This window comes from Ruficoccus amylovorans (assembly GCF_014230085.1).
GTDB lineage: Bacteria > Verrucomicrobiota > Verrucomicrobiia > Opitutales > Cerasicoccaceae > Ruficoccus > Ruficoccus amylovorans.
Window position 1 is genome coordinate 1 of sequence record NZ_JACHVB010000014.1, and the last position, 56,429, is coordinate 56,429.

Annotated in this window: 55 protein-coding genes and 1 tRNA gene (1 of these 56 running past the window's edge); 38 read left to right on the forward strand and 18 right to left on the reverse strand. The window is 58.9% G+C overall.

The features are described from left to right. Positions 1-52 precede the first annotated feature (52 nt). Together H5P28_RS04515 and H5P28_RS04520 are read right to left on the reverse strand one after the other, a co-directional pair. On the reverse strand, positions 53-967 hold the full coding sequence (locus H5P28_RS04515; RefSeq protein ID WP_185673678.1) for an IS3 family transposase: 915 nt from the start codon (positions 965-967) through the stop codon (positions 53-55). After that, positions 961-1,227: a transposase gene (locus H5P28_RS04520; RefSeq protein WP_185673679.1), complete on the reverse strand. Its 267-nt coding sequence runs from the start codon at positions 1,225-1,227 to the stop codon at positions 961-963. Before H5P28_RS04520 ends, H5P28_RS04515 begins: the two co-directional genes overlap by 7 nt. A 97-nt stretch (positions 1,228-1,324) precedes the next feature. Between H5P28_RS04520 and H5P28_RS04525 the strand changes: the two genes are divergently transcribed. Next, on the forward strand, positions 1,325-3,067 hold the full coding sequence (locus H5P28_RS04525) for a hypothetical protein (protein WP_185674529.1): 1,743 nt from the start codon (positions 1,325-1,327) through the stop codon (positions 3,065-3,067). On the opposite strand, the gene H5P28_RS04530 is transcribed toward H5P28_RS04525, so the two are convergent. From H5P28_RS04530 to H5P28_RS04540, 3 genes are read right to left on the reverse strand one after another with little or no spacing between them, the layout of a single operon-like run. Next, positions 3,034-3,249, reverse strand: coding sequence for a hypothetical protein (locus tag H5P28_RS04530; protein ID WP_185674530.1), 216 nt, complete (start codon positions 3,247-3,249; stop codon positions 3,034-3,036). The genes H5P28_RS04525 and H5P28_RS04530 overlap by 34 nt on opposite strands. A 53-nt stretch (positions 3,250-3,302) precedes the next feature. Further along, the gene (locus H5P28_RS04535; protein WP_185674531.1) at positions 3,303-3,734 is read right to left on the reverse strand and encodes a putative toxin-antitoxin system toxin component, PIN family; all 432 of its coding nucleotides are present in this window, start codon (positions 3,732-3,734) and stop codon (positions 3,303-3,305) included. Next, entirely contained in the window at positions 3,724-3,975 is a 252-nt protein-coding gene (locus tag H5P28_RS04540) for a type II toxin-antitoxin system Phd/YefM family antitoxin (RefSeq protein ID WP_185674532.1), read from the reverse strand. The genes H5P28_RS04535 and H5P28_RS04540 overlap by 11 nt, the downstream gene beginning before the upstream one ends. Before the next feature lie 64 nt (positions 3,976-4,039). On the opposite strand from H5P28_RS04540, the gene H5P28_RS04545 reads away from it, so the two are divergent. The 7 genes from H5P28_RS04545 (at position 4,040) to H5P28_RS04575 (ending at position 8,733) form a co-directional block, all read left to right on the forward strand. Next, complete coding sequence (locus H5P28_RS04545) at positions 4,040-4,462, forward strand: hypothetical protein (protein ID WP_185674533.1); 423 nt, start codon at positions 4,040-4,042, stop codon at positions 4,460-4,462. Positions 4,463-4,544: 82 nt separating this feature from the next. After that, a complete protein-coding gene (locus H5P28_RS04550) occupies positions 4,545-4,964 on the forward strand; it encodes a DUF6900 domain-containing protein (RefSeq protein WP_185674830.1) in 420 nt (139 codons plus the stop codon). Between the two features lie 32 nt (positions 4,965-4,996). Then, complete coding sequence (locus tag H5P28_RS04555) at positions 4,997-5,152, forward strand: hypothetical protein (protein ID WP_185674534.1); 156 nt, start codon at positions 4,997-4,999, stop codon at positions 5,150-5,152. Next, a complete protein-coding gene (locus H5P28_RS04560) occupies positions 5,139-6,188 on the forward strand; it encodes a CHC2 zinc finger domain-containing protein (protein WP_185674535.1) in 1,050 nt (349 codons plus the stop codon). Before H5P28_RS04555 ends, H5P28_RS04560 begins: the two co-directional genes overlap by 14 nt. A 136-nt stretch (positions 6,189-6,324) precedes the next feature. After that, a complete protein-coding gene (locus H5P28_RS04565; protein WP_185674536.1) occupies positions 6,325-6,828 on the forward strand; it encodes a DUF2924 domain-containing protein in 504 nt (167 codons plus the stop codon). Further along, positions 6,825-8,351, forward strand: coding sequence for a recombinase family protein (locus tag H5P28_RS04570; RefSeq protein WP_185674537.1), 1,527 nt, complete (start codon positions 6,825-6,827; stop codon positions 8,349-8,351). Before H5P28_RS04565 ends, H5P28_RS04570 begins: the two co-directional genes overlap by 4 nt. Continuing rightward, complete coding sequence (locus H5P28_RS04575; protein ID WP_185674538.1) at positions 8,329-8,733, forward strand: hypothetical protein; 405 nt, start codon at positions 8,329-8,331, stop codon at positions 8,731-8,733. Before H5P28_RS04570 ends, H5P28_RS04575 begins: the two co-directional genes overlap by 23 nt. Before the next feature lie 70 nt (positions 8,734-8,803). Here the strand turns inward: H5P28_RS04575 and H5P28_RS04580 are convergent, their stop codons facing one another. Continuing rightward, complete coding sequence (locus tag H5P28_RS04580) at positions 8,804-10,525, reverse strand: hypothetical protein (protein ID WP_185674539.1); 1,722 nt, start codon at positions 10,523-10,525, stop codon at positions 8,804-8,806. Positions 10,526-10,735: 210 nt separating this feature from the next. Here H5P28_RS04580 and H5P28_RS04585 point away from each other — a divergent pair, with 210 nt between their 5' ends. The 9 genes from H5P28_RS04585 to H5P28_RS04625 all read left to right on the forward strand — a co-directional run bounded on the left by H5P28_RS04585 (position 10,736) and on the right by H5P28_RS04625 (position 16,187). After that, the gene (locus tag H5P28_RS04585) at positions 10,736-11,179 is read left to right on the forward strand and encodes a hypothetical protein (protein WP_185674540.1); all 444 of its coding nucleotides are present in this window, start codon (positions 10,736-10,738) and stop codon (positions 11,177-11,179) included. 62 nt (positions 11,180-11,241) lie between these two features. Continuing rightward, positions 11,242-11,904: a DNA methyltransferase gene (locus tag H5P28_RS04590; protein WP_343075468.1), complete on the forward strand. Its 663-nt coding sequence runs from the start codon at positions 11,242-11,244 to the stop codon at positions 11,902-11,904. Beyond that, entirely contained in the window at positions 11,901-12,146 is a 246-nt protein-coding gene (locus tag H5P28_RS04595) for a hypothetical protein (RefSeq protein ID WP_185674542.1), read from the forward strand. The genes H5P28_RS04590 and H5P28_RS04595 overlap by 4 nt, the downstream gene beginning before the upstream one ends. Next, positions 12,143-12,589, forward strand: a complete 447-nt coding sequence (locus tag H5P28_RS04600) for a JAB domain-containing protein (protein ID WP_185674543.1) — start codon at positions 12,143-12,145, stop codon at positions 12,587-12,589. The genes H5P28_RS04595 and H5P28_RS04600 overlap by 4 nt, the downstream gene beginning before the upstream one ends. A 111-nt stretch (positions 12,590-12,700) precedes the next feature. Beyond that, on the forward strand, positions 12,701-13,111 hold the full coding sequence (locus tag H5P28_RS04605; protein WP_185674544.1) for a hypothetical protein: 411 nt from the start codon (positions 12,701-12,703) through the stop codon (positions 13,109-13,111). Positions 13,112-13,192: 81 nt separating this feature from the next. Next, positions 13,193-13,738 carry a hypothetical protein gene (locus H5P28_RS04610; protein WP_185674545.1) on the forward strand — a complete coding sequence of 182 codons (546 nt, stop codon included), beginning with the start codon at positions 13,193-13,195 and terminating at the stop codon, positions 13,736-13,738. A gap of 43 nt (positions 13,739-13,781) precedes the next feature. Continuing rightward, positions 13,782-14,987, forward strand: coding sequence for an AlbA family DNA-binding domain-containing protein (locus H5P28_RS04615; RefSeq protein WP_185674546.1), 1,206 nt, complete (start codon positions 13,782-13,784; stop codon positions 14,985-14,987). Positions 14,988-15,505: 518 nt separating this feature from the next. Next, on the forward strand, positions 15,506-15,760 hold the full coding sequence (locus tag H5P28_RS04620; RefSeq protein ID WP_185674547.1) for a hypothetical protein: 255 nt from the start codon (positions 15,506-15,508) through the stop codon (positions 15,758-15,760). 1 nt (position 15,761) lies between these two features. Beyond that, the gene (locus H5P28_RS04625) at positions 15,762-16,187 is read left to right on the forward strand and encodes a TA system VapC family ribonuclease toxin (RefSeq protein WP_185674548.1); all 426 of its coding nucleotides are present in this window, start codon (positions 15,762-15,764) and stop codon (positions 16,185-16,187) included. Positions 16,188-16,191: 4 nt separating this feature from the next. Here the strand turns inward: H5P28_RS04625 and H5P28_RS04630 are convergent, their stop codons facing one another. The 5 genes from H5P28_RS04630 to H5P28_RS04650 form a co-directional block, all read right to left on the reverse strand. Continuing rightward, positions 16,192-18,105, reverse strand: coding sequence for a DUF6880 family protein (locus H5P28_RS04630; protein ID WP_185674549.1), 1,914 nt, complete (start codon positions 18,103-18,105; stop codon positions 16,192-16,194). A 3-nt stretch (positions 18,106-18,108) separates the two neighbouring features. Further along, complete coding sequence (locus tag H5P28_RS04635; RefSeq protein ID WP_185674550.1) at positions 18,109-19,389, reverse strand: DNA-processing protein DprA; 1,281 nt, start codon at positions 19,387-19,389, stop codon at positions 18,109-18,111. Continuing rightward, positions 19,390-21,498, reverse strand: coding sequence for a RecQ family ATP-dependent DNA helicase (locus H5P28_RS04640; RefSeq protein WP_221773356.1), 2,109 nt, complete (start codon positions 21,496-21,498; stop codon positions 19,390-19,392). Between the two features lie 295 nt (positions 21,499-21,793). After that, positions 21,794-21,870: transfer RNA gene (locus tag H5P28_RS04645), tRNA-His, on the reverse strand. Positions 21,871-22,069: 199 nt separating this feature from the next. Further along, a complete protein-coding gene (locus H5P28_RS04650) occupies positions 22,070-22,966 on the reverse strand; it encodes an alpha/beta hydrolase (protein ID WP_185674551.1) in 897 nt (298 codons plus the stop codon). Positions 22,967-23,148: 182 nt separating this feature from the next. Here H5P28_RS04650 and H5P28_RS04655 point away from each other — a divergent pair, with 182 nt between their 5' ends. Further along, on the forward strand, positions 23,149-23,529 hold the full coding sequence (locus H5P28_RS04655) for a hypothetical protein (RefSeq protein ID WP_185674552.1): 381 nt from the start codon (positions 23,149-23,151) through the stop codon (positions 23,527-23,529). 23 nt (positions 23,530-23,552) lie between these two features. Next, the gene (locus H5P28_RS04660) at positions 23,553-25,583 is read left to right on the forward strand and encodes a tetratricopeptide repeat protein (RefSeq protein ID WP_185674553.1); all 2,031 of its coding nucleotides are present in this window, start codon (positions 23,553-23,555) and stop codon (positions 25,581-25,583) included. A 27-nt stretch (positions 25,584-25,610) separates the two neighbouring features. Here H5P28_RS04660 and H5P28_RS04665 read toward each other — a convergent pair whose 3' ends face one another. Next, a complete protein-coding gene (locus H5P28_RS04665; RefSeq protein ID WP_185674554.1) occupies positions 25,611-26,231 on the reverse strand; it encodes a hypothetical protein in 621 nt (206 codons plus the stop codon). Positions 26,232-26,233: 2 nt separating this feature from the next. Then, positions 26,234-27,235: a hypothetical protein gene (locus tag H5P28_RS04670; RefSeq protein WP_185674555.1), complete on the reverse strand. Its 1,002-nt coding sequence runs from the start codon at positions 27,233-27,235 to the stop codon at positions 26,234-26,236. A 133-nt stretch (positions 27,236-27,368) separates the two neighbouring features. Here H5P28_RS04670 and H5P28_RS04675 point away from each other — a divergent pair, with 133 nt between their 5' ends. Beyond that, a complete protein-coding gene (locus H5P28_RS04675; protein ID WP_185674556.1) occupies positions 27,369-28,868 on the forward strand; it encodes an FAD-binding oxidoreductase in 1,500 nt (499 codons plus the stop codon). An 18-nt stretch (positions 28,869-28,886) separates the two neighbouring features. Here H5P28_RS04675 and H5P28_RS04680 read toward each other — a convergent pair whose 3' ends face one another. Together H5P28_RS04680 and leuA are read right to left on the reverse strand one after the other, a co-directional pair. Further along, positions 28,887-29,732, reverse strand: a complete 846-nt coding sequence (locus H5P28_RS04680; RefSeq protein WP_185674557.1) for a hypothetical protein — start codon at positions 29,730-29,732, stop codon at positions 28,887-28,889. Between the two features lie 246 nt (positions 29,733-29,978). Next, on the reverse strand, positions 29,979-31,685 hold the full coding sequence (leuA, locus tag H5P28_RS04685) for a 2-isopropylmalate synthase (protein ID WP_185674558.1): 1,707 nt from the start codon (positions 31,683-31,685) through the stop codon (positions 29,979-29,981). Positions 31,686-32,024: 339 nt separating this feature from the next. Between leuA and H5P28_RS04690 the strand changes: the two genes are divergently transcribed. Then, complete coding sequence (locus tag H5P28_RS04690) at positions 32,025-32,576, forward strand: flavoprotein (RefSeq protein ID WP_185674559.1); 552 nt, start codon at positions 32,025-32,027, stop codon at positions 32,574-32,576. Positions 32,577-32,902: 326 nt separating this feature from the next. Here H5P28_RS04690 and H5P28_RS04695 read toward each other — a convergent pair whose 3' ends face one another. The 3 genes from H5P28_RS04695 to leuS are packed head-to-tail and all read right to left on the reverse strand — an operon-like array spanning position 32,903 to position 37,145. Next, entirely contained in the window at positions 32,903-33,760 is an 858-nt protein-coding gene (locus H5P28_RS04695) for an LpxI family protein (protein ID WP_185674560.1), read from the reverse strand. Next, positions 33,757-34,542, reverse strand: a complete 786-nt coding sequence (locus H5P28_RS04700; protein ID WP_185674561.1) for a FecR family protein — start codon at positions 34,540-34,542, stop codon at positions 33,757-33,759. Before H5P28_RS04700 ends, H5P28_RS04695 begins: the two co-directional genes overlap by 4 nt. Next, positions 34,539-37,145 (reverse strand): leucine--tRNA ligase, encoded by a 2,607-nt coding sequence (gene leuS, locus H5P28_RS04705; RefSeq protein WP_185674562.1) that lies wholly within the window; start codon positions 37,143-37,145, stop codon positions 34,539-34,541. Before leuS ends, H5P28_RS04700 begins: the two co-directional genes overlap by 4 nt. A 143-nt stretch (positions 37,146-37,288) precedes the next feature. Here leuS and H5P28_RS04710 point away from each other — a divergent pair, with 143 nt between their 5' ends. The 17 genes from H5P28_RS04710 to H5P28_RS04790 all read left to right on the forward strand — a co-directional run. Beyond that, on the forward strand, positions 37,289-38,638 hold the full coding sequence (locus H5P28_RS04710) for a trypsin-like peptidase domain-containing protein (RefSeq protein WP_221773357.1): 1,350 nt from the start codon (positions 37,289-37,291) through the stop codon (positions 38,636-38,638). A gap of 440 nt (positions 38,639-39,078) precedes the next feature. After that, on the forward strand, positions 39,079-40,524 hold the full coding sequence (locus tag H5P28_RS04715; protein WP_185674564.1) for a PDZ domain-containing protein: 1,446 nt from the start codon (positions 39,079-39,081) through the stop codon (positions 40,522-40,524). Positions 40,525-40,652: 128 nt separating this feature from the next. Further along, a complete protein-coding gene (locus tag H5P28_RS04720; protein ID WP_185674565.1) occupies positions 40,653-41,246 on the forward strand; it encodes a riboflavin synthase in 594 nt (197 codons plus the stop codon). A gap of 32 nt (positions 41,247-41,278) precedes the next feature. After that, a complete protein-coding gene (locus H5P28_RS04725; RefSeq protein WP_185674566.1) occupies positions 41,279-42,325 on the forward strand; it encodes a uracil-DNA glycosylase in 1,047 nt (348 codons plus the stop codon). Between the two features lie 154 nt (positions 42,326-42,479). After that, positions 42,480-43,766, forward strand: a complete 1,287-nt coding sequence (locus H5P28_RS04730; protein ID WP_185674567.1) for a serine hydrolase domain-containing protein — start codon at positions 42,480-42,482, stop codon at positions 43,764-43,766. Positions 43,767-43,846: 80 nt separating this feature from the next. Next, positions 43,847-44,329: an Lrp/AsnC family transcriptional regulator gene (locus H5P28_RS04735; RefSeq protein WP_185674568.1), complete on the forward strand. Its 483-nt coding sequence runs from the start codon at positions 43,847-43,849 to the stop codon at positions 44,327-44,329. Positions 44,330-44,465: 136 nt separating this feature from the next. Beyond that, entirely contained in the window at positions 44,466-45,641 is a 1,176-nt protein-coding gene (locus tag H5P28_RS04740; RefSeq protein ID WP_185674569.1) for an aminotransferase class I/II-fold pyridoxal phosphate-dependent enzyme, read from the forward strand. A gap of 147 nt (positions 45,642-45,788) precedes the next feature. After that, on the forward strand, positions 45,789-47,246 hold the full coding sequence (gene der, locus H5P28_RS04745) for a ribosome biogenesis GTPase Der (RefSeq protein ID WP_185674570.1): 1,458 nt from the start codon (positions 45,789-45,791) through the stop codon (positions 47,244-47,246). A gap of 244 nt (positions 47,247-47,490) precedes the next feature. After that, a complete protein-coding gene (gene fmt / locus H5P28_RS04750; protein ID WP_221773358.1) occupies positions 47,491-48,474 on the forward strand; it encodes a methionyl-tRNA formyltransferase in 984 nt (327 codons plus the stop codon). 140 nt (positions 48,475-48,614) lie between these two features. After that, positions 48,615-49,148: a LysM peptidoglycan-binding domain-containing protein gene (locus H5P28_RS04755; protein ID WP_185674571.1), complete on the forward strand. Its 534-nt coding sequence runs from the start codon at positions 48,615-48,617 to the stop codon at positions 49,146-49,148. Position 49,149: 1 nt separating this feature from the next. After that, on the forward strand, positions 49,150-50,187 hold the full coding sequence (locus H5P28_RS04760; RefSeq protein WP_185674572.1) for a ParB/RepB/Spo0J family partition protein: 1,038 nt from the start codon (positions 49,150-49,152) through the stop codon (positions 50,185-50,187). A gap of 137 nt (positions 50,188-50,324) precedes the next feature. After that, positions 50,325-50,867 carry a preprotein translocase subunit SecG gene (gene secG / locus H5P28_RS04765; RefSeq protein WP_185674573.1) on the forward strand — a complete coding sequence of 181 codons (543 nt, stop codon included), beginning with the start codon at positions 50,325-50,327 and terminating at the stop codon, positions 50,865-50,867. Positions 50,868-50,874: 7 nt separating this feature from the next. Beyond that, complete coding sequence (locus H5P28_RS04770) at positions 50,875-51,765, forward strand: outer membrane lipoprotein-sorting protein (RefSeq protein ID WP_185674574.1); 891 nt, start codon at positions 50,875-50,877, stop codon at positions 51,763-51,765. Positions 51,766-52,098: 333 nt separating this feature from the next. After that, complete coding sequence (locus H5P28_RS04775) at positions 52,099-52,719, forward strand: CopG family transcriptional regulator (protein WP_185674575.1); 621 nt, start codon at positions 52,099-52,101, stop codon at positions 52,717-52,719. 141 nt (positions 52,720-52,860) lie between these two features. Continuing rightward, on the forward strand, positions 52,861-54,042 hold the full coding sequence (locus H5P28_RS04780; protein WP_185674576.1) for a pyridoxal phosphate-dependent aminotransferase: 1,182 nt from the start codon (positions 52,861-52,863) through the stop codon (positions 54,040-54,042). A 6-nt stretch (positions 54,043-54,048) separates the two neighbouring features. After that, positions 54,049-55,281, forward strand: coding sequence for an NADP-dependent isocitrate dehydrogenase (gene icd / locus H5P28_RS04785; RefSeq protein ID WP_185674577.1), 1,233 nt, complete (start codon positions 54,049-54,051; stop codon positions 55,279-55,281). Between the two features lie 271 nt (positions 55,282-55,552). Continuing rightward, positions 55,553-56,429, forward strand: partial view of a CHAD domain-containing protein gene (locus H5P28_RS04790; RefSeq protein ID WP_185674578.1) — the 5' portion only. 689 nt of this gene lie beyond the right edge of the window; only the first 877 of its 1,566 coding nucleotides appear in the window; it begins with the start codon at positions 55,553-55,555; the stop codon falls past the right edge of the window.

The window sequence follows — 56,429 nt, forward strand, 5'->3', positions numbered from 1 at the left end:
TGGTCGGCCCCCACTTTTCGTACCAGAGCGATGAGACGCTGGCTGGGTAGGATTATGTTGGTTGGGTTATGGTTTGCGGGAGTGCTTGGTGCAGTGAGCCCGTAGGGCGAACGGAGCCAAGCACTGCCTTGGTTTGATGCCAGAGTTTGGCAAAGGCGTCGGGGGATATAAAGCCCAAACGGCTGTGCGGATGCTGGCTGTTGTATTTGCGTCGCCAGTTTTCGATGACGACGCGCGCTTCGGTCAGGGAGAGGAACCACTCCTGCTTGAGGCACTCGTCCTGCAGGCGGTTGTGGAAGCTCTCCACGTGAGGGTTTTGCCAGGGCGAGCCCGGCTCGATGTAGAGGGTTTTGATGCGTTTGGATTCCAGGTAGTCCTTGGTCGCCGTAGCGATAAACTCCGGCCCGTTGTCGGAACGGATGTGCTCGGGAGCACCGTGCTTGGCGATGGCTTTGTCCAAGGCCGCGACGATGTCGGCTGACTTCAGCCCGCGAGCCACCGTCAGGCTGATGCACTGGCGGGTAAACTCGTCGATCAGACTGAGCACCCGCAGAGGCGCTCCATTGTCGGTGCGATCCGCCACGAAGTCCCAACTCCACACGTGCCGCGGATGCGTCGCCGCGGTCGGGATCTTGCCGGTGGACTTGCCCTGACGCCGTTGCCGGGGGCGCGGCGGCTTCACGCCCAGCCCTTCAGCCCGGCGTACCTTTTGTACCAGCTTGCGGCTGACCTGCCAGCCTTCGTTGGCCAGCAGCGCTCGTACGCGACGATAACCGTAGCGCGGGTTGGTCCGGCTCACCGCGATGATCGCACGCACGAGGCGAACCATCTTGTCGGTGGCGGTTTTAGCCCGGTAGCAGAAGCTCGACCAGTGCAGACGAAGATACCGACAGGCGGCCCGTAACGAGCACGTTCCCGACTCGGCCACCTCGCGCACCGCTTCGCGCTTGTGCCCCGGGCTTACCATTTTTTTGCGTTTACCTGCTCCAGTACTTTGATGTTCAAAAGCTGGTCGGCCACCAGTTTCTTCAGCTCGGCGTTCTCGCGCTCAAGCTCCTTCAGACGCTTCACATCGCGCAGCTCCATCTGTCCGTACTTGCTCTTCCAACGATGGAAGCTCGCTTTGCTCACATTGTGCTCGCGGCAAACATCGTCCACGCTGCGGCCTTCGTCTGCCTCGCGCAGGAGCGCCACGATTTGCTCTTCGGTGTATCTCTTTCGTTTCATACTTCTGGTCGGGTTCTACCCGCCAGGGTCTCAAACGCAATGGTACGATTCTAGGAGGTCACGCCAGGTCCATCTGGCGGAATTCGCTTCAGAAGGATTGAGCAAAAGTGTGGGCTTTGTCTTTGACTGGTATGTGCTGGTGGTGCGGCTTGATGCCTCCATCCACCTGTCATGGATTCTGTTTTCCATCGGACTGCTCGTGTTGGCCGGTTGCGCCATCTATGCCGCCTGGCGGTTGCCGGTACGGGAACGAAGCCTGGGAAGCCTGTTCTTTCGGGAGCCCCTGGCATACGGCTGGATGAAAGCAGTACGGACGATCGGGCTCCTGGCGATTTTCTGCGTATTTTTCCTCAGCGTGTTTAACCGGCTGATTGAATGGCTGGCAATCGCGGTGGACTCGGCTCTGTTTGTGATGGCAGCCGTCATCCTGCTGGCTCTGACCTTGTCCATGCTCGCCCATCATCATGGCAACCATGCCCGGCGGTACTGGGACGCGTTGGGAGAGGCCTTGGCAGACAGCTACCTATTGTGGCTGGCATTGCCCTTGGGTCTGATGGCGGTATTACGTCCGTTCCTGCCCGAGGGAATCGTTGCGTGGGGACTGGGGGCAGTCACGACGGTCATTCTCCTTACGCTGGGCTTTGTTGTCCTGCGCCTGCGTAAGCTCCATGAACTGGACGAGCTGGAGCGGATCCCGGTTGTCCTGGACCACCTCTACGAGAAATTTATCCGGCTGATGCGTTATCCACGAACCCTGCCTCTCGCCTTGGCCGGATTGCCTGTTCTGCAACTGGTCGTGGAAATCGTCCTGACGGTGGTTCCAAACATTACCGGACAAGGTTCACATCTGTACGGATCCGGCGTGGACCAGACCCTGTTTTCGCTCATGGGGGATACGGGGCTGATTTCACAGCAACTGTTCATTATGAGCGGTTGGGACGCGCTTCTGCATGCGTGCGGATACCTGGCGAGCTTCATCGGGCTGGTGGCCTTATTGCTGACTCCGGTCTGGCTTTGGTCGCTGGCTTACGCGAACCGGGGCTCAGGGATTGCCAGCGGCTCTTTGTTGTCCGGCAAAACAGCTCATGCCAGCCGTGCGCTTCGAACGGGACGGTGGTTATTGGCGATCGCTCCGGCCTGGGGAATGTTTTACTGGTTGCATCCGATTTTGCGGATTGAGCCGTTGCTGGATAGCGGCAGCGCGGGCGTGCAGTTTATCCCGCAATTGATTCAGATGGGCTCGACAGCCTACTGGGATTTGGAGATCGCATTCTCCGTGATGCTCTTGTTCATCATTTTGCTGAACGTGGAACGGGCCGGGGACTGGGCGATGTACATGGCCTCAGGTGTCAGTGTCACCTTGTTGACCGGGCTGTACTTCGTTCCCTTCGTGCAATCGCTGGCCGGGGAAGTCATTGCGCTGATGCACTCCGGCGTTGGCCAAGGCTGGATATTTATCACATTGGGAATCCTGTTGGGCGTCCTTCAGGGGATTGACATTGCTCTGGTGTACCTGATCGGAGGAGCCTGTTTCGTCTTCCTGCTTCTACCGGAGAACCTGAAACAACGGCTCTCCGCATGGCTGGCAAAGTTGCCGGTCTTTCGGCATGTGTTCGAATTGGCCGACCGACGACATTTGCTGGAGTACTACGATGAGGCTCGTTCGCGTTTCGCCGGAAACCTGGTCCATCATGTCCGGCACTACATGCGCCGATGTTCTGCCGAAGGTGTGCCTCCATCCGAACAACTGCGTATCCTGTTAGAGCATGGCTATCCAGAGCGGGTGGTTGAACTGGCTTCAGCTACTCACTCCGCGTCGAGATCATCCAAGTGCTCCTGAATAGAAAGTACGGCTTGGCGAATTGACCGACCGGCTTCGCCGAGGGCGTGGCTGGGGATTTCTACAACGGCTGCCGTTTCCTGATCCATGCCTTCAAACATGGCTGCCCATGCCAAAATTTTGAGAACGTCAGCGTCAATTTTCTCCCGGACGATTTTTAGTTTCTCCTCTCCGTTATCCATGCCACGCACACAGCGGGCAAGCCTTGGCGGAGTCGAGCCCGAAAGGGGAGCAATCAGAGGGCGGCGTCAGACCCGTAGGTTTCCAGAAATTGTGCCGCAGTCAGGATGGGGACGCCAAGATAGGGGTGCAAGACGAGCAAATCCTTGTCGCCCGTGATAATGGCGTGAGCCTGGCCGTTTAGGGCGACCTCCAGAATCATGTCGTCCTTGGGGTCGCGGCAGGCTTGAACCCGGCGGGTGATCACCACCTCCTGGCCGATACGGTGAAGCAGGAGCAGGAAGTGCCTTCGCTCGGGCAGGGTGAGGTAGCGGTCGAATTTCGGCCTTTGCAGGACTTGACCCAATTCGGTGAGGCTCTCCTTTGAAAAGAGCAGCGTTCCGCAGGCGAGGGCACAGCGAACAGCCCGGGCAGATGCCGAATCCGGCAGGAGCAGTCGGCTGATGAGGAGATTGCTGTCGATGACAAAGCGTTTGCTATCGCTCATCGCTCAGCAGTTCCTGAAGCTTGTCTTCCGTCAGCCCGGCTTCTTTGGCCCGCAAGCCGATGGCATCGCAGAACTCGTCAAATTCACGCAAATTCAAGGCCCGCAGGCGGTCGTATTCGTCTGGAGAAATGACAATGGCCGCCGCCCGGTTGTGACGCTGGATCAGGACCGGCTCGACTTGTGCGGTGTCCAGCACACGTCCAAGAGACTGCTTGGCTTCGTTGGCGCTAATGGTTCTCATGGCTAACTTTAGTCTAAAATGGATGAATTAGATGAATTTGTCAAGGGGGCTTGGAATTCTTGCCGTGTTGACCGAAGGCCGTGAAGCGGGCATACAAGCTGGCATGTTTCCCTCTATCAATCGCAGTGTGGTCATTATTACGCCGAAAAAAGCCTATATCGAGTGGGCGAACTCGTGTGCAACGCTGGAGGATGAGCCGGAGTGGGGGCCGGATGACCTGACGGGAAATGCCTATCTGATGGAAGAGAATGCCACCGGCAGCGACGACGAATTCCGGTATTATGTAGAAAAGCACTGGCGGGACATCGCCGATGAGGAATTTATGGCTTGGTGCACCGTTGAAGATACCTGGCCCGAGCTACGTAATGTCGCCGATTTCGAGCGGTATTTTAAATGGGAATGCCGGGAGCTGGTCTTCGACTTGGCCGATGATGACCTCGTGCTCGAGGATGACGAGGAGGAGTTGCCGGACTTTTCTGCCAACTAGCGAAAGACGATAGCGGAAGGCCCCGATACTCCCCAGCGATTCGGAGCAGAGCTTATGAATCATTGCCGGTTACTCCTGTGCAATGAAACAAACACTTGATGCCATCGCCCGCGATATCCTGGGCGTACCGACGCTAAAAACCCGTAACCGGGACGCTCTGGACTTCCATGACGTTGCGGTCTGGGGACTCCACGATGCCCTGGCGCAAGCCTACCGTAACGGGCTTGATGACCAGGCTGAGGTGCTGATGCATAACCACCCGGTACGGTTCTGGGGATTTACTCCCGAATCGGTTGTTCGGTTCCTGGCCAAACGTGGCGGGTTCTCCGCCATGGATGCGGCTGCCGCCTTGCGGTCGTGCGGGATTGAGGTGACCCCCGATTACCTCGACCGTACATTGAGCGATGAGAGCCTGCCGTACGCAGTATTGTCGATGAGCCAGTTACAGGCACTGCGTGAACGGGCGCAGCTCTATCAGGACCATGTCCGGAAGTATTTCTGAAATAATACGCATGGTTCCGCCGCTTCATCAGTATGGAAGCGAGCGAGAGCAGGGAGGAGAAGATCGTTCATCCCACGATTGTTTCAATCCTGGTCTCTGGGCTGTGCCGCCTGGATGAGGCAGCCGATCGTGAGAAACTCATCGCTCTGTGGGAAGAGGAGGAGGTGATCTCCGATGAGCTACCATGAGCGTGAAGAGCTGGATAGGCTCAAAGACCGGGTGAGTCTTTCGGACTATCTGGCAAATGTGGGGATTGAACTCAAACCGGCAGGCCATTTGTTGCGTGCCCATTGTCCCTTACATGAGGATGCGACACCGTCGTTTTACGTTTGGGATGACAACTCGTTCTATTGCTATGGCTGTCAGACTGGCGGTGATGTATTCACACTGACACAAAAGCTCTACGACCTTTCCTTTTCTGATGCGGTTGATCGCGTGCGAGAGTACGCCGGAGGCTCGAATCCTTTGCCAGCCCCTGTCAGGACGGTGTTACCAACTGCACGAAAGGCTTTGCGGGAGACTGACCAATCCTTGCTGGAACGGGTCGTGAACAGCTACCAGTCGAAATTGCAGGGTAGTGATGCTGCGCTGGCGTACTTGCATAAACGAAAAATCAGCGACTCGGTGGTTGAGCGGTTCTCGCTGGGGTATGCGTCAGGCTATCTGGCTCAGTCCATGCCTGCTGAGATCGATCATCTGTTGAAACTGGGATTGATGCGAAAACAGGGGAGCGATACGTACTACGGTCGTGTCACCGTACCGGTCTATGATGTATCAGGCAAGGTCAGTCAGCTTTATGGCCGCAGCCTGGGGGATGCCAACAAGCACCGCTATCTACCATTTCCCCATACGACATTGTTTCATCCAGACGCGTTGAATGAATCCCGCATCATCCTCTGTGAGTCGATTCTCGATGCACTGACCCTGCACAGCTACAGTTTTGATAATACATTATCAGTTTATGGAGCCAGAGGCTTGAAGGGACGCTTTGTCGAGCAGATTGCAGAGGCCGGTGTGCGCAAGGTGATGCTTGCCTATGATGCCGATAAGGCCGGAGATGAAGGCGCAAGCAAGGCGGCGGGTTTGTTGCGTAAGCGGGGAATTCTGTCGTACCGACTGCAATTGCCCGAAGGCATGGATGTGAATTCAGTTGCGATGGAGTCCGAGGATCCAGGCAATGAACTGAACCGTCTTGTTCGGGATTCTCGACACAACCGGATATGAGTTCTGCTCAGTATTTTGAAATCCCCGTCTCGTTTCCGCCGCTAAGTGTGTAACGGCAGGGGATTGTGGTTCTTCCTTAGGGAAAGTTTGAAAACGGTTGGGAAAGGACTTGCGCCCCCTGCGAACCCAAGCGGATATGCTCAAGATGAAGGAGATAGTATCAAAAATAGATTTAAAGGTTTTAGCTCGTGAGCTTGATCGGCTTTCGGTTGGGGCTTTGCGGGAGCGCTTTTTAGCGGTGATGGGATATCCGAGCAAATCGCGGAATCGTTCCTTTCTGGTGCGAAAAATCCTCTGGGGAACGCAGGCGAAGACGACGGGGGATATTTCCGCATCGGCGAGGGAACTGGCAATCAGACTGGCTGATGAGCGGGATGTGATTACCCGTTTGCCTGCGGTGGAATTACCCGCGCAGGTTTCGAAACGCAAAAAGGCGTACCGCTTTTCTCCCACCCATGACAGCCGTCTTCCGGTCCCGGGAGCGGTATTGATTCGTGAATACAACGACAGGCAAATTCGTGTCACGGTAGGGGCCGATGATTTCGAATTCGAGGGCAAACGGTACAAGTCGCTTTCGGCTATCGCTCGTGAAGTGACCGGGGGCAGCTACAACGGATTTCTATTCTTTAAACTCAAATGATCGCGCCAGCATCAACCAAACCGCTTCGGTGCGCCATCTATACGCGCAAGTCTGTCGACGAGGGTCTGGATCAGGACATGAACAGCCTGACCGTCCAGCGTGAGGCCGGCGAAGCCTATATCAAGTCACAGAAGGGGGAAGGGTGGCTTTGCCTCCCCGACCCGTATGACGATGGCGGATATTCGGGGGGCAATATGCAGCGTCCGGGCTTGCAGCGTTTGCTGGTGGACATTCGCTTGGGCGGTATTGACTGTGTGTTGGTCTATAAGGTGGACCGGCTCAGCCGAAGCCTGCTGGACTTTGCCAAATTGATTGAATGCTTCGATCAGCACGACGTCATCTTTGTCAGCGTCACCCAACCGATCAGTACCTCAACCAGCCTGGGGCGCTTGACCTTGGGGATTTTGATCAGCTTCGCCCAGTTTGAGCGTGAGCAGATTTCAGAGCGCACCAAAGACCGGATGGCCTCTGCTCGGCGTAAGGGGCGTTGGGTAGGGGGACGTCCGCTATTGGGCTATGATGTCTCGCGGGAAGAACGGGCTCTTGTGGTAAACGAGTTGGAGGCGCAGCAAGTTCGCCGGATGTTTGAGTTGTATCTGAAGGAGCGCTCGCTTACCCGAACGGTGGCATGTTTGCAGGAGGAGGGCATTTGCTTGAAGCGCTGGGTGACGCGTTCGGGCAATAGCTCTGGCGGGGGGCCAATCAATAAGAACGGACTCCATCGACTGCTGAGCAATGTCGCCTATGTCGGCAAGGTTTGCTATGAAGGCGAGACGGTCGAGGGGGCGCATGAGGCGATTGTAACCGAGGAGGTGTTTGAGGCGGTGCAACACCAGCTCAAAGCGAATGATCGCAATGGTGGCGTGCGTGTGCGCAACAAGCACGATGCCTTGCTGCGGGGGCTGCTCACGTGCCGTCATTGCGGAACAGCCATGACACATACGTTTTCAAGCAAAAAATCAGACAAGGTCTATCGCTACTATGTCTGCCAGCGGGCGATGAAAGAGTCCTGGTCGGTCTGTCCGTCCAAGTCAGTGGTAGCCGGTGAGATTGAAGCATTCGTGGTCGAGCGGATCCGTGGGCTTGGCTCAGATCCTGCGCTTCAGGAGGAGGTTATTGATGCGTTTCTTTCCCGCCAGTCAAAGGCTCGCAAACTTTGCGAGAAGGATTTGGCAAACATGCAAAAGCAGTACCGTAAGCTCCAGCAGGAGATTCAGCATGCGATCGAGAGACAGATGGGCGCGGCTGAGTTTTCCTTGCTGGAAGATAAGCGCAAAGTCTGCGAGTTGGCGTTGCAGTCGATCTCGGTTCGTCTTGAACGCCTGCAGGGGAACTGTTTGAACCGAAACGGCATCATCCGTGCGTTAAGCCTGTTTCATCCGGTCTGGGAAAAGCTGACAACGCCGGAGCGTTGCGATCTGTTGGGCTTGCTGATTGAGCGTATTGCCTATGACGGTGAGGCAGGCGAGGTGGAAATTATCTGGAAGGAGGAAGGTATCCATGCATTGCTCGAAAACGAATGACGGCGGGAATGTCCGCAGCGTATTTTTATTTCAGTCGCGCAGACGACGGCACGCTGAAACCACGCCGATATGCCAAGAACGTTCCCCGGTTCGCCTGAGTCGATTGATGGCGCTGGCGATTCGCTTTGAGGATATGCTTCGCGAGGAGGACGTTGTGGGGTACTCGGAACTTTCGGCCCGCTATGGCGTGGACCGGGGACGTATCTCACGCATTATGAACCTGCGTTTGCTGGCTACTGATTTGCAGGAGAAATTGTTGTCGCTGGAGGACGGGGAGACGGAGTTGAGTCTCAAGCGGTTGTTGCCGGTTTGTAAACTTCCGATGTGGTCTGAGCAGCGGGTGGCTTTTGCGGTGGTGTACAAAGAGACGAGGATAACGTAGCCTAGATGGAAATTCAGTCCGGTCTTGGGGCAATCAGTCACTTTGCGCGTATTGGAAATCCATCGTTTTTTCAATCTATATGAAAACTGTATCCGTACTGAGCATTCAAGTCACTTGCCAGAAGACGATAAAGGCCGTGGAGATATGGACAACGTCTAAAAGGCCAGTCGGCAGAACTCTGGGAAAAATATGATGGAGAGTGCTTCCTGCCATCAAGAGTTAATTCTCTCCATTTAGAAGGATGATGGTCGAGTCTTCCCGAGCCACCATCAATTAGTGTGGTAACTTTGGGGTATTCAAATGTTGAGTTTGGAATGTGATATTCTTCGATCATGGGGCAATCATTTACCCCGGAACCCTTTGAGCTTACTATGTTGAATATGATCGATGTGCAGTTATCCAGATAGGCTGATTGGGATAAGAAAAATTCGTTTCCCCTGACGAACTCACTATAGTTGGCAATTAGTCGTTGGAACAATTTACGTAGGTTGCTCATCATTTTTGCCTTGTCAGCAAATGACCAAATCCAGTCTCCGTCTCGGGGTCCTAGCGTTTCCCAAGGATTAACAACCTTTTCAACGCCAGCAGCCAATAGGTATTTCAAGGAATCTTCATAGGCTTGCACAGGTAGCCCCCCCGAATCTATACTGTAACTTGAAAGAGGGGGTATGTGTGTCAAACGGAGATATCGAGTCTTTTTAAGTGATTCTTCCATCTGCCAAAGAAATATTTGTCCTACATGATCATTCTCAGAACCCTCGGGAAGGGGAAGGTAGCGAGCACATGCTTCCGGCAATGTCTGGTAGTAGGCATCCTGGAGTTCCTTGAGGCTATATTCTCCTGTCGGATTGATGCCAAATACGTGAGGGAAGCATTCCACAAATTGAGCAAGAATATTACAGGCAGCGTCTTGACCATGAACGACGAGTTGATAGTTCTTTAGCGATTTCTCAATTGGAAGTCTTAAGAATTTAAGTGCTTCTTCCCGCGGATTTTTAAGTGAAGAGCGCTGTGCCCAATTAAAGGCTACAGCTGAAGGATCATCAAAAATCGAATCTGAGGATGCGCTTTCAATACGGAATACAGTTGGTTGCCTAGCCCCAAACGCAATTCGGTGATGTTGGTATTCTACTTTATTCGCTGTGGTATTGGCTATGCCGATTCCATAGCGTGCAGCCGGAGGTAGCACACGAGATCGAATTGATTGAAAATCGCGCTCAAGCAGGGAATTTAGTTCGTTGGCATATTTGTTAAAGTACTGAACATCCAAGTCATTTATGTTATCAAGATCAATATCCCGAGAAACTCTTGCTGCAAGTTTGGGGTATTTTTGAATTCGATCATTATAATCACGAACTATTAATCGCCATCTGTTCAAGTAAGCCTCTGACCTGCCTATCTCATCATCTGCGGTAAACTTGACTGTAAAAGATTGCTGACCATCTCTATATTCAGGCATGCCGCCGAAGATATGACGCCACATTACCTTTTTGTTTGCTGTGTCGACCGCTATAAGAAGCAAGGGAAGTGAAGAAACTTTGCTGTATGCGTACAATGAAATTGGGCAGTTGTAGCTGCTACAACCAGCTGAAGCTTTGCGTATTTGAACATCAAATTTCCCCTCCGGTTTCCGTTCGCTATCGACAATCTCTAAAGTCCCATCGACGTTAGGATACTTATCGCGGGTCCGGATATCTGCCTTAACCTTATCTGCATTCAAGCTAGAAAGCAGCATGGTCACTGCATCTTGCTCGGCCCCGTCAGTTTGTGGATATCCAGCTGGTTTGCACATTTTTTGACTCAACCCTACTACTAATGGTGTCCTCTGATGAGCTTTAGGCAACTATTTTGACAGATGCGTCTGCTAAGAACATGGTCGGTGGATATACGGTAAGCTTCGCAAGGTATCGTTCGCGTCTGCGCCCTCGGGGCTCATGGAGCATCATCTTGAGCTGGTGCAGATGATGCCCGCATGAGACGGGCGTCACCGAGGCGAACAAATATGAGAAAATACCGTATCCACCAAACCATCGAATACATCCGCAGTCAGTTGGAGTTTCCCTTCGACGCTGCCGATGTGGAAGAGCGACTCGATACCGTGCTCGCACACTATGGCGTTGAAATCGCACTGACGCCTGAAGAACGGCAGGAATTCATCCGATACCTGCTACCCCGTGGGCTCGCCTTCGAAGTGGGCGAAATGGCGCGTATCCGCCAAAAACAGGAAGATTACCGGATGGGTGTTCACGTTCCCATCCCGGATGATCGGACAGTGGAAAGGCGTCGAAGCCGCTTCTTTCAACAACACGCTGAACGGCTCAACCGTGGATTGCTCATCCTGATCGGTTGCCTGAAAAGTTCTCCTGTCGGCAGGGCAGGGTGCTTGCGTGCTCCCGTGAACGCAAGCTACCCCCTCGAAGGGCGGCGAGCGGAGTGTGCTGAATGATTCAGGAAACAACGAGAGAAAGAACCCATGCCCCGACAGGGGACGCATGGAATTCGCAGGACTTGGAAGCGTGTTGCCCGGCTTTTGCCGCCAACAAAGTCATTTGCGGAGACTGCATCGATGTGATGCGGACACTACCGGATGAAAGCATGGATTTCGTCATCACCGATCCCCCGTATCTGGTCAACTATCACAGCCGGGATAAACGCTCCTTTGCTAACGATACCAACGCTGACTGGGTGGAGCCTGCCTTCGAGGAAATTTATCGCGTGCTAAAAAACAACAGTTACTGCGTCTGCTTTTACGGGTGGAGCGCGGTGGAACATTTTATTTCTGCCTGGGAAAAGGCCGGGTTCCGTCGAGTCGGTCATTTTACCGCCTGTAAGCGATACTCCTCAAGCCAGCGGCACACAGCCATGTACCATGAGTGCGCATTCCTGTTGGCAAAAGGACGACCGAAGCTTCCCGAACAACCGCTCTGTGACCTCTTGCCTTGGCGATACACGGGCAACCGACTCCATCCCACACAAAAACCGGTGGAAACATTCCAGCCCTTGATTCAGACGTACGCCCCTCCGGGTGGAATGGTTTTGGACCCGTTCGCCGGATCGGGGACCGCGGGAGAGGCTGCCATTCTAAGCGGTCGGGAGTACCTGCTGATTGAGCTGGACCCGCAATACACAAAGGCCGCTCGTGAAAGGCTTGAGCGGAGGTGGGCGCTATGAACAAGAAAGTCGTCATCACCGTCAGCGACGGTCATCATTATCATCCCAGCGTTAAGAAAGAACAGACGTACACGTCCGTCTCTTTTCAAGCGTCCGGTTATGGTGCAGCCTCGCCCTGCGACAGCGAAGACGAGGTCCAGTCGGCCATTGCCTCGTTTCAAGATGATATCCGTAAAGAGGGGGATATCCCCGTTGTCGTCGATAACCGGGTGACGTTGGCACGGTTCGGGGGGTGGGAATGATGTACATCCGGGAAGTGGAGATTCATTACCGGGATACCGATATCGCGGTTGATCACGCGAAGTTGAATGTACCAGAACACGTTGTCGCGTACATGAAGGGCGCGATAGAGTTCCGTATCGACCAGGAGCAGCTCTGGGTGATCCTTCTGGATGCCCGCCTACAGGCGATGGGACGCTTTTTGTGCCATCTGGGCACGGCCTCAGCTTGCCTGATCCATCCTCGGGAGGTGTTTCGCCCGGCTATTGTGGGCTCGGCCTGCAACATTATAGTCGTGCATAATCATCCCAGTGGGGATCCCTCCCCAAGCGATGCCGATAAGGTACTGACCAAACGCCTCAAATCGTGCGGGGAGTTGCTGAATATCCAGCTGCTTGACCATGTCATTCTGGGACGAGCAGAGGTGGATCCAGAAGGGCAGGGGTATTACTCGTTTATGGAGTAGGTGCGTCCTGCTCATTTTTTGATTTCTCGATGGGAATTGGGTGATGGCACAGCTTGTTCTTCAAATGATGAGAACAAGCTGCTCAGTGGAGCGGTTTGTAGAGGTAAAAATATGGCGGATTACTATGCAACAACCAGAAGCAACTATTTTGGAGTAAAAGATGAAAAGGCGTTTCTTGCCTGGGCAGAATCAACGGAGCTTGGCGTCCAACGGCGAGAAGACCCTGATCACGGGAACCTCTTTATGATTTATTCCGATCAAGAGAAGGGAGCTTGGCCCAACTATGTCTACAATGAGGAAAAGGATGATTTCGATGAGGTTGAAGTCATCCCTGAATTAGCAAAGCACCTCAAGGACGGGCATGTGGCCATCCTTCTGGAGATCGGGAGCGAAAAGCTGCGTTATCTGGTGGGGGTCGCCTCTGCGGTTAACTGCCGAGGGGAACAGGTGTATGTCGACTTGGATGCCATCTACAAAAAAGCAGGCAAGCTGGGCGATGTGGTGACACGAGCGGAGTATTGATGCGACCGCAACCACTCGTGTGGTTGGAGAAGCAGCTTGCCATTGGCCTGCGTGTCAATTACTCAATGATTATTTATCACCATGGGAGTCTTTTCTGTAACTGGGTACACCCAGCATCAAGGTTCAGGATTCATGCCCGCTAGGAGAATGGACTATGAGTTCGTCGTGGAACTTAGCAGTTGGAGGGATCATCGGGAGATCCTCAATAATTACCTGGAATGGTATTGCGGAGTCGATTTTGAGAAGAACAAAGCCATTCTTTCACAGATATTCACAGATAGAAACTGCGCCTTGGCGATTGTTACGTTTTACTTAAGAGAGTTGCACCAAGGAATCCACGACCGTTTTGTTCGCAATGCTTTAAGGATTCCTACAAGCCCTCCAGAGGTTGAGAAAAGCACGTACCGTTTGTGGATTATCGGGCAGGAAGAGTCTGAGGTAATGACTGAGAAAAATTGCGCTTGGGAATTGTATAAACAGTGCGAGTGGGGAAAACTTTCCGTAGCGGAAGCCAAGGATTTTATTCGTGAGAAATTTCCACAGCAATCCTTTGACTGGAGTAAAGTCCTTTATCAATTTGGGAAATATGGAGGAAGATATACTAAGCTCTACTTGCGGAGAGACTAAATCTCGACCTTAGTTATTCATAAATGTTTTAATTTTTTCGGTGATGGATGATATTACTTTTCGGCGATTGTTATACGAAGAAGAAAGCGTTTTCTTAGATTTTAAATGTCAACAGTATCCGTTCAAAGATGTTTCTGATACGCAAAAGTCAGAACTCCTCAAAGATATATTGGGTTTCTGTAATGCGAGAAGACCAGGTCTTGATGCCTATATTTTGATAGGTGTAAAAGAGATTCGTGGAGGGCAAAGTGAGGTTGTTGGTATTGCTGAATGTGAGCATTTAAGTGATAATGATATTCAGCAATTTGTGAATACCAAGACCAACCGTCCTGTTCATTTCAGGTATGAAGCATATTGTTTCAGCGAAAAGCAAGTTGGGGTCATTGTTATCGCCGAGCAACAGCGACCAATTTATTTGAAGAAGGATTATGGAAAGCTCAAGAGAGACTGTGTTTATGTTCGTCGTGGAAGCTCGACTGATCCTTCCCATCCTGCGTCGCCGGATGAGATCGCATTAATGGGGTCTGAAAAGTCGACGCCGAATACAAAGATCGATATTTTATTTGCGGAGCCCGACTATGATGTCTCGATAGGATTGGCGTTTCCATTAAGAGGCGAATATTGTCAAATGCCTGATGATGATGACATTCCATTGATTGAACCTCGGGCTACTACGTCTACGTATGGGGGACTAACCTTTGACCTCGGAAATGCTTTTAGGGAACCTATAAACAGCGAGTTCTATCGGGAACTTGCTTATTATGAATATGTGAGGCGTTTGTTTCGCCCAGTGAGGCTTTCTGTGCAGAATACTGGCGAGGTGTCGGCTAAGAATGTCCGTGTTGAGATTGTTTTGGCTGATGATGACGGGGTATTTGCTCTTGATGAGTGCGAAGTCCCAGAACGGCCCCGGAGAAAAGGATCATTTATTTCTACTCCTGTGATAGGGGCGGTTGGGGCTGCAATACGGCGGGAACCAGGGATCGTTGAGATTTCTACCAAGGGTGAGCGTACGTCGATCGAAATTAACTGTTATGATCTTCAGCCTGGAAGGCAGGTTTGGTCAGAGGTGTTTTACATCGGAACACGAAACAATGGAGTTTCTGAGATTAATGGAAAGGTGTATGCGGACAGCCTATCAAAGCCCGCTGAGTTCCGGCTTACAGTTCAAGCAGAGATTCAATTCACCCAAATGACTGTCGACGAGCTTCGTTCTTTGAATGTGCCAGAGAGGGATTATACGGATTAAGATCCCTTTTGGCTGAAATCCGAAGAGAGTTTGGAACGGCCTTGGTTTTTTCCCAGATTGTGGTTCCGGCAGTGCCAGAGGAGAGAACCTGCCGAGAATTTTGCCTCCAAAACGGAGAATTCCGGGGACTTTAAGAAAAAATAGATGTCCCCGGTGGGAGTTGAGAAGTGATAATGCCTTTTCGAACTAGGTGTAAGCCGCTCTCTGTCTGGAGCTTATGTGCTTTGTCTTCTGTGGCCAGAATTGTGGTTCTGTTGAGACATGCTTACGCACTTGGAAAAAATGGGGTTAAGTCCCCGGCTTGCTCCGAACCCGGAGAACCACAATTCAGAGGGGAGCGTGCAGTTTGCAATTATCTGTCTATAAATAACTTAAGTGTTTTTAAGGGGGGGGGCGATTTGCCTTATCGCGAGGATTCCGCTACTCAATTTGGGCTACCGAATATTCAGGATTGTGGTTCTGAGGGGCGTCATTGGCGCGTGCTTGCTTTTTGACCGTAAAACCATATAGTGACCCATATGAAGACGACCTTGGATATTTCGGATGACTTGTTGCTGGAGGCGAAGCATGTGGCGACGAGACGTCGGACGACACTGAAGGCTTTGGTCGAGCATGCGTTGCGTCGCGAAGTTTTCCCGTCGTCTGAGCTGGAGAAAAAGCAGGATGAACAGATTGAAATCGGTCCGCGCGGCTTGCCACAGTTCAAACGAGTTGAAAAAGGACGCGTAAGCTCCGAATCGGTGTACCAACTGATGGAAGACGAGGGCATTTGAGATGTATTTGCTGGATGTGAATATGCTCATTGCGGTGCTGGACCCCCATCATGAGCATCACGACAAGGTGGTGGACTGGTTTCTGGCGAAGCATCGGGATGGGTGGGCGACGTGCCCGTTAACTGAAAATGGTTTTATTCGCATTTTCGGGCATCGCAACTATCCCAACGGCCCTGCTGATACGCTCGTAGCCCGGCGTTTGTTGATGCGTCTGTGCGCGGAACCGGGGTACGTGTTTTGGCCGGACAGCGTGTCGCTGATGGATGAGCAGCGGTTCAAGCGGTTGCCAGACTCAAAGCACCTGACTGATTTGTATCTGCTGGCTCTGGCGGTCGAAAACAAAGGAAGCCTGGTCACCTTGGATCGTCGTATCGATGCCTCATACGTTGCCGGTGGCGAAAAGGCGTACGCTATTCTGACGGCATAAACGCTTAATTTGCCAGGCTGTTGTATTCCTCCCAGAACCTACGCTTGCGTTTGTGCTTTTGCTCGATACCGAGCCAATAGGTCTGGTGAGGGGTGACGTTTTTCCAGTCGGTGATGCGTTTGGCTAATGTTTCAAGCTTGCGGGCGTAACGGGCGGCGTGGCGGTAGTACTTTGACGAGCCTTGGTCGAGGATGGGGTTGAGGTTGGCGCGGTACAGAATGCTGAGGGCGAGCGGGTATTGCTTGCCCAGCGGCTTGGCGAAGTCGAGAAGCGAGGCGCTGTATTCGCCCTCAATGCGGTCAGCGTTGTTCTCGATAATGTCGGCGGCGGTGGCCAGATCACGAGTCCGGGCGAAGTACGTGGCCTTGGTCAGCGGGCTGAAATTTCCCTCGAGAACGACCGAACGCATGCGTTTGCTTGCTTCGTCCCGCTCAGATGGAGGGATGTTGTCGAGGTAGTGTCGTGCAGACTCGAACGATGCAGACTGTTCGAACCGCTTCCAGTACTCGGTAGCAACGGCTTCTGTGTTGCCGAGCGCCTCATGGATTTCAATTAGCAGGTCACTGCGCGTGGAATGATGGGGACAAGTGTGTTCAGCCGGAATTTTGCTCAGGGCGATCTCCGGTTTGCCGCAGGTTAGGTAGACCTTCGCAACGTCGAGTGCCACGAAGGGGGCCTCATTGACTGGCTGTCCGCGCAAAGAGGCTTCTTCGTAAAGCTCAGGGTTGCCGATACTCTTGGCGATTCTCGCCAGGCGATGGCCGATTCCGCCGTAAGCTTTCGGGTCTTCCTTGGCGGTTCGCTCGCGCCATTCCTGGATGAGTTGCTGGAGCGAGTCTTCGCTGAATATGCTGGGGGCTTCGTCGATGAGTCGGCTGCGGGTGCCGTAGTCGTCTCCCTCGTACAGGTCGAAGAATATCTCCTCGGCGAGCTTGGGTTTGTCTGCGGCGATTGAGGCCGTGCCCAGCAACTGGCAGGCACGGTGATAGGTCATGCCGATGGAGCCGTTGGAGTCGTCCGCATTCTCCATGACCGCAGTGTCCGACTGGATGAAATCGTGCAGGGTGTAGAGGGCGACTGTAGGATCGGAAGGGATCAGATCACGTTCGATCACGTCAAGGATGTCGTCCAGCTGCCGGGCAACGCCGTCGCTGGCGTAGTAGTCGATGAAGTCGGACGTATTGGCGATTTCATCGATCATCCCACGCAACTCCGAGGCGAGTTCCTGGGGGTTGTCGCGCTTGAGAAACATCTCCGCGAATTGGGCAATCGTCTCGTTGCCGTCAGCCATGTGATTGATAAACGCGGCCAGTTCCGCAGCGGGGATTTTTTCTAAATTTCTGAGCCGCTCCTTAGAGAGTTCGCATACGGTGAGGGGGCGTGTGCGGGCCGGTGATTCTTTTTCTGCTTTCGCCGCGGGTTCGTCGCTGGCGGGAACGGTGATTTCGTGAATCAGAGCACCGTTGCGCTTGGCGGTCGTGAAGGCTTCACGGATTTCCGCCACCATGTTTTTGCCCAGTGCCACATTATAGCCGCGCACGAGACCATCGCAAAGGATGACGCCCCGGAACGGGTAGAGGCAGGCCTCGATGAGACAGTACTCGGGCATCATTTCCTCCAGCGGTGTGGTCAGGGAATGCACGGCGTAGAACTTGCCCGAGTCGATGTGCTGCATGGCGCAGTACTTTTTGTAGCGCTTGAGGAAGTAGAACTTCCCGTGCACGGCGAAGGGGACCACCGGGTAAAGCGGATTGGAAGCGATACTGTCGCGGGATTTGAAGTCCTCCCACTGCTCGATCAGAGTGTCCCGGGCATCGGCCCAGTCGTTTGTGCCATTGAGGGGAGCCCCTGCGACGAGCGTCAGCAGTTCCTTGTAATGGCGTAAAAAATCGGCGGAGTCTTCGGGTGGGATGAGCATCTATTACGACTTTAATCTTTTATAACGTACCGGTTTGGTCAGCTTTGTAATTACCTTTTCAGCGACTGCCTTTTTCAGCCAGGCATTTAGCTGGGTTTTGTTTACATCCAAATCTTGGGTGAGCTCTTCAACTGTCGTCGGGGATTTCAGCTTGCTAAGGATAACAGGCAACACCGCCTCATAAATCGAAGTCGGTCCTTTCTCTATGCTATGGATTGGTTGCGAAGGAATTGGATTGTCATGCACCGTTTCGTCGGATTGTGGTGATTTATCCGGGGCAGACAGGTCCTCGCTAGACATGAAGTCAAACAGTGAGGGCTGCTCTGAGGGCCTTTCCGTAGAGGCGTTGGCAATGCTGTTGCTCAAGCTCAATCTCAAATCCTCGCGTTCTATCGAGTGCGGCCATTCCAATGCGCCAAGGTCGAGTAATTCGTGGTTTCCCCGTGGCACGTCTTTATCCATTCGAACGAAGACCGGTCGTGCGTTTTTCCGCGAAAGCTCCTCTTCGGCTCCGGCCCAGGTACCACCCTTTTTATGCTCGGCACTGACGACTAAGCCGTAATCCGCCATCGCGTAGATCAGCTTGTTTCGGCCCATGGCCGTTCCCACGGTAAAACGCGCATGAGGGTGGTAGGGCGAGAGCAACAGGAGTCGGCCCTCCGCAATGGCCCGGCGGGCACTGCGCTCCACGCTTTTCTTCAAGAGGTTCTCGGCCAGTATGCCTATCGTGACGCCGCCGGCTTCAAGTGCCGCGTTCATCGAAATCAGGTCAACCCCCCGGGCACCCCCTGATACCACTGGCATGCGGTTGTACGCGCACAGTTCGGCAACTTCACGGGTGAAGGTTTCGGCGGCCTGATCGATATTGCGAGAGCCGACGATGCCCAGTCCGCCACCACTCAACAAGGAACGCTCTCCGGCTCCGAACAGCAACGCGGGAGCCTTATCTTTAAGATGTTGTTTGTAGCGGGCAGGATAGTCCAGATCGCTCCGACTGAGCACCCAGATACCGTTGCGCTGCCATTCCTCTACGGCAAATCCGAGTTGCACGCCCCGACCAAGGAGGGAGTTGAGGCGTTGTTTGTCGATGCCTGTGCCCAGGGAAACCTCTGCAAGAGCGTCTTGCCTTAGCAAAACAGCCGGGCGTTTTTTCTCCCCGATGAGCCAACGCACGAGCGAGGAATACTCCGTCAACGTCAGCGGACTGACGGAACGGTCTTTCCCGAACACCCCGCACAGCAGAATCACCGCTTTTGTATCTTCTGTTAAAAAGTCGTTTTCCATTTAGTCCATCCTCGGGCTGTTTAAGGCTAAGGCCATGGGATACACGGCGGAGCATCCCGCCTGTCGCAACAAGGCCGATGCCACGGTGAAAGTCCATCCGGAATCGACCATATCATCGACCAGGAGGCAGGGCGGGTAGTCTTTGGGCTCCAGGTTTATGTTGAATGCACCATCCAGGTTTTTGACCTGCTGGTAGCTGTTAACCATCTCTTTCTGCGGCCTGTTCGCCTGTATTTTTTCAATGCCTGCGACGAACGGTATGCCTAACACTTTTGCCAGCCTTGCCGCAAAATCGGGCACTAGTTCGGGGTGGCTCAGCGAGGGGATGCAGGTTACCCATTGGGGCGCCGGATCAGGAGTCCATTCCTGCAGCATCTCCACGCAGGCGCTCACCAGTTGGTCGGCAAATCGATGAGTCTGGTATTTGCCATCGGCAACAAGCAGCCCCCATCCGGCATCACGCCAAAGGCTTAATGCGCGGCCTTCTTCGGCAAGTTGATCCTGCGGGATGCGATATCCTCCCAAAGGAGATTGAGTAAACATATCCTTGGCGGGCCAGTTTTTTCTGGGCGTAAGCGGCTGATGGCTCCTGCGCAGAAACAGCCCGGCCCGATTGGCCAAGTCGTCATCGTAGGTCTCATCCAGCAGTAGCGCGGGGTTGCAGTTTCTGCACTGGCCGCAAGCCGTGGGAGCAGGGTCATCCAGCGCAGCCTGCAAGAACGCCATCAGGCAACCGGTGTGCGCCATGTAGGCGCGCATCTGCTGCTGCTCCGCCCGCCTGATCGCGGTGATGGCGTTCACGTTTGCCTGATCGATCTGATAATGAACGGCGGCAGCTGTTGCCTGCCATTTGGTGCCGATCTTTGTAATCGGCGAGGGGGACTCCACAGTCAGGTATTTGATGGTTTTTTCAATCTGGCTTTGCTTCAGGTTCAGCTCACGTTGCATTTCCGGGGCGGAAAGCCCGTTCTCGGATTCCTCCAACGCGCCGAGAATTTCAGAAATATGCTCTTGGGGCGGGAACGCATTGCCGATGAAGAAATTCGCGATCGGGTCGTCCTCTTCGCCGCAAAGCAAAATGCCATAGGCTTCATCGACGGCACGACCCGCCCGGCCAACCTGCTGGTAATAGTGAACCACAGATGAGGGGCGCTGAAAGTGGATGACGAACCCCAGATCCGGTTTATCGAAACCCATCCCCAGAGCAACCGTTGCGACCAGCACCTTGATCGTGTTGTTCAGGAGTTGCTGCTCCAGTGCTTCCCGGTCAGGCTTGTCTGCGTGGTATGCCCTGGCGGAAATTTCATTGATCGAAAGCCACTCGGCGAGGCGATCCGCATCGCGTTTTGTCAGCGTGTAAACGATGCCGCTTCCGGGGAGAGTGGGGATGGTCTTCGCCAGCCAGGCCATCCGGGCCGCCGGGCTGGGCATGTTGATATTCTGGAGCTTCAGGCTCTTGCGAACGAGCGTTCCTCTTTGCAGGACAATCTTTTCGCCAAGCTGCGATTGAACGTCGTTTACGACGCGGTCATTGGCGGTGGCTGTCGTTGCCAGGACCGGCACGTTCGATGGAACCGCCTGAAGCACCCGCACGATCCGGCGGTAGTCCGGCCTGAAATCGTGTCCCCAGTCGGAAATGCAATGCGCCTCATCGACCACGAAAAGCCCGATGTTGCTGGCTATTTTCGCCAGAACATTCTGGCGAAAAGCGTCGTTGGCCAATCGTTCCGGTGAGATTAACAGAATATCCACCTGATTCGCCACCACCTCACTTAGAATCTGTGGCCACTCCTCATCGTTCGAGCTGTTGATCGTGCGGGCTCTCACACCAATGCGCTCTGCCGCCTCGATCTGGTTCCTCATGAGTGAGAGGAGGGGAGAGATCAGCAGTGTCGGGCCCGCCCCCTCTTCACGCAAGAGCTTGGTCGCGAGGAAGTAGACCATGCTTTTGCCCCAGCCCGTGCGCTGCACGACGAGAACGCGGTTTCTGAGTAGGAGCTGCTCAATGCTTTCCCATTGGCCGTCGCGAAATGAGGCATCAGGGCGGGAAAGCGCCGTCTTTAAGTAAGATTCGGCGCGTTGGCGCATCTGTGAGGAGTGGCGTGTCATACGTCCACCACCTTATATGAATGCGTTAGTTTGAGGAGCGTATCCTTCGCTCGACCAAAATTTTCAAACTGTGGTTCCGGCGGGAAGGAGCGCGAGAATCCGTAGAGAAATATACGGAAATTTAGGGCAAAAGCGTAATCTTTATTCGAAAAACGCTCGCTTACACAAGCGAGAGAAACAGTCTCAAGTTTCTCGTATGCCTTGCAAACCACTGATTAATAGCGCGTTGCGGGGTGCCGCGGCTGTTGTCGTCATTGTGGTCCTGACGGGGCTGAAATTACGGATAAAAAAAGAGTGGGGTGGTAGACCGGATTTGAACCGGCGACCCTCGGTACCACAAACCGATGCTCTAACCAACTGAGCTACTACCACCACAGGTTGAAGCCGAAAAGAAAACCGGGAGCGACGGGGGTTGTCAATCCTTTCGAGGCGGGAATTTGCGTTTTTCTTGATGACGCTGGCCGGTAAAGAAACTGCCGCGAATGAAAGTAAGGGCAGGCGCATTGAGGGCGCCGTATGCTGAGGCCTCAGACTCTGGTGGTGAAGGGCCCAAGGGGCGGAGCAGGAAAAATTACTTGGCCGCTGGTGAGGTGGTTTCGGCAGTGGGAGGTTGGAGGGTCGGATCACCTTGGAGATAACCGAGGGAGGTCAGGAATTTATCAGTTTCGAGCAAGGTCAGATAAAAATGTTCCGGGTGGCTGGTGTTGAAGAAGCCGTGTGTCTGGTCCTGGTAGAGATGGAGGTCGCAGCGGACACCGTTTTGTTCCATCCGCGTCTTGTAGGTTTCGGCGGTGGAGACGGGGATCAGGTTATCTTTGGTCCCAAGGAAAATAACAGTCGGCGGGGCGTCGGCATCGATGTTGTTCATCGGGGAAAAGGCTTCCCAGTACTCCTTGACGCGGTCATGACCGTAGCCGCCGGGGCCATTGTCAATGACGGGGTTGAAAAGCACGAGGGCATCCGGGCGGCAACTGACCGAGGTGTCGCTGTCCTCATCAAAGCCTTTGGCCAGCGCGGTGGCGGCGGCGACTTGCCCGCCGGCAGAGCCTCCGCCGGCAGCGATACGGTCGGGGTCGATCCCGAGCTCGGCGGCGTGGGCACGAACCCAGCGCATGGCGGATTTTCCGTCCATGACGGCTTCTTGCGGGGTGGTGCCGTGGCTGTTTTTCGTGCGGTACTGGGCGGCGATGGCCACGATACCCCGGGAGGCCAGGTACTCGCAGTGCGAGTAAAACTGGCTGGGGCCGCCAGTGACCCAGCCCCCCCCGAAAAAGAAGACGATGGCCGGGGTTTTGTCGGTTGGCTTGTGGCCCTCAGGGTAAAAGACGGAGAGCGTGAGCTCGCCTTTAGTCGTGTCTTTGTACGGGATCACGGTATCCGGGGTGGGGGACTGCGAGTAAAGGGAGGTCATGGTCAGCAGGCTGGCCAGACAGGGGATAACCAAGCGGGCGAAGTGAGCTTTAAACATATCTATGGACATTCAGCCGCGCCTGCCAATCGGAAGCAAGTGGTTTTTCCACGGGACCGTTTCCTGGTCGGGGAAGTAAACCATTTTTTGCCGGGCAAAGAGTGCGCTTGCCATGCAACTATGTGCTCCTACTGTGGTTGTAACCCTTTAGCCCGTGCGCAGTTGCCAGCCGGGTATTGCTTATGGCACAGACCAAACATAACCCCGTCGTCATGGTGGCGCTGCTCATCGGTGCTGTCGGCGTCGTCGCGGCGTTGTTGTTACTGGTGCGTGGTGGTGGCTTTGACGGGCTGGAGAATTTCCCCGCGCAGAGCTACCGCAGTCAGCCTGCGAACCTGCTCGGCAACGAGTACAGGCTCAGTGCCCAGATCCACTCGCAACTGGAGTGGCAAGAGGGAGTTGGCCGCTTGCTGGCTGTGGTCCCTGACGGGGAGAGTCAGCGCCTGCCGGTTTTTGTGCCCGACTCGCTGGGCATGAGTATCCACCCGGGGCAACGCTACCGGATGAAGGTCGCCATCCGGCAGGGTGGGCTTGTCTATGTGGAGGATCTTGAGAAGTATTAACCGCCCCGGACGAAAGACGCTTTATGTTTTTTTCACCCCTCAACCGTCCGAACATCCGAACCGCCTCGACCCGGAAGGGGGGGCTGGCCATGCTTCTGGGTGTGTTCGTTTTTACCGCCAGCCTCGCGGGGCAGGCTCCTCCCGGGAGCGCAGTGAGGGATCCGTTTACCGGCGGCGGGGCACCGGCAAATGCCACCCCGGCCCAGGCTGCTCCCGTGTCGCAGCCGACCAACGCCAACACGATGAATGTCGGCGGCGGTGGCGGGATGTTTGAGAGTGAGACCCTGCGGCAGTTTTCCAAAGACCTTTTCGACACGGACAGCGACTCGGTGGATTTCGAGGAGGGCACGCTCAACTGGAAGGGCCGGACCTTCAGCATCGGAAATTCGCGCCTCGTGCGGGCGCGCTTCGAGCGTTACCTGGCCACCCCGGCGCTGCCCGATGACGACGATGTTTACCTCGGGATCATTGCCCGCATCCACGAACTGCTTTCCCAGGTCGGCGCGGGCGAGGTCAAGGATGCCCAGCAGATGAACGACGAGCTTTTCGAAGCCTGGCAGCTGTTGTTCGTGGCGGCGCGCTACGAGATGGACGGGGGCACCTCGCTGGTCATCGCCAATCAGGTTTACAACGTGTGGCGCATCCGCGACGAGAACGTCAACCTCGACAAGGCCCAGAGCATGATCGAGGTCGAGCAGAAGAAGATTCAGGAGGAACTGGTCAATAGCGACTGGTTCCGCAAGAGCGAGTTCGACAAGGTGCAGCAGCTCAAGGCCGAGGGGCGGCATAGCGGTCAGATGTTTGACGGGGTGACGGAGGCGACTTTCCGGGCCGAGCAACTGGCCGAGACTCAGGTCCGCCTGACCAACCTGGAAACCCAGCGCGTGACCAATGGCCTCCAGGCCAAGCTCCAGTTCCAGACGCAGATACTCAACATGCTGCTCTCGCGCCGTTTCGAGCACTGCCTGATCGGGTGCATGTTTTACCGCTACGCCTTCAAGGGCTCGCACATGGAAATGATCGTCGGCAAGGAGCAGCTTCAGGGCTTCGTGCCGGTGTCAAATTTCTCCCCCACGGTGGAGACGCTGGAGTTCGCGGCCCGCGAAGCGATGTCAGATGTCAAAAGCGGGATGCGGGCCGTGGAGACTCTTTACGACAGCAACGAGCGCTTCGCCGCGCTGGAGCGCCTGCAGGAGACCTATTATCTGGGCGAGTACATGCCGCAGGTGCTGGAGTTCCCGCCGGAGAAAAAGCGCGAGTTGCTCAAGCTCTACCGCCTCGTGCGCGAGATGCAAAACCTGGCCGATCTGAAGGACTACGGCGCGATCGACACCACGGTGGCGCAGATCAAGGAACTGGCCTACGATTTCCCCAGCGCACGGGTGCTCTCGGCCGTGCGCTCGGCCCAGCGCCTGAGTAACCTTTCCCTGCTTTCGGCCCAGCAGGCGTTGGCCATGGGGCAGACCGACAAGGCCGAGGCCTCCCTGGCCCGCGCGACCGAAGTCTGGCCGCTGAACCCGGCGATCAAGACCTTTACGCTCGATATTGCCAGCCGGGCCGACATCTCGACTCAGGCGACCCTGATGTTTGACCAGCTCTACACACGGGAGGATTTTAGGCAGATCTACGACCGGCGCACGGAGTTCGCCGCCGCGCTCATGCAGGATCCGCTGCGTTCCGAGCAGTTGCAGAAAGTCGCCGAGCGCATCGGCACGGTCGATATGTTGATCGCCGCCGCTCAGGAGCAGTCCGAACAGGAAAACGCCTACGAAGCCTGGGAAATGCTCCTGCGGGCGAGCGAACTCGAGCCCAAGGACCCCGAACTGGCCCGGACCAAGGCGGCGGTCGCCCCACGGGTGTCGGATTTTGTTGGGGCCATTGATGCCGCCGAGCGAGCCGAGGCTAATGAACAGTACGCGGTCAGCCTCAGCCGTTACCTGGCCGCGCAGGACATTTACCCGGCCTCAAAGAGCTGCCGTGTCGGTATCGAGCGGGTCAGCAAGAAGCTCATGGCGCAGGTGCGGGCTTCCGGCGAAGGCATCGCCACCCGGTAACGATCTGAGAATTGCGGGCTGACGGCCTTACTTGTCTTTGCTTTCGGGGCCGGTAATCGAGTCGCGAATGGTCGTGAGCAGCCCGTTCCAGAAGCCCTTTTTTTCCCGTTCCTCGGTGGGCTCTACCTCGATCCCCTGGTAGTGCTCCTTGATCTCCTGCAGGCTGTTGTAAACCTCGTAGCGTTCGATCTCGTTGCGCATGAAGATCGTTCGCAGCGGATAATCATAGTAGATGTTTTCATCTACCACGACAAGGTAGTTGTCGCGCGTGTCCTCCCCCAGGCATTTGAAGATGTACTTGGGCGGATAGATCACGGATTCCTTTCCGCCGAGATGGGTCTGCTTGCTGGGGTGCTTGTACTTGACCGGGTCGATGATGAATTTCTCCATCAGGGCGAAGCGGCCGTTGCGCAGGTACGCCGGGTCCGTGAAGTAGCGATAGGCGTAGTAGGCGCCGACGAAAATCGCGATGACAAGCAGGATACGGGCATAACCTATGATCGTCTCCTTGAATCGCCGACGGTCGCGCTCGATCTCGAATTTGGACCGGTGGCGTCGTGGAGAAGGCGGAGGGACGGGTGGCCTTGCGGGCGGCTGCTTATGGTTTTGCTCGTTGTTCTTACCAAACAGGGGAATCTTGTCGGGCATCGTCAGTGCTCCTGGCTAAAGATGATTTCCTCGGGGGAGGTGTCGGGAGTCAGGTAAAGGTAGTAGCCACCAAAGAGAATGCGGGCGACGGGGTAGCCCTCGCTCTCATAGGGGAAACTGGCGGTGTAGTAGGGGGTAGACGGGCTGGCCGTGGTGAACCATTCATCCATCTGGTCGGCGTTGAGGGCGTTGAAGCTTCTCCATGCCTCCTGGCACTGCTGGTGGTTGGTTGCCAGCTCACTACCGCTATTCTGCGGAAATTGGTCCTGCGCGCCTTCGAGTGTGGGGAGAAAGTCCCGGTACTGTTGGAGCCAGGTCCGGTTGGCCATGCTCTGGGCACGGACCTGGGCGTCGGTGCTTTTCTGGTAAGGCTTGTGCAGTTCGATCCAGTTGAGCTCCGCGTTGAGCTTTTCGCGGATGAAGGGCAGCGAAGCCCCGAGGTTGAGCGGGTCGGCCTGCATCGTCAGCGAGTAGAAAGTGTCGTAGAGGTCCGGGCTCATCGAGTGGGTGTTCTGCTCGCCGTAGCGGGCGACGATGGTTTCGCGCGGGCCGCATTCGGATTGCCCGCCGATGGGTTTGCTGAAGTAAAGTTTCGGCGGGAATTTCGCGAGGATGTTGTTCCACTGCTGGGCCTGTTCGGCGGTGAGTCCGTTGTTTTGGAGGCGCTCCGAGGCGGCCATCAGGTCGTGAAAACATTCGCTCTGGCTCAGCATCAACCGATGGATACGGGCAGGCAGGCTGTTGACCGAAATGATCTCAATCGGGCCCTGACGGTAAATTTCCACCCGTTCGAGGACCATGGTCCCTTGCGAAGGGCCTTGCGCGACCGGGACTTCCGGCTCCAGCGGTTGACCAATCTGTAAGGGTGCGCTGATCGCCCCCTTGAGGTAGAAATACGCTCCCGCGACGATCGCCAGGACAACAATGCCCAGAAAGACGACGAGAAGGATTCCGGCTGTGCGAGCCCGCCGGAAACCGGCGGCGGATGGCGGGAGCGAACGCATAGTGTATTATTTCGTAAAGCCTACCGTGTTGGTCAATGATTCATTTTGGTTTTATGGATATTGTTTGTATTAGCGTCGCTAATCGTTACTTTTTGCCTTTTCGCAGACGGCTGGAATGGCGTATGAATAAACGATGAGCACTTCTTCTGAAGGACCCGTGTTTGCCGATCCGCGTCGCCGGGCAACGGCCCTGCGAGAGCTGCGCAAGGCCATGACGGCGGGGGCTGTCGATACAGCTGATGAGGCCCGGCGAGTGGCTTCGCTGGATACCTGCCGGCTGGCTCATCTGCCCGAGGCGGTTATCCGTCCGGCCAACGACGAGGAAGTGGCTACCGTGCTGCGCCTGGCCAACCGCTACCGGGTCCCGGTCACGGCGCGTGGAGCCGGTTCGGCCACGACGGGGGCGGCGACTCCGATCCGCGGGGGCTGGGTGCTCGACTTGTCCGGCTGGGACGAGATTCGCATCGATGCGGTCAGCGGCTACGCCCATGTCGGGGCCGGGGCCATCAACGCCAAAATCAACGAGGCGGCGGAAAAAAAGGGCTGGTTTTACCCGCCCGACCCATCCTCGAAAGGGTACTCGACCATCGGCGGAAACATCGCCTGCAACGCAGGCGGGCTGCGCGCGGCCAAGTACGGCGTGACCCGCGACTACGTAGTGGCGCTGGAAGGCTTTCTGCCCACGGGCGAACCGGTGAAGTGGGGGCTGCCGCTGAAAAAATACGTTTCCGGTTTTAACCTGCGGGACCTGTGGATCGGCTCGGAGGGAATGCTCGGGGTTGTCACCCGGGCTACGCTCAAGCTCATTCCCGCTCCCGAGACGCGGGCGACTTTTCTGGCGGCTTACAAGGACGAGGCGGCGGCTCTGCGCACGGTGCGCGAGGTGCTCAAGGCCCGGCTGGTGCCTTCGATCCTGGAGTTTATCGACCGGCAGACGCTCGACTGTTTCCTGCGCAAGCATGAGAAGGCCGGAACGCTTGGCTCGCTGCCGTTCCGGGTGAAGGCTGGTGACCCGGCCCCGGCCATGCTGTTACTGGAAGTCGATGGCGACGCCGGACAGGTGCGACGCCAGAAAACCGCCGTGCGCGAATTGCTTGGCGCGAAGGCGCTCTGGCTGCGCCAGGCGCGGGATGAGGAGGAGGCCGAGGCGCTCTGGCGCATCCGCCGGACCTGCTCGCAGGCCATGTTTCAGATGGGTGACACCAAGCTCAACGAGGATATCGTGGTGCCGCTGGAGTCTCAGCTTCCACTCCTCAAGTACACCCTCGAAGTGCGCAAAAAGACCGGACTGGCGACACCGACCTTCGGCCACGCCGCGGACGGGAATTTCCACGTGCATGTGATGTTCGACTGGGGCGATGCAGACCAGCGCGAGCGAGCCAGGGAGTCCATCGAACTGATTATGCGCAAAGTGGTCGAACTGGGGGGCGCCATCACCGGCGAGCACGGGATCGGGCTGGCCAAGAGCCCCTTCCTCAGCCTCCAGCACACCGAGGCTGAAATCGGTGCCATGAAACGGATCAAGGACGCCCTCGACCCGAACGGGATTCTCAACCCCGGGAAGATGTTCGAACCCTTCGACATGTGGCTCCAGCCCCGCGACCGGGCCTGGCGCTTCCCCTGGGACCATTGAGCTGGGAAGGCGTTTGGATTACTTTCTGCTGAGAGTGAAGGTGTTGATCATTTCGTCAACCGCCTCGACCATGGCTTTGTGGTCAGCGGGACGGCTCCAGCCCTGAATGGAGTAGAGCATGTCGCCCGGCCCGAGCGTGGCCACATAGAGGAATTGCCAGCTCTCGGCGGCGGCAGGTGTTTGCGTCGGGGTGGAATTGTCGGTGGCGGTGTCCGAAGTGTTGGCGGTCGCCGGGGTAAAAGGATAATCGAAGCGCGCCGTCAGCCAGATCCATTTGCGCCCGAGGACGCTGCGCGTGTCCACCGAGACCTCGTCCGCCCCCTCGGTCATGGAACCGGCGGCCCAGGTCCCGAAGGCTGACAGGCTTCCCTGCCGCAAGGGCGCAAAGGTCACACCGCCCGGCCCGCGGTAGCAATCCGCCGTGAACACCATGAACGGCGAGGGGGCGTGGGGGGCGGCTTCGTTTTTAGGGAACAGCAGGATGTCCTCACCGCCGGTGCTGTAGTAGGCGCGGTAATTGGGGCGGCGGTAGAGCAGCAGATCGGCCCGGAGCTTTTGTTCAAGCGCCTGTGTCTGGACCAGCCCGGCAAAGGCCGCCGCCTCCTCCGTCCGGAGCCACTCCGGGGTGTAGGCTACATGCGGGAGGTATTCGGGCAGGTGGATGGCTTTGTAGCCACGTGGAATGTCAACCGAGTAGGGCAGGGAGCCGCCTATCGCGTTGCTGATGGAGCTGTCGGTGATGGTGGCCGGTTCGGGTGTGAAGCAGCCGCTCCACACAGGCAGGCTGAGCAGGAGCCCGGCGGCGATGATACGCCCGGCGAAAGGACGAAAGCCGGTGATGCGGTCGGTGAGAGCGGACGGCATAAGCTGCTAAAAGAGCGTCCCCGTGGCAACCTGTCAGCGGTAAACTGCCGTTCTGGGGTTTTTAGGCCATTTTAACAATGCAGCCTACCAGGCAGAGAAAGCATGCACGAAGCACACCAAGGCGTTCGTTACCGTTCTTGCGAAGGGACGAAGTTCCGTCTCAAAAGTTTTTTGGGGAGAGCGCGAGAGGGTGTTTTTTTTCAAAAAACACCCTCTCGCCTAACCCTCAAAGCTTCGCGGGCGGGTTTACGCCGGTTTGTGCTGGAGGCGGTTGAAGGCCGAGACGAGGGCCTTCAGGCCGGCGATCTCGATGGAGGTGTCGATCCCGCAGCCCCACAGCAGGCGTCCATTGTCCACGTCCTGGAGTTGGATGTAGGCCGCGCTGTTGGAGGCCGAGCCCTTGCCTACCGAGTGCGAGCGGTAGTCGGTCAGGCGGAAGTTTTTCCAGCCCTGATGCTCGATGGCATCGACGAAGGCGCTGATCGGGCCGTTGCCAGTGCCCTCGATCTGGAGTTCCTTACCCTCGTAAACGACCTGGGCGATGCAGCGGACCATGCCGGGTGTTTCCGTCTGGTGGAACAGCTCGTACTCGCCCAGGGACAGCGGCTTGGACAGGTTGACGAAGTGCGCCTCGAAGACCTCGCGGATTTCGTCGGCGTTGAGTTCCTTCTGCTGGCGGTCGGCTTCGTCGTTGACGATCTTGCCCACTTCCGGGTGCATGCTCTTGGGCAGCTCCAGGCCGTGCTCGGTGTCCATGATGTAGGCCACGCCGCCCTTGCCGCTCTGGCTGTTGATACGGATGATGGCCTCGTAGGTGCGGCCCAGGTCCTCGGGGTCGATGGTCAGGTAGGGAACCTCCCAGACCGGGTCGGACTCGGCGGATTTTTTCCGGCGGTCCAGGCCCTTTTTGATCGCGTCCTGGTGGCTGCCGGAAAAGGCCGTGAAGACCAGCTCGCCGCCATAGGGGTGGCGCTCATGCACGCTCATGCGGGTGCAGCGTTCGTACACCTCGCAGATGTGCGGCAGGTTGGAAAAGTCCAGCCCGGTGTCGATGCCGTGGCTGTTCATGTTCAGGGCGACATTGACGATGTCGAGGTTGCCGGTGCGCTCGCCGTTGCCGAAGAGCGTGCCCTCGACCCGGTCGGCCCCGGCCAGCAGGCCCAGCTCAGTGGCGGCCACGCCGGTGCCGCGGTCGTTGTGGGTGTGCAGGGAGATCCAGACCTTTTCGCGCCCCTTGACCGTGCGGCAGAAGTACTCGATCTGGTCGGCGTGGACGTTGGGCGTGGTCCACTCGACGGTCGCGGGCAGGTTCAGGATCATGCGGCGCTCGACGGTGGGCTTCCACACGTCCATGACGGCTTCGCAAATCTCAATCGCGTAGTCGATTTCGGTGTCGTTAAAGCTTTCCGGCGAGTACTCCATGGTGATCTCGCTGCCTTCGGCCTCGGCCTCATCGGCCAACTGGCGCACCAGTTGGGCTCCCTTGACGGCGATGGCCTTGATGTCGTCCTTGCTGGAGTCCGAAAAGGTGATCTTGCGCTGCAAGGGCGAGGTGGAGTTGTAGAGGTGCACGATGGCGCGCTTGACCCCTTTCAGCGCTTCGAAGGAGCGCCGGATCAGGTGTTCGCGGGCCTGGACCAGTATCTGCACCTGCACGTCGTCAGGGATCTCGCCCTGCTCGACCAGACGGCGCAGGAAGTCGAACTCCGTCTGCGAGGCCGAAGGGAAGCCCACCTCGATCTGTTTGAAGCCGACCTGCACGAGCAGGCGGAACATCTCCAGTTTTTCCTCGATATTCATCGGGATGGCGAGGGCCTGGTTGCCGTCGCGTAAATCGACGCTGCACCAGATGGGTGCCTGTTCGATGACGCGATCCGGCCATTGGCGGTCCTTCAGCGGGATGCTGAAGCGCCGGTGGAAGGGGACGTATTTACGAATACTGGAGGGTTTCATGGAAAACGGCGTGAAAAAGATTAACGCTAGATAAACCGGAAAAAGCACACAAGCGTGCAATGCGATGGGGACACAATGAGCCGTGGCGGCTGTTTGTTATCATGTGTCCGTCTGGCCGTCCAACGGCCGGGCCCCGCCCAGGGGGCATGTGTCATCCCGCAACTCCCCCTCAGGGGAGAAGCGCCAAACCAAGAAGGCGGCGGAATGCGTAAGCGTCCATGATGCGGGGAACTATCAGCCTGGCGGGGGCGCTTGTCAAGGCTTCGCTTTGGGCCTGTTCGGGGCCAAGGTGATATTTTTGCTGCCATCCCCACAGGAACCAACTAGAAGGACGTTATTATGCCATTGGTAGGCAAAACCATTATTCTCGGAGTCACCGGCTCTATCGCTGCTTACAAGGCGGCGGACCTGGCCTCCCAGCTCACGCGCATGGGGGCGGAGGTCCACTGCGTGATGACACACTCGGCGGCGAAAATCGTTGGCCCGATCACGCTCCAGACTCTCTCGCGCAACCCGGTCGGTGTCGACCTGTGGCGCGAGGGCGAAGGCTGGCAGCCCGGCCACATCGAGCTGGCCGACAAGGCGGACCTGCTGCTGGTCGCCCCGGCCACGGCGAACACGATTGCCTGTTTCGCCCAGGGACTCGCGCCGGATTTACTTTGCTCGATCTACCTGGCGACACTGGCCCCGGTCATGATCGCCCCGGCCATGAACGGTAAAATGTTCCGTCACCCGGCCACCCAGTCCAACATCAAGCTCCTGCGCGAACGCGGCGCGACCTTCATCGAGCCTCAGGCCGGCGGCATGCTCGCCTGCGGCTACGAGGGCGAGGGCAAGCTCGCCCCGGTCGAGCAGATTATCGCCCGCGTGGTGGCGTTTTTCAGGGAGTAGGCGGCGGGTGTTCTGTGTTTTCGCGTTATGGGTAATAGATAATTAACCACAGAGGACACAGAGAGCACAGAGTTTTTAAGGGAGGTGCACCGGTCAGTTCTGTGCTTTGGAGGTTTTTTTGCGGCTACAGTATTTTTCAACTACGCGAAAAGGCATTTTCTTCCTTACTTCCCGATCTTCCTGTTAAAACTCCCAGATTTCAAAACGGGCGAGAAGTGCCATTTCCTTCTCTGTGCTCTCTGTGTCCTCTGTGGTTAAAATCAAAAAAAACAGCAGGAGCGCATCTTTCGATAACCCAGTTGTAGAACAGCTGTGGGTGTGCGTGACTAGGCCCGGTAGCCGGTTAGCTGGATTTTTAACCGGCGGGCTTCTTCGAGGACGGCGGGCTTGTCGAGAATGATGGTGTTGTCGGCCTCGACGGCGGCGTGACGGATGTTGGCCGAGGCGAGGCTTTCCAGGGTTTTCAGGCCGAAGACCGGCACGTCGAAACGGTAATCCTGCGCGGGCTTGACGGTCTTGACAAAGAGCGGGTCGCGGGCCTCAAAGGTGCCTGCGCGGGCGAGCATCTGGTCCGTGCCCTCGAAGCCCTCAACCGCCAGCACCGTACCCCGGCTGACCACAACGCCCTGGCCGATGTCGAGCCGGGCGACCTCTTTGGCTATGCGGATGCCGTGGGCGAGGGTTTGCGGGTCGATCCGGTCCCGGCCACCGGTCATGACGCCCTCGTCGGCAAGTTGGTCTTCGAGAAAGGCGCGGGCGTCGAGTTGGCAGACGCCGATTTTCCCAATCTCCGCCGCCAGCGCCCCGAAGATCGACTCGGCGTTGCGCTCCTTGAGCGAGGCGAGGATGGCCACGGCTTTGAGGTCGGGGTGCAGCCCCTTGAAAAGGCGGCGCGGGGTGATCTGCCCGGCCATGACGGCGTAGCGTGCGCCGTGACGTTTGAGCGCCTTTAGCATGTGGCCGACCTGGCCGACCTTTATCATGGAGCGGTCGGCCTCGGGAAAGCTGTCGTAAAAATCGACCGAGGTCTCGCCGTGAAAGGCGACCAGACGCAGGGGAACTCCGGCGGCACGGGCTTTCTCAGCCAGGAGCACCGGGTAGCGCCCCTTGCCCGCGATGATGGCCAGCGGCTGGGCGGGGTCGAAGTCCGCCGGGAGAAAGGGGCTGGAGTTCGTGGTGCTCAATTGTGGATCATGAAATCGTTTTTGGCCGCGCTACGGGCGGAGGACTTGGGGATGCGGACCTGGGTCTCCCAGCCGTCGTCTTCGTCGGGGGAGAAGACCACCAGCCGGTAGTTGGTCTGCGCGGTCGCGATTTGGTCGCTGACGGCCTTGCGCTCGGTCGTATCGAGCGTGCGGAGCATGCCGGAGGTGGACAGGTTGCTGGTCTTGCCGAGGTCGAGCCACTGGCCGCTCTGGAGGACGAGCGGACGCCCGGAGTTGCGGCTCAGGCGCATGGTGCCGTCGAGCATGGCCACCTGCGGCGGGGCGCTGTCGAGTGAGACGATCATCGCGCTGACCCGGCCGCTGAGCGTGCCGGAGGGAAGCTCGATCGTCAGGCTGGAGGTGGCCCGCGGCTGGACCTGGGCCAGTGCGAAACCGCCGCGCTCCAGCTTGAGTTCGATCTGCGAGCGGGCCATTTCCACGTTGTCGGTGGTGGCGGCGGAGCCATCCGGCAGGGCCTGCCTGAACTTGACCACGTTCAGTGTGGTGTCCGGTTCGAGCACGAGGGCCATGCGGTTGGAAAAGACCAGGCAGGAGCGACCGCTGGGGCCGCTGACGATGGTCTGGCCCACCGGGTCGAAGGATTCGTGCTTGGACAGGTCGCGCCCGTCGGCGGTGAGACTGCCGGAGAGGCCCTTGACGAAGGCGATGCCCCCGCGTGTTTCGTCGGCCCGCAGACCCGCGCCGCAGAGCAGGGCGAGTCCGAGCAGGCAGAAAAAGCGGAGGGCGGGGCGGCGGCTCATTTCACGACCAGATTGACGATTTTGCCCGGCACGTAAATCTCTTTCACCACGGTCTTGCCCTCGGTCTGCGCCAGCACGCGCTCCAGGCCCTTGGCTTGCGCGAGGATGTCCTCCTTGGCCAGGTCCTTGGACACTTCCAGTTCGCCGCGCAGCTTGCCGTTGACCTGGACGATGATTTTGACCGTGTCGTTGACCAGCAACGACTCGTCGCAGACGGGCCACGGGGCGGCGGAGACGCCCCCGGCCGCGCCGCCGAGGCGTTCCCATAGCTCTTCGCACAGGTGCGGGGCCAGCGGGGCCAGAAGCTGGATAAAGGTCTTGGCGGTCTCGCGGTTCATGCGCCCGGCCTTGGAGATGGCGTTCAGGCAGATCATTAGCTGCGAGATGGCGGTGTTGAAGCCCAGCGCGGTGTAGTCGGCGGTGACCTTTTTGATCGTCTCGTGCAGGACGCGCAGGGTCTCCGGCGATTCGGGGGTGTCGTCCACGCGGGCGGCGACAGAGCCGTCCTCGGCGATGACTTCGCGCCAGAGCTTTCTGAGGAAGCGCACCACGCCCTCGATGCCCTGCGTGTTCCAGGGCTTCATCGCCTCCAGCGGCCCGAGGAACATCAGGTAAAGCCGCAGGCTGTCCGCGCCGTACTGGGCGATGATGTCGTCGGGGTTGACGACGTTGCCCCGGCTCTTGGACATCTTTTCGCCGTCTTCACCGAGAATGATCCCCTGGTGGAAAAGCTCGGTGAAGGGCTCAGGCGTCTTGAGCACGCCCTCGTCGTAGAGGAAGCGGTGCCAGAAACGCGCGTAAAGCAGGTGCAAGACGGCGTGCTCCGCGCCGCCCACGTAGAGGTCGGGCATGCCCCAGTAGTCTTCCTTCTTCGGGTCGATGAGCGCCTCGGCGTTCTTCGGGTCGATGTAGCGCAGGTAGTACCAGCACGAGCCCGCCCATTGGGGCATGGTGTTGGTTTCGCGCAGACCCTCGACCAGCCCGCTTGTATCGGAAAGTTCCTTGCGTGCCGTGACGTTGCCTGTCGCCGGGTCGATGGCGACCTCCAGCCACTCGGGGATGTTGGCCAGCGGGCTTTGCCCGTCGGGCGAGGGCTGATAGCTCTCGGTCTCGGGCAACGTGAGTGGCAGGGCACTCTCGGGCAGCGGCACGGCAAACCACTTTTTCCCGTCCATCGTGCAAGTCACCGGCTCCTCGGGCAGCAGGCCCGCGAAGGCCGCCCCGGAGGCAACTGTGGCGTAATCGGCCTCGGAGACCCAGACGATGGGGAAGGGCTCGCCCCAGTAGCGCTGGCGCGAGAAGAGCCAGTCGCGCAGCTTGAAGTTGACCGTGGCCTTGCCGCGGTTTTCGGACGCGAGTTTGTCGGTGATCTTCTTTTTCGCGGCGGTGACATCCAGGCCGTCAAGCAGGCCGGAGTTGATTAATTTTCCGTCGCCGGTGTAAGCCTCGGTGAGTTCGCCTCCGTGCCTCTGTGCCTCTGTGTGAGTCTCATCCGAAATGACCTGAACGATTTTTAACCCAAACTCCTTCGCAAAGGCGAAGTCGCGCTCGTCGTGGGCGGGGACGGCCATGATCGCGCCGGTGCCGTAGCTCATGAGCACGTAGTCGGCGACCCAGACGGGGATTTTTTCGCCGTTGACCGGGTTGATGGCGTGGCAGCCGGTGAAGACGCCGGTCTTTTCCTTGGACAGCTCGGCGCGTTCGAGGTCGGACTTGTTGGCGGCTTTGCGGACGTAGCTCTCAACCGCTTCGCGCTTGTCGTCGGCGGTGATTTTGGAAAGCAGCGGGTGCTCGGGGGCGACGACCATGTAGGTGGCCCCGAAGAGCGTGTCCGGGCGGGTGGTGAAAACGGTCAGCGTGTCGTCGAAGCCGTCCAGCGAGAAGGTGACCTCGGCCCCTTCGGAGCGGCCGATCCAGTTCGACTGGAGGCGCTTGGTGGAGTCGGGCCAGTTGACGTCCTTGAGGCCGTCGAGGAGCTTGTCGGCGTAGGCGGTGATACGCAGGACCCACTGGCGCAGCGGACGGCGCTCGACGGGGAAGCTCCCGCGTTCGCTGCGGGGGCCTTCAGGCGTGTTGAGGACTTCCTCGTTGGCCAGGACGGTGCCCAGCTCGGGGCAGAACCACACGGGCTTCTCGTCCACGTAGGCGAGGCCCTTTTTGAAGAGCTTTAGGAAAATCCACTGCGTCCAGCGGAAGTAGTGCGGGTCGGTGGTGTTGACCTCGCGGTCCCAGTCGTAGGTCAGACCAATGGCGCGGAGCTGCTCCTTAAAGCGGGCGATGTTGCGCTTGGTCACGACGGCGGGCTGTTCGCCTGTTTTGATCGCGTACTGCTCGGTGGGCAGGCCAAAGGCGTCCCAGCCCATCGGGTGCAGGACGTTGTGGCCCTGGGCCTTCTTGAAGCGCTTGAGGGCGTCGGTGGCGGTGTAGCCCTCGGGGTGGCCGATGTGCAGGCCCGCGCCCGAGGGGTAGGGGAACATGTCCAGCACGTACCAGGTGGGCTTGTCCGCGAAGTCTTCCGCGTAAAAGGTTTTGTTGTCCGCCCAGAAGTCCTGCCAGTGGCGCTCGATCAGGGAGAAGTCGTAGCTGTCGCAACGTGTTGCCATGTCTTTGTAAAAACGGGAAGAAATAGCCGCTCCGCCCCCGGATGGTCAAGCCCATGTCGGTTTGGCCGTGACAGGGGGGCGAAAACGGCTAGGGGTAGGGCATGCGGATTTTTGCCCCGGTTCTCTCTGTTTTGTTCGCATGCTTGTTGGCGGCCCCGGCCCTGCACGCGATCACGCCCCGCTTCGCCACGCGGGATCGCGAACGCGTCTCGACCGCCGTGGACGACATCGAACCGGGCTTTCAGCGCCTGCTTGACGCGGTGGTCCGGCTCGATGTGTGGGAGACGACCTTTGACGAGGGGGCCAAGCGGACCCAGCACGGCGTCGGCTCGGGGGTGATTATGACGCGCGAGGGCCACATCCTGACCAACGCCCACGTCGTCAACCCCTACGCCGAGCGCATCATGGTCACGCTCAACAACCTCGAACGTGTCGATGCCGAGTTGGTTGGCTGGGACCACTGGACGGACCTCGCCGTGGTCAAGATCGACCCCGACTCCCTTGAAAAGCGCGGCCTGTCCTTCGATTACGCGCAGTTCGGGGACTCCGCCGAGCTTGTGCCGGGGCAGACCGTTTACGCCGTGGGCACGCCCAACGGCCTTAGCCGTACCGTCACCCGGGGGATCATTTCCAACACCGACCGCTACTTCGAGGGCTCGACCGTGGGGCGCGGTTACGAGACCGGGTATTTTAATACCTGGCTCCAGACCGACGCCGCCATCAACCCCGGCAACAGCGGCGGCCCGCTCGTGTTGCCGGACGGGCGCGTCATCGGGATCAACACCCGGGGCTACCTCGGGGCCGAAAACCTCGGCTTTGCCGTGCCCTCAGACATCGCCCGGGCCGTGATGGACGACCTCATCCACGACAGCAGCATCGTGCGCAGCTACATCGGCCTGCGCCCCGGCCCCATGCAGGACCTGGAGAATTTTTACGAACTGGAAAGCAACCGCGGGATGCTCGTACAGAGCGTTGACCCCGGCTCGCCGGTGGCCGAGGCCGGGCTGCGCCCCGGCGATATCGTGCTGGAGATCGACGGGCAGGCGATGGACGGGCGCTTTCCGGAGCAGTTGCCCGCGATCCAGAATTTTATCGCCAGCCGCGCCCCCGGCCAGACGGTCAACCTCAAGGTCAAGCGCGGCTTCCAGACCATTGAGATGCCGGTAGTGACAGAGCCGCTGGAGAGCCGTATCGGTGAGGAAACCGCGCTGGAGGGCTGGGGCCTGGGCGTGCAGAAAATCAGCCGCTCCATCGCCCGTGAGGAAAACCTCGACTCGACGGACGGCTTTGTCGTGGTGGGCGTGCAACCTGCCTTCCCGGCCTACGAGGCGGGTATCCGCCGGGGCGACGTCATCACCAAGGTCAATCGCCAGACCCTCGACTCGCTGAAGGAACTGGAGGCCATTTACCAGTCCTACGAAGCCGACCCGCAAAAGACCCTGATCGAAGTCAACCGCAACCACCAGGTCCGCTTCATGGTCCTCAAACCCTAGGCAGGGCAGCAGGGCATGCCCTGCACCCTGGATGCTGCGCATCCGGATGACTCCGCCAACGCGGAGTCATGGGCGAAGGCGGTTGACGCCGGCTCAAACGAACTGCGTTGGGCATACAGGGACACGGCGGAGGGATGTGGGAAGGGGGCTGAGGCGTTTGGCTGGATCGGCAATCAGGCGTAGCGGTCTTTCTGGACGAGTAGGGGAACGTACAGTCGATGGAAATTTGCCTACAGGTTTCTCATCTTGCTCGAGGAACGTGTACGAAGTTCGTTTGAATCGGCGTCCGTCACCGTTGCCCATGCCGCCGCTCCAAGCGGTGGCATCAGTGATCCGAGAGGATCACAGGTGCAGGACTGCGTCCTGCGTTCTGTGCGGCCACGCACACGCACCCGGTTTCGGATTGAACCTTGGGCGGGGGGAGGTTTGACTGGAGAACTATGTCTCTGAGCCAACGTTTTTCGATCATCTCGGTTTTATCATTGCTGCTGCTGGCGGCGGGGCTCCGGGCCCAAGAGGCGGCTCCCGCTGTCGCCCCGGCCAGTGACGGGGTGTCGGCGGCGATGCCGGAGAATTTCGAGACCCTCTTTAACGAGCGGACCAAGAGCGTGGTGGCGGTGGAGATGTTCGTGCAGAACGAGATCGACCGCGAACCGCTGGGCGCGGTCGGGGTGGTCTTCGACGCGGAGGGGCGGATCATCCTGCTCGACAACGCCATGCCCTCGTGGCTCCCGCCCGAGCGTTTCAAAGACATCCGCGTGCGCCCGCTGGGTGAGGATGTGGAGGGCTATCCGGCCCGCTACCTGGGACAGGATTTTCTCACCGGACACCATTTTCTCCAGTTGACGGACGGGCTGGGCGAGTTCGTCCCCGTGACGCAGTGGGGCAAGTCCGACATCAAGACCGGGCAATTTCTCTGGGGCATCGGCGTGATGAACAAGCCCTGGCATTTCCTGCCGTATTTCCTGTGCAGCCGCCTCTCGGCAGTGGAAAAGCTCCCTTGGGAGATCGGCTTCACCGTGCGAGCCTCGACCTCGCCGGGCTCGGTATTGTTTGACGCGCAGGGGCGCTTTGCCGGGTGGGGCAGTCGCCCCAGCACAGAGGAAAAGCTCCTCATCCTCGACACCGGGCAGCAGCGTCCCGTCGGTTTGCAGGACCTGCGTGAGACGAATGCCTTTCTGACTGTGGAGCGCTTCTATGACTTTATCCAGCGCGTGCCCGCCACGCCGGAGGGTGACGCTCGCCCGTGGCTCGGGGCCACCGGGATGCAGCCGCTTTCGCGCGAGGTGGCGCAGTTCCTCGGACTGGAAGGGCAGGGCGCGGTCGTGGTGAGCGACATCATCGAGGACAGCCCAGCCGCCAAGGGCGACCTGAGCGGCAAGGACATTATTATCAAAATCGACGGCCAACCGCTGCCCAAGCTTCGGCCCGACGTGATCACCCCCCGCTACGTGGAGACCGAACTGATGTCCCGCCAGATCGGCGACAAGGTGACGCTCACCGTGATCCGGGGCGACGAGGAGAAAGACCTCGAATTCGAACTGGGCCAGCAGCCGAAAGTGCTCAAGGAAGCCGAGCGCGAATACTACCCCGGCCTCGGGCTGGGCATCCGCGAGTTCCTGCTCATGGACGGGATTGCCCGGCGGCAGTTGCGTTCGGACGTGGGCGGCGTGGTGGCCGACTTCATCAAGCCCAACAGCAAGGTCAGCTCGGGCGGGCTCCAGGTTGGCGACTGGATCAAGGAGATCGACGGCACGGAGATAAACACCTTCGCGCAGGCCCGGGAGATTCTTGCCGCCATCGAAAGTGATACTGACAAGAGCGAGGCCGTCATGCTCGTCGAGCGCAACAACGAGACCAAGGTCCTTCGCATCAAGCTCAAGTGACAAGGGGCGGAGCACTTATTTATCATTGGTCATTTCTTATTTCTCATTTTTTATTGATTCACTGCTATCGTTTTTAAGTTTGGCATTTTTTCCAAGAAAACAGCACAACGGATTAAACGGGAGATTTTATGTTTACGGGAATTGTCGAAGAAACCGGGGAGGTCGTTTCCTTCTCGGAGGAAAAGGAAGCTTACCGCCTGGTTGTTCGCGCGAAGGACGTGCTCGACGGTCTCAAGATCGGCGACAGCGTGGCCTGCAATGGCTGCTGCCTGACCGTGGTCGAGATCGGCGCGGACACCCTGCGCTTTGACCTGCTGGGCCAGACCGTGCGCCTGACCTCCTTTGCGGACCTCGCGCCCGGTTCACTCATCAACCTGGAGCGCAGCCTCGCCGCCAATGGCCGCCTGGGCGGCCACTTCGTGCAGGGGCACATCGATGAGACCGGCACCATCACCGTCCTCGAAGAGCGCGGCAAGGACATCTACATCCGCGTAAAAATCCCCGCCGGCACCGGCAAGTACCTTGCCCCCAAGGGCAGTATCGCGATCGACGGGATTTCCCTGACCGTGGCCGAGCTGCACGAGGACGGCTTCGCGGTGTGGATCATCCCGCACACCATCGAAGTGACCAACCTGCGCCAGAAAAAAGCCGGGGACCGGGTCAACCTCGAGTTTGACATGCTGGCCAAGTACCTGGAGCGCCTGCTTCAGAAAGACGCTTGAACGCGGCCCGCGCCGCCCTATGGTGATTGCCCATGCGCAACGAACTGCTGGCCGTCGTCGATGAACTCAAGCGCCTCCGCGAGGAGGGCGTGAGCAGCGTCGCCGTCAGCGAGGAGGCGCTCACGTCCCTGCGTCAGGCGGTGGCCGCGCGCCGGGGGCAGGGGAGTGCCAGCGACTCCACACCGGCGGCGAAGGAACGCTTCGCGCCCGTGCCTGAGCCGGGCGAGCAGGCGTTTTCGTCCGGGGTTACGGCTCCTGAGGCGCGGCGTCCGGACTACCGCGAGCCGGTTGATTCCGGCGAGCGTTCGAGCGGAATTGTCCTGCCGGGGAGCGCGGCGCCCGCCGCCAAAAAGAAAGCGCCGGAGGTCAAGGTGGCCGCCGCGACGGGGCCGTCTGCGGCCGGGTTGCCGGACTTTGTCAAACCCATCCCCGCGCCCAAGCCCTTTACCCTTCCCGGTGGCGACAAGCAGAGCCGTTGGGAGTGGCTGCGCGAGCGGGTGATGAACGACCCCGTGTGCCTGGAGCACGTCAAGCCGGACAAAAAACTCGTCCTCGGCGTGGGCAGTCTGGATGCGGACATTTTCTTCTGCGGGGAAGCCCCCGGCGCGGACGAGGAGACGCAGGGCGAGCCCTTTGTCGGTGCGGCGGGGCAATTGTTGACCAAGATCATCGGCGCGATGGGGCTCAAGCGCGAGCAGGTCTATATCGGCAACATCATGAACTGGCGACCCGAGCACGACAAGCCCTTCGGCAACCGCAAGCCGGCGGAGGTCGAAATGGCCTACTGCCTGCCGCACCTCAAGGCGCAGATCGAGATCGTCCAGCCAAAGGTGATCGTCGCCCTCGGCGCGACCGCCGTTGACGGACTGTTCGGCTTCGGACAGGGGCAGGGCATCCGCCGCAAGCGTGGCTCCTGGCGCGAGTTCGAGGGCATCCCGACCATCATTACTTTCCATCCCTCGTACCTGCTTCATCAGGACTCCCCACAGGTCAAGCGCCAGGTCTGGGAGGACATGCTCGCCGTGATGGAAAAGCTCGCCATGCCCATCTCCGACAAGCAGCGCGGCTATTTTACCTGAGTTGGTGTGACGTCGGCTTGGTCCTTGGTAACAGCCCCTGGCGGGCAACCCTTTTCCTGCCGCTTGTCAAAGAGGAATTGCTCGTAATTAAAGTGTAAAAGCCAGACAGGGCTTGCGGTTGGGGTATTTGTGCTCTTCTTCGCCAAGGATGTTTTTGTTTTTCCCCGCGAAAGAGTGTTTACGTGCGCCGCTGGCGTTGTTGGTGCTGACGGCCTTCTGGGGCGGTTCGCAGGCTGCCGCTTCCGAGCAGAGCGACATCGAGGCGATCATTGACGCGCACTACGACCAGCCGGGGCGGGCCGACATTCCGGGAATGGTGGTCGGCGTCTGGCAGGGGGACACGGCCGTGACTGTATCCGCCCGTGGATACAGCGACCTCGATCTGGACGCCTCCGGCGTGCCCGGCTCGAACCCCGTGGCCATGCAGTATTCTGACCAGATGCGCATCGCCAGCCTGACCAAGACCTTTACCGTCACGCGCATCTTGCAGCTTGCCGCCGAGGGGGTGATCGGCCTCGACGACCCGATCTCGAACTACGACGGCATGGGCGGGATTTCGCTCGCCGGCCTGAACACCGACCCGAGCTTCAATGCCTCGAACCCGGTCACGATCCGCGACCTGGCCCGCATGACCAGCAGCCTGGCCAACTACTCCGCCTCGGAGGGCATGATGAACGGCCTCATCAACGACATCAGCACCAGCTACACCGAGTCCCAATTGATCGACTTTGCCAAGGGCATGCCCGCCACCCCGGCCACCTGGACCTATTCCAATACCAACACCGTGCTGCTGGGCATGATTGTCGAGGCGGTGACAGGGAACTCGCTCGGCGATGAACTGCGCACGCACGTCTTCGACCCGGTGGGGCTTTCCGCCGACACCTATTACCCGACCGACATCAACTTCACCGGCGAGCACGCGCACGGTTACGGCCCGGACGGGGAGGGGATTTATGAAGACTTCACAGCGGCCAACCCCACGATGGCGGCGGGTGCCGGGGCCATGATCTCGACCTTCGACGACCTGCGCCAGTGGATCGAAGCCGTTGCCACGGGTATCCTTGCGGACGGTTCCTCGCTCTACGGCGACAGCCCGGAGGCTGCGGCCATGCAGGCCGAGCGCCTGCTCATGGTGGCCGCCGACGGGGCTGGCCCCTACTACGACGAGTACGGGCTGGGCATCGGGGAGATCGAGGAATGGCTCGGCCACAGCGGCGAATTTCTCGGCTACCAGCACATCATCATGTACGACCCGGAGACCGACCGCACGGTGGTTATCATGATCAACATGGCCGGATTCGAGGACGGCGAACACGTCCCGACGGAGATGTTCATCGACATCGCCAAGTACTACGCCTCCGTTCCCGAGCCCTCGACCATCGCCTTTCTCGCGCTCGCCGGGGTGGGGGTTCTTCTGCTCCGCCGCCGCTTACGTGCCTGAGTGGGGGCCACTGGTGCCCCCTGGCTGGATTTTTGTTGCACAGTGCCCGCGAGAGGTGCATATAAGCTCCTTTTTCCGCGATGAATCCAGTCCTCAAACTCCTCCTCGAAGGCGAACCCCTCAGCACTGAGCAGATGGGCGAAGTGCTCGGCATGTCCGAGACTCAGGTGGCCGTGGAACTGGAAAACCTCAAGGAAGAAGGCATCCTCATGGGCTGGCGGCCGATCATCAACCCCGACTTCGGGGGCGACGAAATCGTGCATGCCGTCATCGAGGTAAAGATCAGCCCCGAGCGCGAGGGCGGCTTTGACCGGCTGGCCGAGCGCATCAGCAAGTTCGACCGCGTTGAGTCCTGCTACCTCATGTCCGGTGCCTACGACCTGCTGTTGATTATTCACGCCGAGAACCTCAAGCGCATCGCCTCCTTTGTCTTTGAAAAGCTGGCCACGCTCGACGGTGTGGTTTCGACGGCCACGCACTTCATGCTCAAGGCTTACAAGGAGCAGGGCTACTTCATCGCCCGTCCCGCCGCCGCAGAAGACAAACCCTCGGTCAGCCCATAGGCCGGTGCCCCGCGCACCGTATCCCTCATGAGGCTGCCGCGAAGGCGGCCTTTTTTGTTTCAACCCGACATTTCCCGCAAAACTCCTGACTTGAGCCCATCGCCGATCCCATTTTCATAAAAAAACCACCACCGACATGTACGACCCTCAGCAATTCGTGGCGCGCCACGTGGCCGGGCTTCCCCGCTCGGGCATCCGTGACTTTTTCGCCATCGTCTCCCAGATGAAGGACGCGATCTCGCTCGGCATTGGCGAGCCTGATTTCGTGACGCCCTGGCATATCCGCGAGGCCGCCATCTTCGCCCTGGAGCGGGGCAAGACCTCCTACACGGACAACCGTGGCCTGCTGCGCCTGCGTCAGGTGCTGGCCGACTACATCGGGAAAAACTTCGGCATGGGCTACAAGCCCGAGTCCGAGATCCTCGTCACGGTCGGGGTCTCCGAGGCGCTCGACATCGCCCTGCGGGCCGTCATCAACCCCGGCGACAAGGTGCTCTACCACGAGCCCTGTTACGTCTCGTACCACCCGAGCGTGACGCTCGTGCACGGGCAGGCCATCCCGGTGGCGACCTCGGCGGCGGACGACTTCGCGCTCGACCCGGACAAGGTGATCGAAGCCTGGGAGCCGGGCGTGAAGGTGCTCATCCTCAACTTCCCGACCAACCCGACCGGCGGCGTGACCGACCGCGCCAAGCTCGAAAAGCTGGCCAAGTTCGTCATCGAAAAGGACATGCTCGTGATCAGCGACGAGGTTTACGCCGAGCTGACCTACGAGGGCACGCACACCTCCATCGCCAGCCTGCCCGGCATGCAGGAGCGCACGATTTTCCTGCACGGTTTTTCCAAGGCCTGGGCGATGACGGGCTTCCGACTCGGCTTCGCCTGCGGCCCGGCGCCGCTGGTCGAGGCCATGATGAAGGTCCACCAGTACGCCATGATGTGCGCGCCCATTCTCAGCCAGGAGGCCGGGGTCGAGGCGATCACCAACGGCGCCGAGAGCGTGGCCAAGATGAAGGACCAGTACCAGCGCCGCCGCGACTACATCACCCGCCGCTTTAACGAAATCGGCCTCAAGTGCCACGTCCCCAAGGGCACCTTCTACGCCTTCCCGGCGCTCCCGAAGGGCTTTTCGGGCACGTCGATGGACTTCTGCCAGGGCTTGCTCAAGGCGGAAAAAGTCGCCGTCGTCCCCGGCACCGCCTTCGGTCGCAGCGGCGAGGGCTTCTTCCGCGCCAGCTTCTCCAACAGCTACGAACAACTCATCACCGCCACCACCGCTATCGAGCGCTATGTGGGGAGTTTGAAGCTTTAGTCTTTTTATTAACCGCAAAGACGCAGAGACACAAAGAGGGATAAGTGCTTTGTTTATTAACGTCACCTGCGTTTGATCTGTATCTATTTCTCGGAAACAATTCCTTTGCGCCTTTGTGTCTTTGCGGTAAAAACTCTTCCTCTTTATATGAATCTCGAACGTAGCGTGGCCCTCGTTGGCCGTCCCAATGTCGGCAAGAGCCGGATCTTTAACCGACTCGTCGGGCGGCGCGTGGCCATCGTTCACGACATGCCGGGGGTGACCCGCGACCTCGCCACGGAGTTTGTGGCCGAGGGCGGCTATCACCTCATGGACACCGGCGGTATCGGGGTTAAGCCCGAGATGACCCCGGAGATGATTCACGCCGCGACCGAGGAGCAGGCGGACTTCGCGATCATGGCCGCCTCGCTTGTGCTCTTTGTCGTCGATGCCTCCGAGGGCCTGACCACGGTGGACGAGGAGCTGGCCATCCAGCTCCGTCGGTACAACAAGCCCACCATCCTCGTCATGAACAAGATGGACTGCAAGGGCTCGAGCACGCATCAGCTTGAGTTTACGCCGCTCGGGTTCAAGCCCGCCTGCGGGGTTTCCGCCGAGCACGGCAACGGCTTTGACCGCCTGCAGGACGCCATCCTGCGCATCCTCGGGCCCGCGCCCAAGGTGGACAATCCGGAGCAAAAAGGCCCGCGCCGCACCCGCATTTGCCTGGCCGGGAAGCCCAACGTCGGCAAATCCTCCCTCGGCAATCGCCTGCTCAACTCCGAGCGCCTGATCGTGAGCGAAGTGGCCGGGACCACGCGCGACGCCATTGAGGCCGACCTCGACTACACCACCGACAAGGGCACGCAATGGCACTTCCGGCTGGTCGATACCGCCGGTCTCAAGCCCAAGCGCAAGCTCGGCTCGTCGCTGGACTACTTTTCCACCCTGCGCTCGGAGGAGGCCATCCGGCGCTCCGACGTGGTCTTTCTCGTGCTCGACGCCATGACCGGCGTGACCAAGCACGACAAAAAACTGGCAGGGGAAATCCTGGAGGCGGGCGTCGGGCTCGTTATGGTCGTGAACAAGTGGGACTACGTCCGGGACATGTTCCGCCGCGAGCCGGTCAAGGGCTACGAGACCGAGGCCGAGTTCCGCAAGGGCTTCGTCGAGGCCGTGCGCAAGGAGCTGTTTTTCCTGCCCGACTCGCCGGTTATTTTCACTTCCGCGCTGGAGAACTTCCGGGTTGAGGACATTTTGAAAAAAGCCGCCGAGGTTCAGCAGACCCTGACCCGCGAACTGCCCACCGGCCCCATGAACCGCCTGGTCAAGGCGCTGGTGGAAAAGAAGCCGCCCAAGCTCGTCAACGGCAAGCGCTTCAAGATCTACTACGCGGTGCAGACCGGGCGCTGGCCCTTCCGCATCCGGCTGTTCTGCAACTCCGAGGAGCGCTTCGACGACAACTACCGCCGCTACCTCGAATCCGGCTTCCAGAAGGAGTTCAAGCTCAGCGGCTGCCCGATCCGCTTCGACCTCGTGGGCAAGCCCACCGAAAACCGCCGCAAGGAACTCACCATCACCGAGTACCGCAAAAAAGGCCAACGCAAGAAGCCCGGACGGAAGTAAAAGGACTCCCGGATGAAGCTTCGCCGCCTGTTTGTTGTTATTGAAAAAGAAAAAGCCTTCGATTGGCAGATGGGGCGAACAGTCGCAGGACGTTGATGTATTCTTGGCCCCGCTACCCGGAGCGTGTATTGGTTCTTTACTCTGATTTTTCTATTGAGCAGCTTGAGGAAGATGAGCTGCCCCCACGCTGACGAATAGGTCTTATTCCTTTGTGCTCTCTGTGTTTTCTGTGGTTAATAAAACGATGTCCGATCTTCCCCGAGTCGTTTTTATGGGTTCCGACGCGATAGCCGTGCCGGTACTGCGTTATCTCGCCGTCGAGGCGGCGGACAAGGTCGTGGTGGCTGGCGTTTTCAGCCAGCCGGATCGTCCGAAGGGCAGGGGGAAGCACCTTCAGCCCAACCCGCTGGCCGCCGCTGCGCGCGAGCTTGGGCTGCCGTTGCTCCAGCCGGAAAAGCCCGGTGCCGACGAGGCCGAATGGCTGGAGGAGCAAGGGGTGCGGCTGGTCTTCGTCATGGCCTACGGACACTTGCTGCGCAAGCGCCTGCTGGCCGCCCCGGCGTTGGGCTATGTGAATTTCCACGCCTCGCTCCTGCCGAAGTTCCGGGGAGCCTCGCCGGTCGAGACGGCGGTGGCCTGCGGCGAGGCCGAGACAGGCGTGAGCCTGATGCGGATCGTCCCGAAGATGGACGCCGGACCCGTGCTCGACACCGAGGCGGTCGCTGTCGAGCCGCTCGACACCGGCGCCTCCGTGCGGGAAAAACTCTCCGCCGCCACCGTGCCACTGCTGGCCCGCAACCTGGACGCTCTGCTGTCCGGACGGGCAGTTTTTAACGAGCAGGATGAGTCGGCTGTAACCTATTGCCGCAAGCTGGAAAAAACGGACGGCCAGCTTGATTTCACTGCCCCGGCTCATGTACTGGCCTCGCGTATCAACGGCCTCGATCCGTGGCCGGGCTGTTTCTGCGAAGTGGGTGAGACACGCTTGAAAGTCCGGCAGGCGCTCGCCCTTGGCAGCGCCGTGGCTCCGGAGCATCTTGCACCCGGCTCCGTTATCGAGGCGGGCCGCGAAGGGGTGGACATCGCCACCGGCAACGGCGTGCTGCGGATCCTCCAGCTCCAGCGCCCCGGCGGGAAAATGCTCCCGGCCCGCGACTTCCTCAGTGGCTTTGATTTGCCCGAGGGCACTCGCCTCGAAGGCGGCGAGATGCGGGAATTGCTGGTGTGAGGTTCCGCCCGTCCCTTTTGTCTGCGCGGGCTTGCCGTAATCCTGCTTGCCAAAAAAGGGCGACCGCCTAAGCTGGCCTTTTTATGATGAAATGTCTGTTGACAGGATGCCTCGTGTGGCTGGCCGCATTCCCCGCTTTGATGGGGCAGACTCGTGTGACCCTGGCCGATGTTTACCAGCAGGTGGAGCAGCTTCAGGCCCAGGTCGGGCGCTTGCGCCTGGACATGGAGGCGCTCCAGCGCGAGAACGATTCCCTGCGTAAAGCCCTCGAAGCGCAGACTCGGCAGCAGTCGGCGCTCGTCACCCAGTGCAACCAGATCAGCGCGCAGGTCAACGCGCAGCAAGGAGCCTGGGCCTCCCGCGAGACAGCCCTCAAGAAGGAGATTTACGCGGAAATGACCCGCCAGATGAAAGACTTGGCCAGCCAGACCCAGCAGGGCTTTGACCAGTTGACGAAGGCCCGCAGCTACAGCCAGCAGAACCAGACCACGAGTTTTGACCAGGACTACCCGCAGACCGGTATCTCCTACGTCGTCAAGTCCGGTGACAGCCTCTGGAAGATCGCCCGCGACAACAACTCCAGCGTCCGCGACATTCAGAACGCCAACCAGATCACCAACCCGGGCGATTTGAAAGTCGGGCAAACCATTTTCGTGCCTCAGCGTAACCCCTAAGATGGCTCAAGCGAAGAAACGACTCGGCCGCGGCCTCGGCAATCTGATTGCCGGTGGCGTGGCCAAAAAGGAAACGCCCGCGCCCGCCCCGGCCCCAAAGAAGGCCAAGCGCGGCAAGAGCGCCAAAGGCAGCAAAAAGGAGAAGACAAGCGTCACGCCGATCAAGCGCGCCGCTCCCAAGCCTGCCGCTGCCGCTCCTGCGCCCGCGCCGGTTCCGGCTCCCGCTCCGGCCCCTGCCGCGCCCGAGAGTCCTTATCGCGAGATCGACGTGTCGTCGATTGACCCCAGCCCTTACCAGCCGCGCCGTCAGATGAACGCCGAGCCGGTCAAGGAACTGGCCGAGAGCATCCGCTCCGAGGGGCTGCTCCAGCCCATCGTCGTGCGCCAGCGCGGGCAAAAGTACGAGCTTATCGCAGGTGAACGCCGTTGGCGCGCCCACCTGCACCTGGGCCTGAAAAAAATCGCCGCCCGCATCATGGACGCTTCCGACAGCTCGTCGGCGGTCATTTCCCTGATTGAGAACGTCCAGCGCGAGGGCCTCAACGCCATCGAAGAGGCTCTGGCCTACGCCAGCCTGATGGGTGATTTTGACCTGACCCAGGAGGCCGTGGCCGAGCGGGTGGGGAAGGGCCGCGCCACCGTCGCCAACGCCCTGCGCCTGCTCCAGCTCGACCGCGAGATCCAGGGCTATGTGGCCAAGGGCATGCTCTCCGCCGGTCACGCCAAGGTCCTGCTCGGGCTCGAAGACCCGGCCCAGCGCCTGCTGCTGGCCCGCCGCATTATCGAAACCGGGATGAGCGTGCGCGAAGCCGAGAAGCAGGTCCAGCGCCTCAAGAGCGAGCCGGGGAAAAGCCCCCTGACGCACCGCAATGCCGCCGGGGCCGAGGACACCATCGTTCGCGACCTGGAGAAGCAGATCGCCACCCGGCTCAACACCAAAGTCCACCTCAAGCACACGGCGAAGAAGGGGCGCATCATCATCGAGTACTACGGCAACGAGGATCTCCAGCGCATTCTGGAGAAGACCGGCCTCCAGTAAGTCCTGCCTGCGGTAAGTCCTGCGCGGCAGGCGGATACGCGCCCCGGCAGGCCCCTAAATCCGGCCCCGCGCGGTTTCGGCTTGAACCGGGGGGAACTTTTCCTCATTTTCGGCCTCTTTTTCAGAATAATCATTCCATGAGCGGTTTAATCCTAGGTTTCTTTACAGTCGTCCTGATCCTGATCTGCGGCTTCATTACCCTTATCGTGCTGATGCAGCGCGCCAGTGCCAACTCCGGCATGGGCGCGGCCCTCGGTGGCGGCGCGGCTGAGTCCGCCCTCGGTGGTGGCGCGAGCAATGTGCTGGTCAAAGGCACCATCGCCGGCGCGTGTCTGTTTTTCCTCATTTCCTTCGGCCTGTACCTGGGTTATCTGGGCAGCTACGAGGAGCAACTCCAGAAAGGCGCAGTCCTGCCGGGCATGAGCGGAGTCGCCCCTGAGGCCGCCAAGGAAAACCTCCCGGACCTGACCGACGTTCCCACCGCCTCCGGTGGCAGCGGCACGACCTCCGTCAATGTGACGGGCACCGCTGCTGAAGATAGCGCGGCTGCCGATGCTTCTGCCGCTCCGGTTGTCGATGCTCCGGCTTCGTCAGACGCTGCCGCTCCTGCGACGGACGCCGCTTCGGCTCCGGCTGTAGACGAAGCTCCGGCCACCGAAGAGGCCCCGGCTGCGAATTAATCGGACTATGCTCCATCGCGCACAACGGTTTTCCCTGCGGTGCTGTTTTGCCGCGCTGAGCCTGTTTTTCGTTTGCGGAGTTGGCTATGCCCAGGCCGCCAAGCCGGGCGAGAAGGGCCGTACGTCGATGGCGGTCACTCCGCTGACCCCTGATGAGGGGCGCGAGCAGTTGGACGCTTTCCGTCGTCAGCGCATGAGCGGCGACTATGTCTTCCGTTTTGAATTGATCCATTATCCGCGGCGCGGGCCGAAGGTCAGTTACGAGGGTTATCTCTGGGGCACCTGGAACGAGCAGGGCCCGCTCAGCCGGATCATTATCTGGGGCGATCACGCCTCCGGCGATCCGACCGTGGATATGATCGTGCAGAACGGGGCCAACCCGAAGGTGTGGATCGCGGGCAAGAACGGTCGCGCGGTCGAGATGTCCAAGGCCCAGATGCGTGACCCGGTACTGGAGGGGATCGTCTTCACGCCTTTCGACTTGCTCATGCCTTTCATCTACTGGGAAAACTTCGAGTACGGCGGCAGCGAGCGCCGTTCGGGCCGCCCGCATGATATTTTCAATATGCTTCCCCCGCCGGGCTGGGAGAAAAACGCCCCCGACCTCAAGAGCGTGGCCATCACGCTCGACCGTAATTTTCGCGCCTTGAACCGCATCGAGGAACTTGACACTGAGGGCAAGGCGATGCGCACCTTCAAGATTGTCAGCTACAAGGAACTGGACGACCAGTATGTCGTGAAGGAGATCGACCTCGTGGATGAGAAGACCCGCGACAAGACGCGCTTCGCCGTGTTGGCCGCCGCCGTTGATGTCGAGCTGCCCGCTTCGACATTTGACCCCCGCGCGATCGGGCTGGGATTGCCACCGGTGCGGGGGCTCCCCTTCAAGGGGATCTGATCCGGCCCGCACGTGCGGTTGCCGCAGTCGGTGTATCCGTCTGGCATGACAGAGCCCGGCATTACCGGTGGGGATTGGGCCGGGTTGCGTAGCGGTCCGACTCATGAGAGGTGGTGATGTCGCTACCGTCTTTCGCCGACGTTTTTTGCCTGTGACTGGGGTGGACTGTTGTATTGGAAACTCAATACGCGCCAATGAGTGCCGAACGCTTCTGTTGTAAGCTATCTTTTTATCTTCCGGTCAGGTGAAAATTTTTATTGCCTGACAGGGGTACTCTGATTTAAAGGTGACTTTGTCGTCGTTAGGGCATACCGACGACGTCGCTAAAAAATCATGACGGCAACGCACAAGCAAAAGACGTTCCCCATCACTTTTGACATAAGTCAGGGACAACACCGCCAGCTTCAGAAACTCAAGCGTGAGTACGGAGTGGCTTCACTGAGCGAGCTGGTGCGTCTGGCAGTTTCGCGCTTTAACTTTGCCCGAGTCCCGAAGTCGGCTCAGGAGCACCAACAGATTTCGGTGCGTCTGGCCGAGGCGGATAAGGCTGTTTTAAGTACGACCTCAAAGGCTAGGAATATCAGTGTGGGAGAGCTACTTCGTACCGCTTTGGACGAACTGCTCGCCAACCCGCCTGGTAAGGATTCTATCCAAACCCAAACTAGAACGAACATGCCTACAAAAAAAACAGCCAAGAAAAAAGCGGCCCCTAAAGCCGTGAAAAAAGCGCCGTCGAAAAAAGTAGCCCGTAAAGCCGTGGCGAAAAAGGTAGCGGCAAAGAAGGTTGCCAAAAAGGCTCCCGCGAAGAAGGTTGCCAAAAAGGCCGTGAAAAAAGCTGCGGTCAAGAAAGCACCCGCCAAGAAGGTAGCCGTGAAAAAGGCAGCCAAGAAGGCCGTGAAGAAAGTCGCTGCCAAAAAGGCTCCCGCCAAGAAGGCCGCCAAGAAAAAGAAGTAACTTTGGCCGCCTGACGGATACGTAAAAACGGCCTTTCCGGCCGGATCTGTGCGACACTGCCAAAAAAGGGGTTGCTTTGCGCTGGCAATTGGCAACCATCGCTGGTCATCGTTATTTTTAACCAGCGTCATAGTTAAGGCAATGTCACAAGATCGTTTATCCGTCTGGGCCAAAGGTATATCCCCGTCCCCCACGCTTGCCGTCGATGCGAAGGCGAAAGCCCTCAAGGCCGAAGGCAAAGATGTTTGCGGGTTTGGAGCCGGCGAGCCTGATTTCGATACGCCAGAATTCATCAAGGAGGCGTGCGTTGAAGCTTTGCGCGCGGGGCAAACCAAGTATTGCCCCGCCGCCGGCCTTCCGGCCCTGAAAAAGGCGCTGGCCGATAAGTATAAGCTGGATAACAACCTGGAGGTTGATCCGAGCCAGATCGTCGTCAGCCCCGGAGGCAAGTACTCCTGCTACCTGGCGATCCTTGCCACATGCAGCCCCGGCGACGAGGTTGTCATTCCCGCGCCGTTCTGGGTCAGCTACCCGGAGATGGTCAAGCTGGCCGGGGCGACCCCGGTTATCATCAGCGCCGGTGAGGAGGCTGACTTTAAAATTACACCCGAGCAGCTTCGTGCCGCCATCACGCCGAAGACCAAGCTCGTCATCCTCAACAGTCCCTCGAACCCGACGGGCACGGTTTACACGCCGGTCGAGATTGAGGCGCTGGTCGAGGTGTGCCTGAGCGCGGGCGTGCTCATCATGTCCGATGAAATCTACGAGTACCTGCTCTATGATGGCGTCACGCACCTGAGCCCGGCCTCCCTGAGCAAGGAAGCCGCCGAGTCCACCATCACGGTGGGGGGCTTCTCCAAGACATTTTCCATGACCGGCTGGCGCCTGGGCACGCTGGTGGCCCCGAAGGCCATCGCCGCCGCCGTGGGCGACCTCCAGAGCCAGACCTCCTCGAACGCCACGACCTTCGCGCAGTTCGGGGCGCTGGCCGCGCTCAAGCAGCGCGACGAGGCCAAGGCCGCCGTGGCCAAAATGCTGGCCGTCTTCGACAGCCGCCGGCTCAAGCTGCTCAATGGCCTCAACGCCATCAAGGGCATCAACTGCCGCCGCGCGCAGGGGGCCTTTTACCTCTTTCCCTCCCTCTCCGGCCTCGGGATCAGCTCGACGGACTTCGCCGCCCGGCTCCTCGAAGAGGAACTGGTCGCGGTCGTTCCGGGTGTGGCCTTTGGCGCGGACGAGTGCATGCGCCTGAGCTATGCCACCTCCGACGAGGTCATTGACAAAGGACTTGAACGGCTGGCGCGCTTCTGCCAGCAACTCTAATCTATCATGAGCGAAAAAATCACCATCGAGAACGGCAATCTCATCGTGCCGGACAAGCCCGTCATCCCCTTCATCGAAGGCGACGGCACCGGCCCTGACATCTGGAACGCCTCGGTGCGCGTCTTCGACGCCGCCGTTGAAAAAGCCTACGGCAGCTCGCGTAAAATCGAGTGGATGGAAGTCCTTGCCGGGGAGAAATCCTTCAACCAGACCGGTGACTGGCTCCCGCAGGCCACGCTGGATGCTTTCCAGGAATATCTCGTAGGGATCAAGGGCCCGCTGACGACTCCGGTCGGCGGCGGCATCCGCTCGCTCAATGTCGCGCTTCGCCAGATCCTCGACCTGTATGTGTGCCTGCGTCCGGTGCGTTGGTTCGAGGGCGTTCCCAGCCCGGTCAAGCGCCCCGACCTGACCGACATGGTGATCTTCCGTGAAAACGCCGAAGACATCTACGCCGGTATCGAGTTCGAGAACGGCACCCCCGAGTGCATCAAGCTCAAGGACCTGCTGAAGGAAAACTTCCCGGCGATGTTCAAGAAGATCCGCTTCCCTGAGACGGCGGGCCTCGGCATCAAGCCCGTTTCAAAGGAAGGCACGCACCGCCTGGTCAAGGCCGCCATCCAGTACGCGATCGACAACGAGCGCGACTCGGTGACGCTCGTGCACAAGGGCAACATCATGAAGTTCACCGAAGGCGCCTTCCGCGACTGGGGCTACCAGTGCGCGAAGGAAGAGTTCGGCGCGACCGAGCTCGACGGCGGCCCCTGGTGCTCCTTCAAGTCCCCGAAGACGGGCAAGGAGATCATCATCAAGGACGTCATCGCCGACGCCATGCTCCAGCAGATCCTGACGCGCCCGGCCGAGTACGACGTGCTCGCCACGCTCAATCTGAACGGCGACTATATCTCCGACGCGCTTGCGGCCTGCGTGGGCGGCATCGGCATCGCCCCCGGCGGCAACATCAACTACGACACCGGCCACGCCATCTTTGAAGCGACGCACGGGACCGCCCCGAAGTACGCCGGCAAGGACCAGGTCAACCCCGGTTCGGTCATCCTCTCGGGTGAGATGATGTTCCGCTACATGGGCTGGACCGAAGCGGCCGACCTCATCATCAAGGGCGTTAACGGTGCCATCAGCAACAAGACCGTGACCTACGACTTCGAGCGCCTGATGGACGGTGCCAAGCTGCTGAAGTGCTCCGAGTTCGGCGACGCCATCGTCGCGAACATGGACTAAGCGCCCCGCGCACTCCGACACTTTCAAGCCAGCCGGTGTTTCATCCGGCTGGCTTTTTTATTGTCGTGTGCGGCCACGCACTGCGGGGCTTGGGGGCGCACAGCCCCCAATATTGGGTGCATCTATTTTAAAGAAAGAAACACACCTCCAATGTTACAATTACGCCGAGGGAGGCGATTTCTCTTTAAGTGACGGACGTGTTACGGAATACTCACCGGTATGCTGCGTAGCGTTCTTGCTCCGTGGCCTGCTGTTTTATTGCGGCGGCATCATGTTGCCCGATTTTTCCCCCATGAAGGCCGATACCTGCATCCTGTTTGATTCCGAGACAGCCGAAGCCGCCTGCCTAGAGTCGCTGGGGGCGCAATTCGGACTGGAGGCGGCGGGAGCGAGCCAGAGCCGTCATGTTTATTTCGATACTTTCGACTGGCGGCTCTTCGCGGAGGGCTACGGGCTGGAGAGTGCTTCCGGCGAACTTCGCCTGTGTTCGCTCGCGGACGACGAGGTGCTCGCCGCGCTCCCGTGGAAAAACCGGCGGGCTCCGGCCTTCGCGTCAGAGGTGGCAGAGGAAGGGCCGTTGCGCGATGCGCTTGCCAAGGTGTGTGGTATTCGCGCCCTGCTGCGGCAGGCGGAGCTGACGGCGCATCTGCGGGATTTCCGCGTCCTCGACGCCGAGGGGAAAACTGTCCTGCGCGTGCGTTTTGGCAGCTATGCCTTTCACGGCGGGAGCAAGCCTTTCCTGCGCGAATGGCGCGTGCGTCCGCTCAAAGGCTACGAAGCCGAGGCGAGGGAGTTTTGCTTATTGGCCGGACGTTATGGCAAGCGCCAGAAAGGGCCGGGCGGGCATCCGCTGACGCTCGCGCTACAGGAGCGCGGGGTCGATCCCTTTCGCTACTCGCCCAACCGGGACCTAGGCTTTTCGCCGGAGTTGCCCGCCTACCTGGCTGCACGGAGCGTGCTGGAGCACGCGCTGGAAGTGGTCGAGGCGAACGAGCCGGGCATCCTTGACGACACGGATACGGAGTTCCTGCACCACTACCGGGTGGCGCTGCGGCAGACGAAGTCCGCGCTTGGGCTGTTCGGCGAGGTGCTCCCCAAAAAGGAAACCGACGCGCTCAAGCAAACCGTCGGGGCGCTCGCCCGCGCCA

What these genes read in the sequence shown, in the direction of transcription:
- H5P28_RS04675 (WP_185674556.1), top strand. Translation starts at nt 27,369, where the DNA reads ATGAGCACTTCTTCTGAAGGACCCGTGTTTGCCGATCCGCGTCGCCGG.
- leuS (WP_185674562.1), bottom strand. Translation starts at nt 37,145, where the DNA reads ATGGCAACACGTTGCGACAGCTACGACTTCTCCCTGATCGAGCGCCAC.
- H5P28_RS04660 (WP_185674553.1), top strand. Translation starts at nt 23,553, where the DNA reads ATGTTTTTTTCACCCCTCAACCGTCCGAACATCCGAACCGCCTCGACC.
- H5P28_RS04770 (WP_185674574.1), top strand. Translation starts at nt 50,875, where the DNA reads ATGCTCCATCGCGCACAACGGTTTTCCCTGCGGTGCTGTTTTGCCGCG.
- H5P28_RS04755 (WP_185674571.1), top strand. Translation starts at nt 48,615, where the DNA reads ATGGGGCAGACTCGTGTGACCCTGGCCGATGTTTACCAGCAGGTGGAG.
- secG (WP_185674573.1), top strand. Translation starts at nt 50,325, where the DNA reads ATGAGCGGTTTAATCCTAGGTTTCTTTACAGTCGTCCTGATCCTGATC.
- H5P28_RS04585 (WP_185674540.1), top strand. Translation starts at nt 10,736, where the DNA reads ATGAGAAAATACCGTATCCACCAAACCATCGAATACATCCGCAGTCAG.
- H5P28_RS04620 (WP_185674547.1), top strand. Translation starts at nt 15,506, where the DNA reads ATGAAGACGACCTTGGATATTTCGGATGACTTGTTGCTGGAGGCGAAG.
- icd (WP_185674577.1), top strand. Translation starts at nt 54,049, where the DNA reads ATGAGCGAAAAAATCACCATCGAGAACGGCAATCTCATCGTGCCGGAC.
- H5P28_RS04740 (WP_185674569.1), top strand. Translation starts at nt 44,466, where the DNA reads ATGTACGACCCTCAGCAATTCGTGGCGCGCCACGTGGCCGGGCTTCCC.
- H5P28_RS04615 (WP_185674546.1), top strand. Translation starts at nt 13,782, where the DNA reads ATGGATGATATTACTTTTCGGCGATTGTTATACGAAGAAGAAAGCGTT.
- der (WP_185674570.1), top strand. Translation starts at nt 45,789, where the DNA reads ATGAATCTCGAACGTAGCGTGGCCCTCGTTGGCCGTCCCAATGTCGGC.
- H5P28_RS04655 (WP_185674552.1), top strand. Translation starts at nt 23,149, where the DNA reads ATGGCACAGACCAAACATAACCCCGTCGTCATGGTGGCGCTGCTCATC.
- H5P28_RS04640 (WP_221773356.1), bottom strand. Translation starts at nt 21,498, where the DNA reads ATGACACGCCACTCCTCACAGATGCGCCAACGCGCCGAATCTTACTTA.
- H5P28_RS04595 (WP_185674542.1), top strand. Translation starts at nt 11,901, where the DNA reads ATGAACAAGAAAGTCGTCATCACCGTCAGCGACGGTCATCATTATCAT.
- H5P28_RS04670 (WP_185674555.1), bottom strand. Translation starts at nt 27,235, where the DNA reads ATGCGTTCGCTCCCGCCATCCGCCGCCGGTTTCCGGCGGGCTCGCACA.
- H5P28_RS04780 (WP_185674576.1), top strand. Translation starts at nt 52,861, where the DNA reads ATGTCACAAGATCGTTTATCCGTCTGGGCCAAAGGTATATCCCCGTCC.
- H5P28_RS04715 (WP_185674564.1), top strand. Translation starts at nt 39,079, where the DNA reads ATGTCTCTGAGCCAACGTTTTTCGATCATCTCGGTTTTATCATTGCTG.
- H5P28_RS04560 (WP_185674535.1), top strand. Translation starts at nt 5,139, where the DNA reads ATGAGCTACCATGAGCGTGAAGAGCTGGATAGGCTCAAAGACCGGGTG.
- H5P28_RS04760 (WP_185674572.1), top strand. Translation starts at nt 49,150, where the DNA reads ATGGCTCAAGCGAAGAAACGACTCGGCCGCGGCCTCGGCAATCTGATT.
- H5P28_RS04605 (WP_185674544.1), top strand. Translation starts at nt 12,701, where the DNA reads ATGGCGGATTACTATGCAACAACCAGAAGCAACTATTTTGGAGTAAAA.
- H5P28_RS04625 (WP_185674548.1), top strand. Translation starts at nt 15,762, where the DNA reads ATGTATTTGCTGGATGTGAATATGCTCATTGCGGTGCTGGACCCCCAT.
- H5P28_RS04775 (WP_185674575.1), top strand. Translation starts at nt 52,099, where the DNA reads ATGACGGCAACGCACAAGCAAAAGACGTTCCCCATCACTTTTGACATA.
- H5P28_RS04735 (WP_185674568.1), top strand. Translation starts at nt 43,847, where the DNA reads ATGAATCCAGTCCTCAAACTCCTCCTCGAAGGCGAACCCCTCAGCACT.
- H5P28_RS04555 (WP_185674534.1), top strand. Translation starts at nt 4,997, where the DNA reads ATGGAAGCGAGCGAGAGCAGGGAGGAGAAGATCGTTCATCCCACGATT.
- H5P28_RS04720 (WP_185674565.1), top strand. Translation starts at nt 40,653, where the DNA reads ATGTTTACGGGAATTGTCGAAGAAACCGGGGAGGTCGTTTCCTTCTCG.
- H5P28_RS04570 (WP_185674537.1), top strand. Translation starts at nt 6,825, where the DNA reads ATGATCGCGCCAGCATCAACCAAACCGCTTCGGTGCGCCATCTATACG.
- H5P28_RS04635 (WP_185674550.1), bottom strand. Translation starts at nt 19,389, where the DNA reads ATGGAAAACGACTTTTTAACAGAAGATACAAAAGCGGTGATTCTGCTG.
- H5P28_RS04535 (WP_185674531.1), bottom strand. Translation starts at nt 3,734, where the DNA reads ATGAGCGATAGCAAACGCTTTGTCATCGACAGCAATCTCCTCATCAGC.
- H5P28_RS04700 (WP_185674561.1), bottom strand. Translation starts at nt 34,542, where the DNA reads ATGAGCCGCCGCCCCGCCCTCCGCTTTTTCTGCCTGCTCGGACTCGCC.
- H5P28_RS04630 (WP_185674549.1), bottom strand. Translation starts at nt 18,105, where the DNA reads ATGCTCATCCCACCCGAAGACTCCGCCGATTTTTTACGCCATTACAAG.
- H5P28_RS04600 (WP_185674543.1), top strand. Translation starts at nt 12,143, where the DNA reads ATGATGTACATCCGGGAAGTGGAGATTCATTACCGGGATACCGATATC.
- H5P28_RS04665 (WP_185674554.1), bottom strand. Translation starts at nt 26,231, where the DNA reads ATGCCCGACAAGATTCCCCTGTTTGGTAAGAACAACGAGCAAAACCAT.
- H5P28_RS04680 (WP_185674557.1), bottom strand. Translation starts at nt 29,732, where the DNA reads ATGCCGTCCGCTCTCACCGACCGCATCACCGGCTTTCGTCCTTTCGCC.
- H5P28_RS04650 (WP_185674551.1), bottom strand. Translation starts at nt 22,966, where the DNA reads ATGTTTAAAGCTCACTTCGCCCGCTTGGTTATCCCCTGTCTGGCCAGC.
- fmt (WP_221773358.1), top strand. Translation starts at nt 47,491, where the DNA reads ATGTCCGATCTTCCCCGAGTCGTTTTTATGGGTTCCGACGCGATAGCC.
- H5P28_RS04575 (WP_185674538.1), top strand. Translation starts at nt 8,329, where the DNA reads ATGCATTGCTCGAAAACGAATGACGGCGGGAATGTCCGCAGCGTATTT.
- H5P28_RS04690 (WP_185674559.1), top strand. Translation starts at nt 32,025, where the DNA reads ATGCCATTGGTAGGCAAAACCATTATTCTCGGAGTCACCGGCTCTATC.
- H5P28_RS04580 (WP_185674539.1), bottom strand. Translation starts at nt 10,525, where the DNA reads ATGTGCAAACCAGCTGGATATCCACAAACTGACGGGGCCGAGCAAGAT.
- H5P28_RS04530 (WP_185674530.1), bottom strand. Translation starts at nt 3,249, where the DNA reads ATGGATAACGGAGAGGAGAAACTAAAAATCGTCCGGGAGAAAATTGAC.
- H5P28_RS04610 (WP_185674545.1), top strand. Translation starts at nt 13,193, where the DNA reads ATGGGAGTCTTTTCTGTAACTGGGTACACCCAGCATCAAGGTTCAGGA.
- H5P28_RS04540 (WP_185674532.1), bottom strand. Translation starts at nt 3,975, where the DNA reads ATGAGAACCATTAGCGCCAACGAAGCCAAGCAGTCTCTTGGACGTGTG.
- H5P28_RS04565 (WP_185674536.1), top strand. Translation starts at nt 6,325, where the DNA reads ATGCTCAAGATGAAGGAGATAGTATCAAAAATAGATTTAAAGGTTTTA.
- leuA (WP_185674558.1), bottom strand. Translation starts at nt 31,685, where the DNA reads ATGAAACCCTCCAGTATTCGTAAATACGTCCCCTTCCACCGGCGCTTC.
- H5P28_RS04550 (WP_185674830.1), top strand. Translation starts at nt 4,545, where the DNA reads ATGAAACAAACACTTGATGCCATCGCCCGCGATATCCTGGGCGTACCG.
- H5P28_RS04520 (WP_185673679.1), bottom strand. Translation starts at nt 1,227, where the DNA reads ATGAAACGAAAGAGATACACCGAAGAGCAAATCGTGGCGCTCCTGCGC.
- H5P28_RS04515 (WP_185673678.1), bottom strand. Translation starts at nt 967, where the DNA reads ATGGTAAGCCCGGGGCACAAGCGCGAAGCGGTGCGCGAGGTGGCCGAG.
- H5P28_RS04725 (WP_185674566.1), top strand. Translation starts at nt 41,279, where the DNA reads ATGCGCAACGAACTGCTGGCCGTCGTCGATGAACTCAAGCGCCTCCGC.